Raw genomic sequence first — 57,671 nt, forward strand, 5'->3', positions numbered from 1 at the left:
CGACGCTCGATCAACTGTTCCGCGTGTTCCATGCCAACTGGCAAGGGCTGCTGGACTATCGCTTCCCGCCACTGGATTTGCCTATCACGCTGTTCGCGGCGGATGTCGAACTGCCCGATGTGCTGCAAGCCCCCCACGAATTGGTGGGCACAGCCTTCCGCGACCCGTACCGCGGCTGGCGTTCGATTGCGCCGCACGTGCAGCGCGTCGCCGTCGAGGGCGACCATCTGACCATGATGCGCGAGCCGCACATCGAGCGAGTGGGTCAATGCATCCAGTCGCGGATGGACCTGGTCCGGGCCAGGAACGCCGAATCCATGGGCGCATTGGCTTGACCATGACCGACGATCACGGGGCCGGATTGACGGCCCCGCATGACTCCATCGCCCGGTCGTTCCGGGCTCGATACAGGTGAAACAACATGACAGCACCCAGAAAAGCCATCGTCGCCGGTGCCGGTATCGGCGGGTTGACCGCCGCCATCGCACTGCAACGAGCGGGCTGGCAGGTCAAGGTCTTCGAAGCGGCGCAGACACTGCGCACAGGGGGCACCGGCTTATCCGTCATGGCCAATGCCATGGCGGCGTTGCACTCGATTGACGCCCATCTCCCGGTGGAACAGGCCGGCCAGGTGATCCGCGACTTCTTCTTCAAGAAACACCAGGGCGAAGCCATCACCCGCATGCCGATCCACGAGATCGGCGAACAGCTGGGGCATCCCAGCGTGAATATCCAGCGCCCGTTGCTGCTACGTGCATTGGCGCAGCAGCTCGCGCCCGACACCTTGACCACCGGGTTGCGCTGCACCGGGTATGACCCTCGCTCCGATGGCGTCACGGTGCGGTTCGAAGACGGCAGCCTTCAGGAAGCGGATCTGTTGATTGGCGCCGATGGCCTGAACTCGGTGATTCGCCAACAGATGCTCGGCGAAACCCCGACCCGCCCATCGGGTTATGTCGCCTGGCTGGCGGTGGCGCCCTTCAGCCATCCGGTCATGACCGAAGGTTACGTGGCGCATTACTGGGGCCGCGGCAAGCGCTTCGGGCTCTGCGATGTCGGCAACGGCCAGGCGTATTGGTGGGGCACCTGCAATCATGAAAACGCGGCGGACGCTGCCTTGAACATCAGCAAGCAAGAAGTGCTCGCGGCCTACGCCGGCTGGGCGCCGGAAGTCGTGGCGGCCATCGAGGCCACCCCTGAGAGCGCGCTATTGAAAATGCACGCCAGGGATCGCCATCCCGTCGAGCAATTCTGCGATGGGCACGTGGTGCTCTTGGGCGATGCGGCTCACCCCATGTTGCCCAGCCTGGGCCAAGGTGCCGCACAGGCGATCGAGGATGCCGTGGTGCTGGCCGATCGACTGGCGCGAACGCCGGACCTGCGCACCGCACTGCTGCACTACCAGGCCCATCGGCACCCTCGGGCCAACGGAATCGTCAATGCCGCGCGCTTCATGAGTGGTATCGAACAAGCCGAGTCGACGTTCGCCTGCTGGGCTCGAGAATGGTACATGCGCCTGTCGCCACAGAGCAGCCTGCGTAAAAAGAACATCGACCTCCTCTCGTTCAAGCCCTGCCCATGACCTTGCAAAAACCGTCGCTCAGCAACCTGGGCGGGACGTCGCGAACCCCGCCTTGTTGCCGACAGCGCTAAAGCGTCAATGACCGAAAGCGACTCCTATATAGACAAAAAACGACACGCACCGGGATAAAAATCGATAAATGAGAAGTCTTCACCATACTGGGAATCCAGAATCTGGATGCTACTGTCAGATAGATCCTACATTGAGGGCGGGCATCCAAGAACCGAACTGCGAACGCAACCCTTTAATTTAGTTGAATATTTTCCAGGCACCTTGCTGAAAGCCAACCCGGCGGCGTTCGTCGCCAGGGAAAAAACCTTTGACCCAACGTGTTTTTGCCCGGAGGTATCCAAAAACCGACAACCCCTGCCTGACCCGGAATGTCCCTGTTTTCCCTTACAGACTTTTCCTACATGGAAACGCTTAATAGCTCCACCGGGCTAAACCGTTTAAGTCGATAGGTTCACAAGACCGATTGACCCCAAGTATCAACTCCAGAAGAAGCTTCAGCATTTTGGAAGCGGTCGGATTTTTTCCGTCAACAATCAGCGATGCGGAGCTTTTTCGAGTAAGCAGGAAATAAGGATTATGAATCGACATGCGTATATCGAGGGTGCAGAAAAATCGCACCTCTACGTAGAGCTAGGAAAGCTGATTTCAAGTGTCGGACACGAGAGCTTCTTGACCAACATGCACCAGATGATCGAAACAACGGTGCCTGTCAGTCGGCTCGAATTGAGTGAATGGACAGCCGACGACACCCAGTCGAATGTCCTCGATGTACAACTGTTGGGGTATGCGGGTGCGGAAAAAAACCTGCACATGCAATCCCCCTGCCCCACCACGGCGATACAACGCAATGATCACCCCTTGGTAAAAAGGGTACTGGAGGTGGATGACGCCCTGCTGATCCATTTGAATGCACGCATGAAGGACGAAAGAGGCAACGACTGCCTCGGCACCTCCCACCAGTGCATTCTGATTTCACGCAAGGCCAACCGTCGCTGTGTGATCTCGTTGCAACGCCCTCAGGTACAGCGCGACTTTTCCCTCCAGGAACTGTCCTTTCTGAAGTACCTTTCCGAAACGCTGCTGCCGCTGGCCGAGCGTCATGCGCACCTCAATCGCCAATGCTTCAAAAACCCTGGCAGCGCCACGAGCCATCCGCTCGATAGCGCCGAACAGACCCAACTGCAACGTGACTTCAATGATCGATTGAGTCCGTGCGACGTCACCCTTTCCGTGCGGGAAAAAGAGGTCTGCCTGGGCCTGCTGGCCGGAGGCACCGTGCCGGAGATCGCCGAAAAGTTGCAGGTCAAGAACAGTTCCATCGAAACCTACCTCAAGCGTGCCGCCGCCAAGCTGGGCGTGAGTGGCCGGCATGGGCTGGCGAAATGGATGATCGGCTCATGACGGCTCGCCGCGAACGGCCCGCCAGAACCCGCCTGCCGCGCCTGCGGTGCCTGGCCAGGCACCACGATGAGATAACAGGTCGATGCATAAACTCTTGAGTCCACTGGCAGCCGCGGCATTCATGTTGGGCGGTTGTTCGCTTATCCCGGACTACCAACGTCCCGACGCACCGGTCGCCGGGCAGTATCCGCAGACTTCGGCCTACGCCCCGGCCTTGTCGGGGCCCCTGGCCGCCGAACAGGGTTGGCGCGACCTGTTCCAGGACCCGGTGCTGCAACAACTCATCGAAAGCGCGCTGGCCAACAACCGCGACTTGCGGGTCGCGGCGCTGAACGTCGAGGCGTATCAGGCGCAGTATCGGATCCAGCGGGCGGACCTCTTCCCGGCAATCAGTGCCAACGGCACCGGCTCAAGCCAGCGCCTGCCGGCCAGCCTCACCGGAACCGGTGACGCAGCCATCAGTCGTTCGTATTCGGCGACATTGGGGATCAGCGCTTATGAGCTGGACCTGTTCGGGCGCATCCGCAGCCTCAGTGACCAGGCATCGCTGATTTACCTGTCCAGTGAAGAAGCCCGGCGCAGCAGCCAATTGAGCCTGGTGGCCAGCGTCGCCAGCGCCTACCTGACCTGGCGTGCCGATCAGGAACTGCTGGCGTTGACCCAGGACACGCTCCAGTCCTACGAGCAAAGCCTGCGCCTGACCGAACGCAGTAACCAGGTCGGCACCGCATCGGCCTTGAACCTGAGTCAATCGCGAACATCGGTGGAAAGCGCCAGGGCCAGCCTGGCCAAGTTCCAGCGCCAGGTCGCCCAGGACCTCAACAACCTCACGCTGCTGGTGGGCACTTCGGTCGCCGATGACCTGCCCGGCCGCCCACTGGCCTCGGACCTGCTCAGCGAAGTACCGGCGGGCCTGCCTTCGGACTTGCTGCAACGCCGACCGGACATCCTTGGGGCCGAGTACCTGTTGCAATCGGCCAATGCCAACATCGGCGCGGCCCGTGCCGCGTTCTTCCCGAGCATCAGCCTGACCGCCAACGCGGGCAGCTCCAGCAACGAACTGTCCGGGCTGTTCAAGGGCGGGTCGGGCAGCTGGCTGTTTCAACCGCAGATCAACCTGCCGATTTTCAACGCCGGCAGCCTTCGGGCGAGCCTGGACTACTCGAAAATCCAGAAAGACATCCGCGTGGCGCAATACGAGAAAGCCATCCAGACCGCCTTCCAGGAAGTGTCCGACGGCCTGGCGGCACGCAAGACCTATAAAGACCAATTGATCGCCCAGCGCGACCTGGTGCAAGCCAACCAGGACTACTACCGCCTGGCGGAACGGCGCTATCGCATCGGCGTGGATAGCAGCCTGACGTTCCTCGATGCCCAACGCTCGCTGTTCAGCGCCCGGCAAAACCTGATTGTCGACCGGCTGTCGCAGCTGCTCGCCGAAGTCAACCTGTACAAGGCCCTCGGCGGGGGTTGGGTAGAACGCACAAGCAACGTGACGATGAGGTGACTGCAGATGGGCACATTCGAACCTGGGACACTGGTGCGCTTACGCTCGGGCGGCAAGACGATGGTGGTCAAGCATTCATCGTCCATTTCCCAGATGCCGGATACCTTGCTGCTCCTGTGTGAGTACCGGGCCAAGAATCGCCTGGTGCAGGGCTTCTACGCGACGCGCGACCTGATCCCGGCCTCCAGCAACCCGGATACCGAACGGTCGTAGGCCCGTAGCGAGGCTCCTTTTTGTGGCAAGACTCCTTTTTGTGGCGAGGGAGCTTTGGTGGCGAGGGAGCTTGCTCCCGCTGGGCTGCGCAGCAGCCCCCAAAACAGCCATCGCGGTGTTTCAGGTTGATTGTGGCTAGCTTCCTTGGGGCTGCTGCGCAGCCCAGCGGGAGCAAGCTCCCTCGCCACAAAAGCAGTTCGGGCTTCAGACCGTGCGCGAATACTGAACCATCTGGTCCGCCCCCAGGTACGCGTCGAATGCCATGGCGACGTTGCGCATCATCAATTGGCCTTGGGGCAACAACACCAGCTCGTCGTCACGGATGTCCAGCAACCCGTCGCGCACCAGCTCCTGGAGCCGGTCCAGGGCATCGGCGAAGTATTCGCCGAATCGGATGCCGTGTTCGCGGTCGATCCGACCGAAGTCGATGCGCCCATGGCACATCAGTTCGCTGATGACCTCGCGCCGCAGCCGGTCATCGTCGCTCAGCCGATAGCCGCGCTGCACGGGCAGCAGGCCTTGATCCAACCAGGCGTAATACTGGGAAAGCTCCTTGACGTTCTGGTTGTAGCTGTCACCCACCTTGCCGATCGACGACACGCCCAGGCCAATCAGGTCGCAATCGGCGTGGGTTGAGTAGCCCTGGAAATTGCGCTGCAGGGTCCCCTGGGCGCGAGCGCGCACCAGTTCGTCATCCGGCAAGGCGAAGTGGTCCATGCCGATGTAGACATAGCCCGCTTCGGTCAAGCGATTGATGGTCAGCTCCAGCAGTTCCAGCTTGCGCTCGGGCGGTGGCATGTCTTGCGGGCGGATCATCCGTTGCGCCCGCACCCGTTGCGGCAGGTGGGCGTAGCTGTAGGCCGCGATCCGATCCGGACGCAGGGCGATGATCTTGCTCAAGGTGACGTCGAAACTGGCGATGGTCTGCAACGGCAGGCCATAGATCAGATCGACGCTGACGGACTTGAAGTGCGCCCGGCGCGCGGCCTCCACCAGCTCGACGACCTGGGCTTCGCTTTGCACCCGATTGACCGCGATCTGCACTTGGGCGTCGAAGTCCTGGACGCCGAAGCTCAGGCGATTGAAGCCCAGCTGGCGCAGGCCTTGGATCTGCTCTGCATCGATGGTCCGTGGGTCGACCTCGATGGAAAACTCGTGGGCGTCGCTGTCGTCCATATCGAACGCCTGGTGCAGGCAGTCCATCAGGTCAGCCAGTTGCTCATGGGTCAGGTAAGTCGGCGTGCCGCCACCTAAATGCAGCTGGGTCAATTTGCGCGAGCGGTCGAACAACGCCGCTTGCAAGGCTATTTCACGCTTGAGGTAAGTCAGGTATTCGGCGGCGCGATGGGTCTTGCGGGTGATGATCTTGTTGCATGCGCAGTAATAACAAAGGCTCTGGCAGAACGGAATGTGGATGTACACCGACAACGGCTTTGGCTGTGGCGCCTGGTGGCTGCGCTGGGCGGCCTGGCGGTATTCGTCCATGGCAAAGGCCTGGTGGAACTGCGGGGCCGTCGGATAAGACGTGTAGCGCGGTCCCGGGCGGTCGTATTTCTCCACCAGGGCACGATTGAAACCGGAGGCAGTTTTCATGAGGGGGTCAACTTTTCAAAAGCGTGTGGGCTTGCGTCATCCGGTGCCGGGTCGAACAGGTTGCAGATCGCGTCCACATTCAATCGCCCGGCGGGCAGGATGCCGATGAATCGGCTCGACAGTTCGATCAATCCCTGGTCATGCAACGCTTCCAGCAACGGCCAGGCGGACGCGAAGTGCTCGCGAAACACCAGGCCGAAGCGCGCCTCGATGGCTTGTATATCCAACTCCAGGTCACAGGACAGCTGTTCGGTCACGCTCGCCCTGACCTGGTCCTGCGCCTCACAACGCCAGCCACGACACACCGGCAATTGCCCGGCGTCCAGTTGCTGGCAATAGAGAAGCAGGTCGTCGGTGTTCTGTACGTACAGGTGCTCGATCTGCGTGATGGCCGACAAGCCGAAGCCCACGTGGTCACAGCAACCGTGACGGGTAAAACCCTGGCAATTGCGGTGCAAGCGTCCATGTTCCTGAGCCACCGCCAGGTCATCGTCGGCCCTGACGAACTGGCCCAGGCCGATGTAGTGATAACCGGCACCGATCAACTGTTCGCAACAGATGCGCCGCATGGCGTCCTTGTCGGCGGGGCTGCAAAAGGTTCCGGCCAGCCCGGCGTTCTTCGAGCGATAACGATAAGGCGCGCGGGCGTAGTCGAAAACGTGCAACCGGTCCGGCTCCAGTTCGATCAGCGTCGCCAGTTTCAGGGCGAAACTGTCCGGTGTCTGCCAGGCGTGGCCGTAGCCCAAGTCGATGTTGATGGAGCGAAAACCAAACGTGCGTGCCGCATCGATCAATGAATGGATCGGCGCCGGGTTCTGGTAGCAATCGACCGATAGATCGCTGTCCACGCCAATGTCGGGCACGCCGATGCTGACATGGGTGAAACCCTGGTCACGGATCAGGCCCATGGTCGACCAGTCGGTGTGATGCAGGTCCACCTCGATACTGTGGTCAGCACCGTCGAACTCGCAGAAGTCGAAGCGTTTGCGCAGGTCACTCATCAGCTTCTGCAGATGCGCGATCACCGGTGTGCCGCCCGTCAGGCAAAACTGCTCGACGCGCCGCCCGGCCCCCAGGTGGCAACCGACCAAGCCCATTTCATAGGCCAGGCGTTGCAGATAGCCCTCGATCTCGCCGCATCGGCAGTCGCTGGCCAGGGGCGAACACGACGCCAGCCGCAAGCGCGAAGGCAGGTGCACCGCCAGGGACAGGGGCCGTCGTTTCTGGCGGCTGGTACGTAATCCTCGAAGCAGGTCGAGGGAGCCGATACCGGCATGGAACCTGCGCGTGCCGACCGGACAATCGAAATCAGCCACCACCGGGGCACGTCCCGAGGGTCGCTCACCGAGGGTATGGAACGGGTCGAACATGACAATCTCCGAGTGGCGGTGCGGGGCCAGTTTGCACGCCTGCGCGCCGGGCCACCTTGACCTGTATCAAGCGCCCTGGCAGCCCGCCGCCAACGCTTACCAGGTGACGTAGAACATGGCCTTGGCCAGCAGCACGATCGCGACCATGTGCAGGAACACGCTGACATGGATGATGTGCACGTAGCGGGCGTTCATGCGCCCGCTGCGGAACAGCCACATCGCCCAGAGGAAATGCCCCAGCACGCTGCCCGCCAACAGGATCTTCAGGCCCAGCAGCACACCGAAGGACGATTGCAACGGCGACGACAACGCCGGCCAGTATCGCAACCAGACCATGCCGCCGCCCGCGCCGAACAACACCAGCAGTACCCACGGCATCAACTGCCGGGCGCGTTGGCTGATGCCTTGCTCCAGCAGCACCATGACCTTGGCGGGCAGTTGCTTGCGGATGCTCTCCAGGAACAGGACTTCGAAGAACACCGTGCCGATGAACACCAGTGCGGCAAACAGGTGCAAGGTCAAAAGCAGCGGATAACTCATGGAAGTCCTCGACGCCCTCTTCAGCGGGGCGATGGTTTATTCGAGGTTATCCCGTGGTCCTGGAGGAGGGGTTGATGCCAATCAAGGAAATTCCCATCAGTCACCACAGAACCTGTGGGGGAGAACCTGTGGGAGCGGGCTTGCTCGCGAAAGCGGTGTGTCAGTCACGATGATGTCGACTGATTCGCCGCCTTCGCGAGCAAGCCCGCTCCCACAGGGGGTATCGTTCGGCCTTGAAGCGTCAACGAAACGTTACTCCTGCCCATCCCGGCAATACCGCTGATCAGTTACTCCAGCTTTTTGACACTTTCCCCGATATGCGGTCACAACTTTTGCGTTCCGTTGGGTCATAACACCGAGGTCGTCGATGGAATGTTGGCGTCTACCGAGGTTTAAGCCTGATACGGAGATAAGCTCATGATTTTCAACGTACAAGATTTTGGCGCCAAAGGAGATGGCATCACCGACGACACGGCAGCCATCCAAAGTGCGATTGATGCGGCGGCCGCGGCCGGCGGTGGGCAGGTGTACATGCCCACCGGCACCTACATCGTTTCGGGGGGCGAGGAACCTTCCGATGGCTGCCTGATGCTCAAGAGCAACGTCTACCTGTACGGCGACGGCATGGGCGACACCACGGTCAAGCTGGCCGATGGTTCCGACACCAAGATCACCGGCATCATCCGCTCGGCCTATGGTGAAGAAACCCATGATTTCGGCGTGAGCAACCTCACCATCGACGGCAACCGCGACAGCACCACCGGCAAGGTCGATGGCTGGTTCAACGGCTATATCCCCGGCGAAGAAGGCTACGATTCCAACGTCACCCTCGACAGCGTCGAGATCAAGGATTGCTCCGGGTACGGTTTCGACCCCCACGAGCAGACCGTCAACATGGTCATCAAGAACAGCGTGTCCCACGGCAACGGCCTGGACGGCTTCGTCGCCGACTTCCTCAGCGACAGCACCTTCGAAAACAACATTGCCTACAACAACGACCGCCACGGTTTCAACGTCGTCACCAGCACTCACGATTTCACCATGACCAATAACGTCGCCTACGACAACGGTGGCAATGGCATCGTGGTCCAGCGCGGCAGCGAGGACATCCCCTCCCCCAGCAACATCACCATCACGGGCGGCGAGGTGTACGGCAACGGCGCCGAAGGCGTGCTGATCAAGCTCTCCAGCGAGGTCACCGTCACCGGCGTCGATATCCATGACAACGCCAGCGCCGGGATCCGCATCTACGGCAGCAACCACGTCGAGGTCATCGACAACACGCTCAACAACAATTCCCTGGGCGGCGCCGTACCGGAAATCATCATCCAGTCCTACGACGATACCCTGGGCGTGTCCGGCAAGTATTTCAACGGCAGCGACAACCTCATCCAGGGCAACATTATCAGCGGCAGCGACCTGTCGACCTACGGTGTCGCCGAGCGCAATGAAGACGGCACCGACCGTAACGCCATCATCGCCAACACCATCAGCCACACGAGCAAGGGCGCCACGCTGGTCTACGGCGACGGCAGCTACGTCAGCGCCACGGTGCCAATGACGACCGTGCAAGGTACGGCGGGCAACGACATCCTGACGGGCACCAGCGCCAGCGAGATTTTCTATGGCGCGGCAGGCAACGACACTCTCAACGCCGGGGCCGGAAGCGACATCCTGGTAGGCGGCGCGGGCATCGACAAACTCACCGGCGGCACCGGCGCCGATACGTTCCGGTTCGTCGCGCAGTCGGACAGTTACCGCAACGCGACGACAAGCTTCGATGACACCATCACCGATTTCGACGTCACCCAGGACAAGATCGACCTCGCCGGCCTCGGTTTCACCGGCCTGGGCAACGGCCGCGGCGGCACCCTGCAAGTCAGCTACAGCGCCAGCAACAACCGGACCTACATCAAGGACTTCGACGCCGACGCCAGCGGCAACCGCTTCGAGCTGATCCTCACGGGCAACCTCGCCAGCACCCTGACCGCCAATAACTTCATCTTCAACCGGGTGATCACCGGCACCAGCGGCAGCGACTCGCTGTTGGGCAGCGATGCGGCCGACACCCTGCTCGGCCTGGCGGGCAACGACAGCCTCAGTGGCGGCGCCGGCGACGACAAGCTCGACGGCGGTGCCGGCATGGACACCCTCACCGGCGGCACGGGCGCGGACACTTTTGTGTTCGCCAATCGCCTGGACAGCTACCGCAACTACAACACCGGCGGCGCCAATCTCGGCGACCTGATCACCGACTTCAACATCAGCGCCGACAAAATCGATCTCTCGGCCATGGGCTTCACCGGCCTGGGAGATGGCAAGAACAACACCGTGTACCTGGTGCTCAACAGCGCCGGCACCAAGACCTACATCAAATCCCTGGAGGCCGACGCCAACGGCAACCGCTTCGAGGTGGCCCTGGACGGTAATTACCTCAACACCCTGACCAGCGCCAACTTCGTCTTCGCCACCTCCTCGCCGACCAACCAGGCGCCCGTGCTGGCCACGCCGTTGCTGGACCAGAACGCCACCGAAAACACCCCGTTCAACTACGTGGTGCCGGCCACCAGCTTCACCGATCCGGACAACGACAGCCTCAGCTACACCGCCAGGCTCGCCAATGGCAGCGCCCTGCCCAGTTGGCTGACCTTCGATGCGGCCACCCGCACCTTCAACGGCACGCCACCCGATACGGCATCGGGCACCTACTCGATCCAGGTCACCGCGACCGATGGCAGCAACGCCACCGTCAGCGACAGTTTTACCCTCGCCGTGCAGGACGTCCCCGCCGCCATTGTGATCAATGGAACACCGAACAACGACACGCTGACCGGCACCGCTGCCAATGAGCAACTGTTCGGTGGCGCGGGCAACGACACCCTCAATGGCGGCGCCGGCAACGATATCCTGGTCGGCGGCACCGGGGTCGACAAGCTCACCGGTGGCACGGGCGCCGATGTGTTCCGCTATACCTCCAAGCTCGACAGCTATCGCACCAGTTCCACCAGCGCCAGCGACCAGATCCTTGACTTCGACGTGGCCGCCGACAAGATCGACGTTTCCGCGCTCGGCTATACGGGCTTGGGCAACGGGCTCAACGGTACCCTGCAGGTCACCTACAGTTCGTCGACCAACCGCACCTACCTCAAGGACCTGACGGTGGATGCCAACGGCAACCGGTTCGAGATTTCCATGGCGGGCAACTTCGTCAGCAGCCTGACGGCCAGTCACTTCGTCTTCGCCGACCAAGGCACCCCCACCAATGTGGCGCCCGTGGTGGTCACCCCGCTCCTGGACCAGAACGCCAGTGAGAGCACGCCGTTCAAATACACCGTGGCCAGCAACAGCTTCAGCGACGCCAACCAGGATGTGCTGACCTACACCGCAACCCTCGCCAACGGCAACGCCCTGCCCGCCTGGCTGAGTTTCAATGCCACCAACCTGACCTTCAGCGGCACGCCCACCAGTACCGCGGCGGGCAACTACGACGTCTTGGTCAAGGCCACCGATCCGTCAGGCGCCTCGGTCAGCGACAACTTCACCCTGGTGGTCGCCGATGCGCCCGCCAACACCATCACTGGCACCGCCAACGCCGAGACACTCAATGGCACGACGGGCGCCGACCTGATCCTCGGGCTTGGCGGCAACGACACGATCAAGGCCGGCACCGGTGCGGATATCGTCGATGGCGGTGCCGGACGCGACTCGCTGTACGGCGGTGATGGCGCCGACACGTTTCGCTACAGCAACCTGTCCGACAGCTACCGCGACTACGACACCGGTGGTGTCACGGCCACCGACACGATTTACGATTTCACAGCCGGCGTCGACAAAATCGACGTCTCCGGGTTGGGTTTTCTTGGTCTCGGCGACGGCACCAACAGCACCTTGTACATGACTCTCAACGCGGCCGGCGACAAGACCTACGTCAAGTCCGCCGAAGCCGACGCCGATGGCAATCGCTTCGAGATCGCCCTCAATGGCAACTACCTAAACACCCTTACCGCCAACGACTTCGTCTTCGCCGAGCGCGCCCAGCAGGACATCCTCTACCTGCCAACCCTGGGTCAATCCAACGCGCGCCTGCTGCGCATGAGCGAGGACGATGATCAATCCGGCACTTCGATGCTGGTCAACGACCTCAACCGCTACACCACCTACGACGTGCGCAGCCAGTTCAACGATGCCGATGGCAACGGCATCGACATCGCGGTGGGCGGCAGCACGGTCAACGGCCTCTCCACACTCAGCGCCGAGGAACTCAAGCTGTGCTGGTGGTTGACCGACACCAACCAACCCGGGCCGGCCCTGTTGCGCGCGGTGACGTTGCTGCGCGACCAGCGCACCGAACTGCAGTCGATCGATAACGTCACCATGGGCATCATCTGGGGCCAGGGCGAGGAAGCCGCCCAGGAAATCGCCCGTGCCACGGACAAGGCCGCAGCGGCGGCTGCGTACAAGGCCGCGACCTTGAAGGTATTCGACTACCTGCATGCCCAGTTCGGCAATTTCAGCGTGTACCTGATGGAAACCGGTCATTACTCAGAGGACGCGGCCCGGGCCCGGGGTTATTCGGAAGAGAAGATCGCCGCCATCGTCGAGGGCGTCGGTTATGTCCGCGCCGCCCAGGAAGCCATGGCCGCCGAACGCGCCGACGTCAAGCTGGCGGTGGACTACACCGACTTGCCGTTGCGCTACGAAGTCGATCCGCTGGTGTATCCCGATGACGTCTGGCACCTGCACGAGGAATCGGCGGAGATCGTCGGCCAACGCCTGGCGGACTACATTGCCAATGACCTCGGCTTCCAGGGCAACCCCGACGACAATAACAGCGTGCAGGACATCTTCAACAAAGGCCAGAACCAGGGCGGGATGATCGCCGGCACCGACCAGGACGACACCCTGGTGGGCAGTGCGGGCAACGACAACCTGGATGGCGACTTGGGCGCCGACACCTTGACCGGTGGCGATGGCAACGACATCTACGTGGTCGACAATGCGTTCGACAGCGTGGTGGAAACCAACACCTCGACCGCGCAGATCGATACGGTGCAAGCCTCGGTCAGTTGGACGCTGGGGGCCAATCTCGAGAACCTGGTGCTCACCGGCGTGTCGGACATCGACGGCACCGGCAACGAACGGCGCAACTTCATCACCGGCAATGTCGCCAACAACGTGATCGACGGCGCCGCCGGGGCTGACAGCATGAGCGGCGGCGATGGCAACGACACGTATTTTGTCGACAATGCCGACGACAGCGTGATCGAGACCAGCACCAACGCAGTGACCGGCGGGATCGACAGCGTGCACAGCAGCCTGGCGGCCTACACCTTGGGCAGTAACGTCGAGAACTTGTATGTCGATAGCCCCGGCGCCGCCAATGGCACCGGCAACGCCTTGGACAATACGTTGTTCGCCAGTGCCGGCAACAATGTCCTGGATGGACGCGATGGCATGGATACGGCGAGCTATGAACGGGCACTGTCCGGCGTGACCGTCAACCTCTCGACGTCGGCGCAGCAGAACACCGTGGGTTCCGGGCTCGACACCTTGAAATTCATCGAGAACCTGGTAGGCAGCGCCTCCGCCGACACGCTGTCGGGGAACAGTGCGGCAAACGTCCTCGACGGCGGGGCCGGCAACGATACGTTGGTGGGCGGTTCGGGCGATGACCGCTTGATCGGCGGCGCAGGCACCGACAACCTCACCGGCGGCACCGGCGCGGACACCTACGCGTTTGGTGCGCTGTCGGACATGGGCGTCGGGGCTTTGCGCGATGTGATCAGTGGTTTCAAGAGTGCCGAGTTCGACAAGTTGGACCTCACCGACCTGGACGCCAACCCACTGACCGCCGGGGTCGATGCCTTCACGTTCATCGGCAGTAACGCCTTCGACGCCAGCAATGCCACCGGCCAGTTGCGCTTCGTCGATGGCGTCCTCTCCGGCAGTACCAACGCCGACGCCACCCCCGAGTTCGAATTCGAACTGGTCGGCGTCAAGGAGCTGCACGCCAGCGACTTCACTGCCTGACCCAAGCCCCCTCCGGGGGGGCTTGAGCTGAAAAACCCAAGACAACCGCAGACCAGAACTGTGGGAGCGGGCTTGCTCGCGAAGGCGCCGGCACATCCAACAGGGATGTTGACTGACACACCGCTTTCGCGAGCAGGCTCGCTCCCACAGGAGTCGTGTTGTGCCTGAAAAATTCAGGTCAACCACAGGGGCTCTGTTGTGCCTGAAAAATCCAGGTCAACCGCAGATCAAAACTGTGGGAGCGGGCTTGCTCGCGAAGGCGCCGGCACATCCAACAGGGATGCTGACTGACACACCGCTTTCGCGAGCAAGCCCGCTCCCACAGGAGTCGTGTTGTTCCTGAAAAACCCAGGGCAACCACAGGGGCCCTGCTGTGCCAGAAAAATCCAAGTCAACCACAGGGGCCCTGCTGTGCCAGAAAAATCCAAGTCAACCACAGGGGCCCTGCTGTGCCAGAAAAACCCAGGGCAACCACAGGGGCCCTGCTGTGCCAGAAAAACCCAGGGCAACCACAGGGGCCCTGCTGTGCCAGAAAAATCCAAGTCAACCACAGGGGCCCTGCTGTGCCAGAAAAATCCAAGTCAACCACAGGGGCCCTGCTGTGCCAGAAAAATCCAAGTCAACCACAGGGGCCCTGCTGTGCCAGAAAAACCCAGGGCAACCACAGGGGCCCTGCTGTGCCAGAAAAATCCAAGTCAACCACAGGGGCCCTGCTGTGCCAGAAAAACCCCAGGGCAACCACAGGGGCCCTGCTGTGCCAGGAAAATCCAGGTCAACCACAGGGGCTCTGCTGTGCCTGAAAAATCCAGGTCAACCACAGGGGCTCTGCTGTGCCTGAAAAATCCAGGTCAACCACAGGGGCTCTGCTGTGCCTGAAAAATCCAGGTCAACCACAGGGGCTCTGCTGTGCCTGAAAAATCCAGGTCAACCACAGGGGCCCTGCTGTGCCAGAAAAACCCAGGGCAACCATGATCAAAACTGTGGGAGCGAGCCTGCTCGCGAAGGCCCCGGCACATCCAACAGGGATGCTGACTGACACACCGCTTTCGCGAGCAGGCTCGCTCCCACAGGGGGTTTGTGGTGCCAGGAAAATCCAGGCAACCACAGGGATGCTCAAACTTGAACCCAGGCTTGTCTAGAACAGGCTTTGCACCTGCTCCAGCACTGCGCGGTTCATCTGGCCGGTGTGGGTGTGCAGGCTCACATAGCTTTGCAGCATGTCGAGCTTGGTGTTGAGCAGGTCCCGGCGGGCCTGGAACAGTCGCTGCTGGGCGTCAAGGATATCCACCGTGGAACGCACCCCGCCCTGGAAGCCTTTTTCCGTCGAGGTCAGCGCTCGCTGGTTTGACTCCACCGCCCGCTGCATGGCCTTGCTCTTGGCGAACCCGGCGACGACGCCCAGGTAATCGGCCTCGATGTCCTCGGCCAGCTGCTGGCGCTGCACGTCGTAGTCAGACTGTGCACCCGCCAGTTGCGCTTCGGCCTTGGCCACCGAGGCCCGTACCGCCCCGCCGCGGTACAGCGGAATGTCCAACTGCACCCCCACATAATAGGTGTCCTGGCGCGGGTCGAGTTCCTGGTATTGACGGGTTTCACGGCGGGTCAACTGAGTGGTCAATGACAACGTCGGATAATGACCAGCACGCTGACTGTCGGCCTGGGCCTCGGCGACTTTCACCGCTGCCAGCCGAGCGGCCAGCTCGGGGCTGGCCTGACGGGCAATCGCGGTCCAGTATGGCAAGTCCTGCTCCGGCGGGATCGGGCTACCGGCGGCCAGTTCCTCGCGCATCGGCAGGATGTCATCGATGGGCACACTGGCCCGCCCGGACAACGCCCGCAATGCCGCCACGCGACGGGCCTGGGCTTCGGCTTCCTGGGCCTGCACCAGGTCGAGCCGCGCCTGGGCCTCGTCGATATCGGTAATCGCCCCCTGGCCGCCCTCATAAAGCTTTTTGCTCTGGATGACCAAGCCTTGGATCGCCGCCTTCTGCTGCTGGATCAGCTTGATCTCGTTCTCGGCCCGGGCGACGTCGAAATACCCCTTCGCCACTCGGTCATACAAGGTCTGGCCGGCCACGTCGAACACCTGGGTGCCCAGTTTCCCCCGCGCCTTGCCTTCCTGGTACGCCGCCCAGCGGGCCTTGTCGTAGAGCGGTTGTTGCGCCGCCAGGGTGACGTTGTTCGCCTGGTAATCATTGCTGTTGACGTAACTGCTGTCGTCGCCGCCGTCGGTCCGCCCACCGTAGCCATAACGCGAGGACAGCGAGACTTGCGGATAGAGGCCGCCGCGACCGATGTCCTCCTCGTGCCGCGAGGCTTCAAAGGCGTGGGCCGCCGCTTGCACGGTCGGATCGTTGAGGCGCGAGGCATCGTAGGCAGCGGTGAGGCTCAAGCCACTCTCCGCGGCCCACACAGGACTGAGCACCACCCAACCGGTCCACAGGCTTAGCAGTACACGCACGCAAGAGCGGCAACGGTCGACCATGCTCATTCCTCCTTGAAGGCTGCCAGCAAGCGTTCACGCAACGGTTTCATCAGGTAATTCATCAAGGTGCGTTCGCCCGTCACCACCGTGACATCGGCAAGCATGCCGGGGCGCACCAGCAGGCCGGCGCTTTGCAACGCGGCCACGGTGTCGGCGGGAATCTCGACCTTGGCGGAGAAGTACGGTAGGTGCGTCTGCTCGTCGATCAGTTGGTCGGCCGACACGGTCGTCACGGTGCCGGTGACCGTCGGCGTATCCACCCGTTGCAGCGCGGTGAAATGCACGTGCACCGGCAGGCCCGGGCGCAGTTTGTTGGCCATCAGCGGCTCGAAGCGGGCGGTGATCGCCATCGGCGCATCCAGCGGCACCACTTGCATCAGGGTCTGGCCAGCCTGCGCCACGCCGCCGACCGTATGAATGCTCACGTCCATTACCTGCCCGGCCACCGGTGCGCGGATCGCACCGTTGTCCACTTCGAACTGCAAGGCCCGGATCTGATCGGCATAACCGGCCGCCTCGGCCGAGACCTCGCTGAGCTGCGTCTCGGCATCGCGGCGAAATTCCTGCTGCGCCTGCAAGGCCTTGAGCCGGCTTTCGTTGATCGCCTGGCGGGTCCTGCCGACATCCCCCACGCCGGAGGCGATCTGCCCCGCCAACTGGGCCGCGTTGCGCTCGGCCTCGAACAGTTTGTTGCGCGGAACGTAGCCTTCCCGGGCCAGGTCACGCAGGCCTTCAAGCTCCTGCTGCTGAAAACGCATCTGCGCGTCGTAGTTGCGCTTGACGCCTTCGTAGCCCAGCAACTGTTGTTGCAACGCCGCGACTTCGTGCTCGATGATCTGCAAGCGGCTGCCCAGCTCCGCACGACGTGTGATGAACAGCTGACTCTGCAAGGCCATGGCCGCCTTCACTCGTGGCTCGTCGGCGCGCGCCAGCAGCTGCGCAGGCCATTGGATCTCGGCGCTGCCCAGGCGCTCGGCAATCAGGCGTGCCTCGATGCTGCGATCATTGAGCAGCTTGCCCAGGGTCACGTCCAGTTGCGACTGCGCTTGCACCGTGTTCAGTTGCACGAGCAATTGCCCCTGGGTAACCCGGTCGCCATCGCTCACCAGCAGCTTTTCCACCACTCCGCCGACCAACGACTGCACCGCCTTGCGCTCCCCCGCCACCACCACGGTGCCGCTGCCCACCACTCCCTGGTCGAGTGGCGCCAGGCAGGCCCAGAGCAGGAAACCGCCCAGCGTCAGGACCAGGAATCCCACGCCATAACGCGCCGCATTCCCGGCATCAGTCCGAGCGCTGGGTAGTGTCGTGGTGCCGCGCACGCTCAGCCCCTGCTCGCTGTAGGTCTGTGCCTCAGGGATCAGATCACGCATCGCCGCCCGCCTCCCGGACCGCGGCCGGTCGCGGCCCCGGCATCAGTGCCTTGAGCACCCGGTCCCGAGGGCCGAACGCTTGTTGAGTCCCGTCCTTCAACACGAGGATGTGATCGACCACCGCCAGCACACTGGGCCGATGCGTGATCAAGACCACAGTGCTGCCGGCCGCCTTGAGGGCACTGATGGCTTGGACCAGCGCCAGCTCGCCGGCGTCATCGAGATTGGAGTTGGGTTCATCGAGCACGATCAGCGAGGGCCTTCCGTAGAGCGCGCGCGCCAGGCCCAGGCGTTGTTTCTGCCCACCGGACAAGCCAAGCCCGCCGGGGCCCAGCGGCGTGTCGTAGCCCTTGGGAAACCGCAGGATCATTTCGTGGATACCGGCATGCCGTCCGGCAGCGATGATCTGGTCGGCGTCCTGCTCACCGAAACGGGCGATGTTGTCGGCGACCGTGCCGTCGAACAACTCGATGTCCTGGGGCAGGTAGCCGAGGTGCGGGCCCAGGGCGTCGTGGGACCACTGGCTGATCTCGGCATCGTCCAGGCGCACCGACCCGCCCATGGCCGGCCAGACCCCGACCAGGGCGCGGGCCAGGGTCGATTTGCCACTGGCACTGGGCCCGACCACGGCCAGCACGTCGCCCTTGGCGAGGCTGAAATTGATCCCGCGCAGGATCGGTTGCGAAGCCCCCGGCGGGCCGACATACAACTGCTCCAGGCGCACCGCCCCGGTGGGCGGCGGCAATGGCATGCGCAAGCGATCACGAGGGTGCTGCGCCAACAGTTGGCTCAGGCGCTGGTAGCTCTGGCGCCCGGAATTGAATTGCTTCCACGAGCCGATGGCGATTTCCACCGGCGCCAGGGCTCGCCCCAGCAACAGCGACATCGCAATCATCATGCCCGCCGACAGTTGGCCTTCCAGTACCAGCAAGGCCCCCAGCCCGAGGGCCAGGGATTGTCCGGAAATCCGCACGAAACGCGTCGCCGAGGTGATGCGCGCACCGCGGTCGCTGGCATGGGCCTGGGCGGCAATGATGCGCTGCTGCAACAGGCTCCAGCGCTGGCGCAACGGCCCGAGCATGCCCAGGGCCTGGATGACTTCAGCGTTGTGCAACGTGCTGTTGACATAGATTGACGACTGCACCCCCAGGCGATTGGCTTCGCCCAGGCGCGTACGTGTCGCCAGTTCGCCCCACAGCGCCAAGCCGATCAGCACCAGGGCGAGCACCAGCGTCAGCACGCCGAACCAGGGATGGAAGATGAACGCCACCAGCAGGAAGATCGGCAGCCAGGGTGCGTCGAGCAGCGCGATCAGGCCCTGCCCGGTGATCAACTGCCGCAGTGTCGCCAGGTCAGTGAGCACCTGCGCCGGGTTAGCGTTGTGTTCCCGCAGGCTGCGGGCGAAGGCGGCGTCGAATACCCGCTCGCCCAAGGCATCGTCCAGCCCCGCGCTCATGCGAATCATCACCTCGCCGCGCACCCACTCGATCAGGGCACTGAACATGAACAGTCCCAGGGCCATCAAGGTGAGCATGAACAAGGTGGTTTCGTTACGGCTGGTGAGGACCCGGTCGTAGACCTGCATCATGTACAGCGACGGCACCAGCACCAGCAAGTTGATCACGCCACTGAACAGCGCCAGGGCCCAGAACACCCGGCGGTAGCTCAGCAAGGCAGCATCGATGTCATGACGTGGATCGAGTAGAAACCCCATGGGAAAATCGCCTGCAAGAGAAAGGGTCGGTCCAGGACGCAATCCATCGCAAAGCTCTTTTCCCCGAAAGTGCTCGAGAAAAACCATCCAGCTGATATGCCGATAACAGGGACGATCCTCATCCCCACAGACGCCAATTACTGACAACGCGACCGCGGGTTAGTGCCGGTTCGCAGGGCTGGGTTTGCAAGTGGGTGACAGGCGGAAGGGCCGCGCTTCAAGACTGAGGTTTTTGCGTCTTGAATGGGCTGGAAAGAGGGTTTGTTGACGCCAGTAACGTGGCGTCAACAGGGTAAAAAATGAGGGATCAGCCGAGGGAAGCGACGCTCTCGGGCTGGGGTGGATGCCGCGACGTCGCCAGGCCGATAAACGAAATGATCAGCGCCAGGCCCAGGGTCGTGCTCACCTCGCTGCGGTGCTCGGGCGAGATCATCATGACCGCCAGCGCCGCCGAGATGAACACGATGACCAACCAGGTCAACCAGGGAAACAACCACATGCGAAGAGGCAGCTCGATGTTCTGTCGTTGCAGCATCCGGCGCATGCGCAGTTGCGAGATGGCGATCACCAGGTACACCAGCAAGGCGATGGCACCGGAGCTGGCGAGCAGGAACTGGAACAGGCCGGCGGGCATGAAGTAGCTGAACAAGGTGACACCCGCGCCCAGCACGGTACTGGCAATCACCGCGGACCGTGGCACACCGGCCGAGGACGTCACCTTCACGGCCTTTGGCGCATCGCCGCGACGGCCCAGGGAATACAGCATCCGCGAGGCGATGTAGATCGAGGAGTTCATGCAACTGGCCACGGCAATCAGCACCACCACATCCACCAGGAATTTGGCGTGGGGAATGTTCATCAACTCAAGCGCCCGCTGGTAGGAGCCCACTGAAGCCAGGAGTGGATCGTTCCACGGCACCACGGAAATGACCACGAAGATCGACAGCAGGTAGAACACACCGATGCGCCAGATCACCGAACGGGTGGCCTTGGCAATGTTCTGCGCGGGGTTGTCGGATTCAGCCGCCGCGATGGTCACCGCCTCCGTACCGATGAAGCTGAACATGATGGTGATGAACGCGCCCACTACCGCCGACAGGCCGTTGGGGGCGAACCCGCCATGCTCCTCCATCAACCGGCCCAGGCCGCTGGCTTCGCGCTCGGGAATCCAGCCCATCAGCACTGCGAAACCCAGGGAGATAAAACCAATGATCGCCACGACCTTGGCCATGGCGAACCAGAATTCGAACTCACCGTACTTCGACACGCTGAACAGGTTCGTCACCGCCAGCAAAACGATCGACACCGAGGCGAACAGCCAGGCATCGACGGCGGGAAACCATTGGTTGAGCACATGACCGGCGGCCAACGCTTCGATGGGAATCACCAGCACCCAGAACCACCAGTAGAGCCACCCGATGGTGAAGCCGGCCCAGCGCCCGATGGCCTGGTCGGCATAGGTGGAGAAGGAGCCAGTGTCCGGATTGGCGACCGCCATCTCACCCAGCATGCGCATGACCAGGACCACCAACGTCCCGGAAAACAGATAGGCCAGCATGACGGCCGGGCCGGCGGCGGCAATGGCATGACCCGATCCCACGAACAGACCCGCACCGATGATCCCGGCAATGGACAGCATGGTGACGTGACGAGGCTTGAAGCCCTGTGCCAGATGGCCGTTCGAATCCTTGAAGCTGGGGCTGGTCATTTTCTTATTCTCTTGTGATCGAACATTGAGGCGCGCGCAGGAACAATCGGTGTTTCGGTTTTTCCGCCCCTCCTGGAAGCGGCACCATCAGATTTGTATTGATCCACCCTGGGCGAACGTGCGCACTTGCGGTGAAAAGTTGCGCCACGTTACCTGCCTTCCCTCTTGAGTTAGTTACCTGAACGCGCCACCTATGTGCCTGATTTCGCCAAGTGAGGCATGGCGTTTTGCCTCTTGCCAAGCGTCTGGACCGGGGCATTCAGCCAGGTCCGTGGGGCTGGAATGAAATACCCTTTAAAAACTTATGGGTTAAGTATTTTGCGTGGAGCACCAGGTGCTATCGCCATGCCTGTCAGTTTTGTGGTGTCAACAAATCCTGGGAACACCCCAAAACAACTGTGGGAGCGGGCTTGCTCGCGAAGGCGGTGTGTCAGCCACATCAATGGCGACTGACCCGACGCCTTCGCGAGCAAGCCCGCTCCCACATGGGGGTTGGGTTCAGCTCAAGTCAACAGCACTTGGGCCCACCCTTGCCGCCGTAACGGGCCTCCTGGCGTTCCCGGAAGAACGCCTCGTAGTCCATCATCGGCTTGTCCGGGTGCTTGGTTTGCATGTGCTCGACGTAGTTGTCGTAGTCGGGCATGCCGACCATCAGGCGCGCGGCCTGACCGAGGTATTTACCCAGGCGACTCAAGTCATTGAACATCGTTGCAATCCTCTATCAAGCGTCCGGCAGGGCCTGGAATGGTGCTTCTTTGTCCGTGCGTTCTTTCGTGCCCCAGGCGGCGATGCCAACCTTGAGCGCGTAGAACAGGATGCTGAAGACCACGAACAGGAACAACACCGTCAGCGTTGCGTTGGTGTAGGCGTTGAACACCACGTGCTGCATCTGCTCGATGCTCTTGGCCGGGGCCAGGATCTGGCCGGCGGCCAGGGCATCGTTGTATTTGCGCGCCAGGGCCAGGAAGCCGATCGCCGGGTTGGCGTCGAACAGCTTGATCAGGCCCGCGGTGGTGGTGCAGATCAGCAGCCAGCTCGCCGGCAGCAGCGTGACCCAGACGTAGCGCTGGCGCTTCATCTTGATCAGTACCACGGTGGCGAGCATCAGGGCGATCCCGGCCAGCATCTGGTTGGAGATGCCGAACAGCGGCCACAAGGTGTTGATGCCGCCCAGCGGATCGATCACGCCCTGGTACAGCAGATAACCCCACAGCGCCACGCAGCCGGCGGTGGCGATCAGGTTGGCGGTCCACGATTCGGTGCGCTTGAGGGCCGGCACGAACGAGCCAAGCAGGTCCTGCAGCATGAACCGTCCGGCACGGGTGCCGGCGTCCACGGCGGTGAGAATGAACAGCGCTTCGAACAGGATCGCGAAGTGGTACCAGAACGCCATGGTGTTCTCACCCGGCAGCACCGAGTGCAGGATCTGCGCGATCCCGACCGCCAGGGTCGGCGCACCGCCGGCACGGGCCAGGATGGTGGTCTCGCCGATGTCCTTGGCCACCGCTTGCAGCGCATCGGGGGTGATTGCAAAACCCCAGCTGCTAACGGTCTGGGCCACGGCCACCACGTCCGAACCGACGATCGCCGCCGGGCTGTTCATGGCGAAGTACACGCCCGGCTCGATCACCGAAGCGGCCACCATGGCCATGATCGCCACGAAGGACTCCATCAGCATGCCGCCGTAACCGATGTAGCGGGCGTTGGTTTCGTTATCCAGCAGCTTGGGCGTGGTCCCCGAGGAGATCAGCGCATGGAACCCCGAAACCGCGCCGCAGGCGATGGTGATGAACAGGAACGGGAACAGACCGCCCTTCCACACCGGCCCGGTACCGTCGGTGAACTGGGTCAGTGCCGGCATTTTCAGCTCGGGCATGGTCACCAGGATGCCGATCGCCAGGGCGACGATGGTGCCGATCTTGAGGAACGTGGACAGGTAGTCCCGTGGCGCCAGGATCAGCCACACCGGCAGCACCGCCGCGACAAAACCGTAGCCGATCAGCATCCAGGTGATCTGGATCCCGGTGAAGGTGAAGGCCTTGGCCCAGACCGGGTCGGCGGCGATCTGCCCGCCCAGCCAGATCGAACCCAGCAGCAACAGCACGCCGATGATCGAGATCTCGCCGATGCGGCCCGGGCGGATGTAGCGCATGTAGATGCCCATGAACATCGCGATCGGGATGGTCGCCATCACCGTGAAGATGCCCCACGGGCTCTCGGCCAGGGCCTTGACTACGATCAGCGCCAGCACCGCGAGGATGATGATCATGATCAGGAAGCAGCCGAACAGCGCGATGGTGCCAGGAATGCGGCCCATTTCCTCGCGCACCATGTCGCCCAGGGAGCGACCGTTGCGGCGGGTGGACAGGAACAGGACCATGAAGTCCTGCACCGCACCGGCCAGCACCACGCCGGCGATCAGCCAGAGCGTGCCGGGCAAATAGCCCATCTGCGCCGCCAGCACCGGCCCGACCAACGGCCCCGCGCCGGCAATGGCCGCAAAGTGGTGGCCGAAAAGGATGTGTTTGTTGGTCGGGACGTAGTCCAGGCCATCGTTGTTGAGCACGGCAGGCGTGGCCCGGCGCGCGTCGAGTTGCATCACGTTGTTGGCGATGAAGAGGCTGTAGTAGCGGTAGGCGACCAGGTAGATGGCCACGGCGGCGACGACGATCCAGAGGGCGTTGATGGGTTCGCCGCGGCGCAAGGCCACGACACTCAACGCACAGGCTCCCAGAACAGCCACGGCAAACCAGGCGAGGTGTTTAACCAGACGGGTTGTCATTGCATGTCTCCTGCCGATATCCAGTGGATTGCGGCGATTGTTTTTATAGTGTGCCCCGGCTATTCGGAGCCGACCCAATATCCCTGCAACGGGTCAACAAATAAATCCGTAGTACTACGTAGAACCCCAATTCCCCCTGTGGGAGCAAGGCTTGCCCGCGATAGCGTCGATACGGTTTTCCATAAACCGCGGCGCCTGCATCGCGAGCAAGCTTTGCTCCCACATGTCTTGCTCCACAGGTTTGTGCCGGGCAGGCTGGTTTGGCATATGATGCCGCCATTCGCCTCCCCGCCGAGCCCGGACAGGAGTACAGATGCTGCTCAAACACAAAATCGTCGCCCTCGGGATCTTGCCGCTGGTCCTGGCCATCGCGGTCATCTGCGCCCTGGTGATCTCGCTCAACCGCCAATTGGGCGATCAACAGGCGCAACTGATCGAAGACAGCATCCTGGCGAGCAAGCGCGCCGAGTTGAAGAACTATGTCGAGATGGCGCAGAGCCTGATCGCCCCGCTGTATGACGACGGCCAGGGAAACGCGCGCGCGCAACAGCAGGTCCTGGAAGAACTGCGCAAGCTCAGCTTCGGCATCAACGGTTACTTTTTCGTGTATGACCGCCAGGGTCGCAGCCTCATGCATGCCCGCCAGTCGGAATTGGTCGGGCAGTACCTCTGGGACATGAAAGACCCCCACGGCTTGCCGGTGATCCAGGCGCTGATCAGAAGCGCCGAGTCAGGCGATGGTTTCCAGCGCTACGCCTGGAACAAGCCCTCCTCCGGCCAGGTGACCGACAAGTTGGCCTACGTCGTGAGGCTCGACAAATGGGGCTGGACGCTTGGCACGGGGATCTACCTGGAGGATGTCGAACGCGCCACCCAACAAGCCCGTGACGAAGTCGCCCATGGCATCCACACCACCATGCAAGCCATCGCTGCCATCGCATTGGTAGCGGTCCTGCTGGTATTCGCCGGAGGCATGACCCTGAACGTCAGCGAACATCGCCTGGCGGACCAGAAGCTGCAGCGGCTGAACCAGCGCATCGTCAGCCTGCAGGAAGAAGAACGCTCACGGGTTTCTCGCGAGCTGCATGACGGCATCAGCCAATTGCTGGTATCGATCAAGTTCCAGTTCGAACTGGCCAGCCATGTGTTGGAGAACGGTCAGGACAACGGCCTGGGTATCCTGAAGACCGCCACCGACCGGCTAGGCGACGCCATCGGCGAGATCCGTAGCATCTCCCACGACTTGCGCTCCTCCCTGCTCGACACCTTGGGCCTGCCCGCCGCCATCGGCCAGCTCGCCAGCGAATTCCAGCAGCGCAGCGGGCTGGAAGTGTCCTACCGCAGCAACGAATTCGATTGCCGCTTGGAAAATGGCGCCCCCGTCTCGCTGTTTCGCATTGCCCAGGAGGCCCTGACCAATATCGAGCGCCATGCCGGGGCGAAAAGCGTCGGCATCAGCCTATTCGGCTCCAGCCAGTCCCTGCGCCTGACGGTGGTCGATGACGGGATGGGGTTCAACGTCCCGCAAGTGGAACGCGGCCATGCCGGCATCGGCCTGCGTAACATCCGCGAACGGGTCGAGCATTTCGGCGGACGCCTGGAAGTGACGTCGGTGCCAGGCCGCAGCGAACTGGACATCCTGCTGCCCATGAACCTCTCGGTCACGCAAAGCTGATGCCCCCTCTCCAACCAGAGCACTTGCCGATGACCCTGCCTCCCGTGATTCGCGTCGCGCTGGTCGACGACCATTCCTTGGTCCGCGACGGCATCAGGGCCCTGCTCTCGGTGATGCCGCAACTGGACGTGGTAGGCGAAGCCGAGAACGGCGCACAGGCGATCGAAATGGTCGGTCGCTGCCAACCGGACCTGCTGCTGATGGACATCGGCCTCAAGGACAAAAACGGCCTTGAGCTGACCCGATTGCTGGGCAAGCAATACCCCAGCCTCAAGATCCTCATCCTCAGCATGTACGACAATTATGAGTACGTGAGCGAATCCGTACGCGCCGGCGCCAGCGGCTACGTGCTCAAGAACGCGCCATCGCGGGAAATCATCGCGGCCATCGAGGCCATCATCAGCGGCGGCACCTTCTACAGTGCCGAGATCGCCCAGCGACTCGCCACCGACCCGCACAGCGACAACGAGCTGACGCCACGGGAGAGCCAAGTGCTGGCGAAAATGGTCCAGGGCCTGAACAACAAGGAAATGGCCCGTGAACTGGACATCAGCGTACGCACCGTCGAAACCCATCGCCTGAGCATCCGCCGCAAGCTGAACATCGACAAACCCGCGGCCCTGGTGAAATACGCGATCGACCACGGGATCATTTCCCGCTAGAGGCCCGCACAGCACTTGTGGCGAGGGAGCTTGCTCCCGCTCGGTTGCGCAGCGACCGTAAAACATTGGGGTCGCTGCGCAACCCAGCGGGAGCAAGCTCCCTCGCCACAGGTACCCCTTATCCAGCGTAGTAACCAGGCAACTCAAGATCATCCAACAGGCCCGGGCCACTTGGCATCCATCCCAGCAAGGCACGGGTGTATTCGCTGGACACCGCCATGTTCGCCGCTGCCATGTGGGCAAACCAGCCGAAATGCTCGCGCTCCCGGGATTCGACCGGCAACCCCAGGCCACCACCGATCGCCTGGGCAATGGCCTTGAACGGCACGGCCTCGTCGGCGACGGCGTGGTAGACCGACTGCGTCACGCCCTGCTCCAGCGCAAGCCGATAGACCCGGGCGGCGTCCAGCCGGTGCACACCCGACCAACAGTGGCCGCCGTCTCCGAGATAGGCCGAGACGCCCGTCTCCCGGGCCAGGCGAATCAGGAGAGGCACGAATCCGTAGTCGCCGAGGCCATGGACCGAGGGTGCCAGGCGCACGGTCGCGCACCGCACACCACGTTCCACCAGCGCCCGGGCCGCCGTTTCGGACTTACGCGGCGAAGCCGGGCTGGGCACCTCCAGCTCGCTCGCGCCCCGGGTCAAGCCCAGCAGGCCGGACGTCACCAGCAAAGGCCGCTCAGACCCTTGCAGCGCGCTGCCCAATACTTCGATGACATGGCGGTCCTGCTCAGCGTTCTCGGCAAACCGCGAGAAGTCATGATTGAACGCGGTGTGAATCACCGCATCCGCCGCCGAGGCGGCCTGGTGCAGGACGTCGAGGTCTTCCAACGTGCCGCGGACCACCTTCGCGCCGGTCGCGGCCAGCGCAGCGACCTTGTGCTCGGAACGGGCCAGGCCCGTGACCCGATAGCCGGCCCCCCTCAATTCCTGGACCACGGCAGACCCCACCCAGCCCGTGGCACCGGTAACGAATACATGCATGTTTCAAACTCCTGTTAAAACCAATCGAGGGAACACCACTGACGGACTCAAACCGGCTGCCGGCCTTGGCCCTCCGGCAGCAACAGCACCAGCGCCACGACAACGGCCAGCATCACCGCCACGGCCCCACCGAGGTAAACCGCGCCGATGCCCCACGTACCCGCCAACGCCCCGGCCAGCGGACTGCTGAGTCCCAGGGAGATGTCGAGGAAAGCGACATAGGCCCCCATGGCGAGACTGCGGTTCTGCGGCGGCGCACGCTTCACCGCCTCCACCCCGAAGCCCGGGAAAGCCAGGGAATAGCCGAAGCCGGTGAACGCCGCCCCCAAGCAGGCGATTGCCGCCGTGTCTGCCCCCCAGATCAACAACAGCCCAACGGCTTCGATCACCACGCAAACCAGGGCGACACGGGCCCCGCCGATCTTGTCGGGCAGGTGGCCAAAGAGCAGGCGCGCACCGATGAAGGCCAGGCCGAAGGCGGTGAACGCCAGGGAGGCATCGCCCCAAGCCCTGGCCGCGAACAACAGTGCGATAAAAGCCGTGATGACCCCAAAACCAACGCTGCAAAACGCCAACCCCATGCCTGGCACCCACACGGCCCCCATCACCTTGTAGAACGGTGCCCGCCGGGTCGCTGTAGGGGCGACCGCCCGCACACCTGAAACAATCAGCAGCGCCAGCAGCGGGACGAACACCGTGGCGACGGCAATGCCCGTGAACCCCCAACCGCCATTCAGCGCCACGCCGAGCGGAGCGCCCAGGGCATAGGCGCCGTACATGGCGATGCCATTCCAGGCCATGACCTTGCCGGCATGCTGCGCGCCCACCAGGCCCATGCCCCACCCCAGCGCACCGGTGACAATGAGACTTTCCCCGAATGCCAGCAGCACACGTCCGCCCAACAGCAGCCAGACCGACGTCACAGGCGTGGCAACGAACGCCAGGGAAAGCAGATAGACCAACCCGGAAATCGCCGCCGTCACCAGGCCAACCATGACCGCGCGCTTGCCACCGCGCATGTCGGCGAAATTGCCGGCCCAGGCCCGTGACAACAGCGCCGCGGCGAACTGTGCGCCGACCACCAGGCCAATCACCAGCGTGCCCATGCCCAGGGTGTCATGCAGGTGAAGAGGCAACACCGGCAATTGCATGCCCAGGGTCAGAAAACCGATGAACACCGTCAGCGTGAGCGGCAACAGCTTGAGCACCGGATTGGCACCGAGGGATGCCTGGGGCACCGCAGAGGCACCGAGATGAATGTTTTCTTGAGTCATAACCCTACCCACGGAAAGGATGCGATGTGACGTTGAACGCGGCCTGTGGCCCCCACTAGAATGCGATCAATTCGTCGCATTCAAGATACGAATAATCCGTCGCGTTTCCTATTCGCATTCCCTGTCGAGGTTCACGTCCGCATGTCCGATCGCCCAAGCCCGCAGATTTCCTCGCGCAAACAGCCGAAACAGGCACGCTCCACCGAGCTCGTCGCCGCCGTTCTGGAGGCGGCTGTTCAGGTTTTGGCGACCCAGGGTGCGGCACGTTTCACAGTGGCCCGTGTTGCCGAGCGAGCGGGCGTCAGTGTCGGCTCGGTGTATCAATACTTTCCGAACAAAGCGGCGATCCTGTTCCGCCTGCAAAGCGATGAATGGCGGCAAACCAGCGACATGCTGCGCGAGATTCTGGAAGACAACCGCAAGCCGCCCTTCGAGCGCCTGCGCACCCTGGTGCGGGCGTTCATCCAGTCCGAATGCGACGAGGCCCAAATACGCGTCGCCCTCAACGACGCCGCGCCGCTCTACCGCGACGCCCCCGAGCACCAGGCCGCGCGGCTGTCGGTGCAACAGTCGGTGGACGCTTTCATGCTGCAAGCCTTGCCAGACGCCCCGGCACAAACCCGTGCCCTCGCAGGTGACCTGGTGATCACCACGCTGAGCGCCGTGGGCAAGCGTTTTTCATCAGCGCCCCGCTCTCCCGTGGAGGTTGCCGTGTATAGCGACGCCATGGCCGATATGTTCTGCGCCTACCTGGAAAGCCTGCAGTGACAGCCGGCCGGCACTTTTACTACACTCCCCGATCTTGTTTCCCTCCGCTACGAGACGTCCAATCCCTATGAAAACCATAACAAGCTCGATGACGTTCTGTGGCCTGTTGGCGCTCTCCTGCGGCGCCCTGGCCGAGCCGGCTCCCTCGCTGCTGGATCAGGTCCAGCAGCGCGGCGAACTGAAGGTCTGCACCACCGGCGACTACAAGCCCTACACCTTTAAAACCCAAGCTGGCGAATACGAAGGCATCGACATCGACATGGCGCGCTCACTGGCCGCCAGCCTCGGCGTCAAGGTGCAATGGGTGCAGACCACCTGGAAGACCCTGATGCCGGATATGGTTGCAGGCCAATGCGACATCGGTATGGGCGGGATTTCGGTGACGCTGGAGCGCCAGAAAAAGGCCTATTTCAGCTCCACCCTCGACGTGGATGGCAAGATCCCCCTGGTGCGTTGCGAAGACAAGGAGCGTTACCAGACCATCGAGCAGATGAACCAGCCGTCGGTGCGTCTTGTCGAGCCGGCGGGCGGCACCAACGAAGCCTTCGTCCGCGCGTTCCTGCCCAACGGCCAGCTCAGCTTCCACGACAACGTGACCATCTTCCAGCAACTGCTGGACAAGAAAGCCGACGTGATGATCACCGACGCGTCCGAAGCGCTCTACCAGCAAAAACTCAAGCCCGGCCTGTGCGCCGTCAACCCGACTCGCTACCTGCAATATGGCGAGAAGGCCTACCTGCTGCCACGGGATGACAACACCTGGAAAATGTACGTCGACCAATGGCTGCACCTGAGCAAGGCCAATGGTAGCTACCAGAAGGTGATTGGCCAGTGGCTGGCCGTTCCGGCCGCCCAGTAACCGTTCACTGACGAAACAAAAATCCCTGTGGGAGCCGAGCCTGCTCGCGATGGCGTCAGGTCAGCCACATTGATCTTGGCTGACACACCGCTATCGCGAGCAGGCTCGCTCCCACCAGGGATCCACGGCGTATGCAAGTCCTGAGTCCACCCCAAAACAACTGTGGGAGCGGGCTTGCTCGCGAAAGCGGTGGGCCAGCTTGCAGTGATGCTGGATGTCCCGACGCATTCGCGAGCAAGCCCGCTCCCACCGGGATCCACGGCGTATGCAAGTCCTGAGTCCACCCCAAAACAACTGTGGGAGCGGGCTTGCTCGCGAAAGCGGTGGGCCAGCTTGCAGTGATGCTGGATGTCCCGACGCATTCGCGAGCAAGCCCGCTCCCACCGGGATCCACGGCGTATGCAAATCCTGAGTCCGCCCCAAAACAACTGTGGGAGCGGGCTTGCTCGCGAAAGCGGTGGGCCAGCTTGCAGTGATGCTGGATGTCCCGACGCATTCGCGAGCAAGCCCGCTCCCACCGGGATCCACGGCGTATGCAAATCCTGAGTCCGCCCCAAAACAACTGTGGGAGCGGGCTTGCTCGCGAAAGCGGTGGGCCAGCTTGCAGTGATGCTGGATGTCCCGACGCATTCGCGAGCAAGCCCGCTCCCACCGGGATCCACGGCGTATGCAAATCCTGAGTCCGCCCCAAAACAACTGTGGGAGCGGGCTTGCTCGCGAAAGCGGTGGGCCAGCTTGCAGTGATGCTGGATGTCCCGACGCATTCGCGAGCAAGCCCGCTCCCACCGGGATCCACGGCGTATGCAAGTCCTGAGTCCACCCCAAAACAACTGTGGGAGCGGGCTTGCTCGCGAAAGCGGTGGGCCAGCTTGCAGTGATGCTGGATGTCCCGACGCATTCGCGAGCAAGCCCGCTCCCACCGGGATCCACGGCGTATGCAAATCCTGAGTCCGCCCCAAAACAACTGTGGGAGCGGGCTTGCTCGCGAAAGCGGTGGGCCAGCTTGCAGTGATGCTGGATGTCCCGACGCATTCGCGAGCAAGCCCGCTCCCACCGGGATCCACGGCGTATGCAAATCCTGAGTCCGCCCCAAAACAACTGTGGGAGCGGGCTTGCTCGCGAAAGCGGTGGGCCAGCTTGCAGTGATGCTGGATGTCCCGACGCATTCGCGAGCAAGCCCGCTCCCACCGGGATCCACGGCGTATGCAAATCCTGAGTCCGCCCCAAAACAACTGTGGGAGCGGGCTTGCTCGCGAAAGCGGTGGGCCAGCTTGCAGTGATGCTGGATGTCCCGACGCATTCGCGAGCAAGCCCGCTCCCACCGGGATCCACGGCGTATGCAAATCCTGAGTCCGCCCCAAAACAATTGTGGGAGCCGAGCTTGCTCGCGATGGCGTCAGGTCAGCCACATTGATCTTGGCTGACACTCCGCTATCGCGAGCAGGCTCGCTCCCACAGGAAATCTACGGCGTATGCGAGTCCTGAGGCCACTCCAAAACAGTTGCTCCCACAGGGTCGGATCTGTTCAGGCCTGACGCTGGTGTCAGGCCCATTCACCTCATTGCGCCGCCCGCACCTTGGCGATTTCGTCGTACATCGCTTTCACCAGGTCGCCATCCAGGGATTTGGCGAACTTGTCGATCACCGGCTGCACGCGCTCACGCATGCGATCTTTCTCGGCGGGGCTGATTTCATTGACGGTCATCGCAGCGGCCAATGTCGCCTTGGCCTTGTCCATGCTCGCCGCCGTGACTTCACGCTGGATTGTCTGCGCCTCGGCCGCGGCCGCGCGAATCATTGCCTTTTCATCGTCGTTGAGGCGATTCCAGGTTTTCTGGCTGATGATCAACGACTGCGGATTGAAGATGTGCCCGGTGACGGAAAGATACTTCTGCACCTCGTAGAACTTGTTGCCTTCAATCACCGTGAAAGGGTTCTCCTGCCCATCGATGGTGTGCTGCTCAAGGCCGGTGTAGACCTCGGGGAACGCCATCGGCACCGGGTTGGCGCCCAGGGCGGTAAAGGTTTCCAGGTAGATTGGCGATTGGATCACACGCAGTTTCAAGCCTTGCATATCTTCCAGCTTGGTCACCGGGTGCTTGCTGTTGGTCAGGTTGCGAAAACCCAGGTCCCAATAACCCAGCCCTACCAGGCCTTTACTGTCCAGTTGCGCCGCCAGTTTCTGCCCGACCGGTCCATCGATGACCGCATGGGCTTCCTCGACGTTGTTGAACAGGAACGGGAAATCGAGCATGGCGTAATCCGGGGCCTGGGCGGCCAGGATGCCGGAGTTGAGCACGGTGATGTCCAGGGTGCCGCCCTGCAACGCCGACACCGTTTGCACGTCACCGCCCAGCGTACCGCCAGGGAACAGGCGGACCTTGATCTTGCCACCGCTCTTCTCGCTGAGCAGGTCGGCGAACTTCTGCGCGCCCTGGCCCTGGGGGTGTTCCTTGACGTTCTGGAAGGCGAATCGCAGGGTACGTTCGCGAATCTCATCCGCATGGCTGGCCACGTTGCCCAACAGCAAGCCCGTCGCGCACGCCCCGGCCAGCAGGGTTTTCATCAGTTTTCCCATGTCACTCTCCGATCGTTATTGTTTTTAAGGTCGAGCTAGCCAACACCGGGGTCAGCCGGTGAAGAATTTCAACGGCCCCAGGACCAATTGCGGGAACAGGACCAGCAGGAACAGCACCGCAAGTTGCGCAAGCAGGAACGGCCACACGCCGCGAACGATTTCTTCGATATTGAGCTTGGAAACGCCGCTCACCACATTGAGCACAGTACCCACAGGTGGGGTAATCAGGCCGATGGCCGTGTTGATCAGGAACAACACGCCAAAGTAGACCGGGTCGATGCCCGCCTGGGTGATCGCCGGCATAAGCACCGGTGTGAGGATGAGGATGCTTGGCGTCATGTCCATGACCGTACCAACCAGGATGATCATCAACATGATCACCACCAACAGCAGGGTCGGGCTATCCATGAACGGCTCAAGCACCGCCGCCAATTGGCCCGGCAAGTCGGCAATGGTCACCAGCCAGGAAGAAACCATGGCGGCGGCGACCAGCAGCATCACCACCGAGGTGGTCTTGGCCGAAGACAGGATTACCCCATACAACTGGCTGACTTTCATTTCCCGGTAAATCACCAGGGAGACGAATAGCGAATAGACCGCCGCCACCACTGCCGCTTCCGTCGGGGTGAAAATGCCGAATTTAAGGCCGAAAATAATGATGATCGGCAAGCCCATGGCCCAGCTGCCCTCCACCAAGGCCCGCAGGACCTCGGTACGGGACTGCTTGGGTGGCGTCTCGACATTCTCGCTGCGGGAGACGAACCACCAAGCAATGGCGAGCGCCACGCCGAGCATGATTCCCGGCACGATGCCGGCCAGGAACAATTTGGAAATCGATACCCCGGACGCCACGCCAAAGACAATGAAGCCAATGCTCGGCGGAATGATCGGCGCGATAATGCCGCCAGCAGCAATCAAACCCGCCGAGCGTGCCCGATTGTGCCCGGCCAACACCATCATCGGCACCAGCAACGCCGCCAATGCCGCCGCATCGGCCACGGCCGAACCGGACAGCGACGCCAGCAGGCAGGAGGCGATGATCGCCACGTAGCCCAGACCGCCGCGCTTGTGCCCCACCAGTGCCATGGCGATGTTGACGATGCGTTTGGACAGCCCGCCGACGTTCATGATTTCGCCGGCCAGCATGAAGAACGGCACGGCCATCAGCGGGAAGCTGTCCGCGCCGTTGAGCAGGTTCTGGGCAATGATTTGCGCGTCGAACAGGTCCAGGTAAACCATCAACGCCACGCTGACCACCAGCAAGGCAAACGCGATGGGCATGCCCAGGGCCATGCTGCCTATCAGGGACCCGAGAAAGATAACCAGTGTCATGGGTGGGTACTCTTGATGGGGTCAGGGGTGGTGGCGTTATGGGTGATCAGCTCTGCGTCGTTGTCCTTGACCATCACCCACTCGTCATCCCCCAGCTTGCCGAACAGCGCCAGGTAGAGCTCGTAAAGCAGGATCGCTGCGGCACTGGCGCCGAACACCAAGCCGGCACCGTAGAACAGCGACATGGACAATCCTGACGCCGGGGCGACGACATTCAGGTTGATCGCTGCCTGTTGCCAACTGCCACTGAAAATCAGCCAGCAGATGTACAACATCAAAAGGTGACTGATGACCAGGCAAATACGCTTGCCTGCCGCCGGCAAGCGCTTGACCAGGCTGTCCATGCCCAGGTGGGCACGGTCCTTGAGCGCCACCAGGGCACCGAGAAAAATCATCCAGACAAAGAACCAGCGCGACAGCTCCTCCGACACACTGATGCCCGAGTTGAAGGCATAGCGCAGCACCACATTGCCGAACACCAGCACGATCATCGCGACCATGCACACCACGATCAGCAGCTTCAGCAGCTTGAAATACAGATCCACGACTTTTGTCATCTTGAAAACTCCGAGCTTGTCGAGCGCCGACATCCCGCTGGCGCGATAAGACCGCAACAACGTGGGTCGCTAGCGAATCAAACCTGGAAGGCTGGACGGTGCACTTGAAAGATGGATCAAGGAGACGGCGCGGGACGCTCGCAGACGGACTGCCATGGGATGTTCCTCTATTTTTATTATGGTCTCGGCCACGTGGGACAAGACAGGTGCCGCTAAAATGTACCACCCGGTTAGTTTGGTCAATAACCCACGCAGGGATACACCGCAAAGCGTGCGATTATCGACCAGACAATTCACGGTTTTTCAGCTCGTCGAGCACTCGGCAGCGCCTCGCCTCCCCATGCCTCAACAGGATTTGTATCGCTCTGTATAGGAAGCACGGCTTGATACGAAACGACAGATTTCGCCCCCGCCTCGCACACATCGTCGATACATCTGCGCGTTTAACTGTGATCACCGGACAGCAACACCTTCGCTGCCACGGACTTACTCAATCAAACGCAAGGAGAATCACCATGTTCAACTTCTCGAAACTGTCGTCCTTGGCAATCGCCCTGGCACTGGTTGGCGGTGTCGGCCTGGCGAACGCTGCCTCGGCAAAGAACGACCCGGCCCAGGCTGAGCATCAACTGGCTGAAGGCGGCTCTGATCGTTTGAGCCAGAATCGCGTGGCTGAAGGTGGTTCCGATCGTTTGAGCCAGAATCGCGTGGCTGAAGGTGGTTCCGATCGTTTGAGCCAGAATCGCGTGGCAGAGGGTGGTGCTGATCGGTTGCAGGAGCTGCGTGAACGCAGCCCGGTGTGAAGGAAGCGCTTCTGTGGCGAGGGAGCTTGCTCCCGCTGGGCTGCGTAGCAGCCCCCTGCCCACTCCCACGCGTTCAGGTGAGCTTTGCGACTGCTTCGCAGTCGAGCGGGAGCAAGCTCCCTCGCCACAAAAGCCCAGAAACTCAGAAACTCAGAAACTCAGAAACTCAAGCCTTACTGGCCCAAAACTCAAGCCTCAAGCCTCAAGCCTCATGGCTTGATGTTCTTCAACTCACCGAGCAACGCGAGCAATTGCTGCATCTTCTCCTCGCCAAATTGCTCTTCGATCCGCCGGTAATTGCTTTCCATGCCCTCGCTCATGGACACGAAACATTGCTGGCCACGCTCGGTCAGGCCCACGAAGACCCGACGCTGGTCCTGGCTGGATTTCTGCCGACGCACCAACCCGTCACGCTCCAGGCGACTGAGCACACCGGTCATGCTCGGCTTGAGAATGCAGGCCTGATGGGCGAGCTGGTGGCTTTCCAACTCACCTTGCTGATGGAGGATGCGGATCACTCGCCACTGCTGTTCCGTGAGGTCATGCTGGTTCAGCGCCGGACGAAAAAAAGCCATCGCCGCTTCGCGGGCTTGCAACAGGGTCAGGGTCAAAGAGGGTCTGGGATTGGCCATGTTCGAACTGTGTGAATGGGCGAGTCGGCAGCTTAGTGTCGTCTCCAGGCTGCCGCAAGAAGCAAAGTCTCTCGGGAGCTTCTGTGGCGAGGGAGCTTGCTCCCGCTCGGCTGCGCAGCAGTCGTCAGTCTCGCCTGGTACACCGTGTCGAATGGTCTTGGGGCTGCTGCGCAGCCCAGCGGGAGCAAGCTCCCTCGCCACGGGACTATCTGCATAAAGTACGGCTGCGTTTTCAGCGCAACCCCGATTGCCGCTGGCGATACTCCCCCGGCGTGAGTTGGGCGTAACGCTGGAAAAATCGGCTGAAATACGCCGGATCCTTGAAGCCGAGCTGGTAGCAGATTTCATTGGCCGAGCTGCCGGTGAACAACAAGAGGCGCTTGGCCTCCTGCATCAGCCGCTCCATGATCAGGCGCTTGGAGGGCAAATCGGCGATGCGTCGACACACGTCGTTGAGGCGCGCCTCGGTCACGCCGATGCCTTCGGCGTAGCGCGACAGCGGCCAATGCTGCAGGTAATGGGCCTCGATCAGCTCATTGAAGCGGTGAAAGATCTTCAGGTCTTCATGCCGCGCGGGCCTGGCTTCCAGGGAGTTGGAACACAAGCGCAGCAAGCTGATCATGATCAAACGCGTCAACCCATCCAGCGCCGCGCTACGCCCCGGATGCCCCGCCACTACTTCCTCGCTCAGTTCCTCGAACAAGTATTCCAACCGCCGCACCTCCCCTGCCTGTCCAGGCCCCAGTTGCGCCAAGGCCACGCAGGCGGCCGGCAGTTGCACGCCAGCCGGCGCCAGGCTCGGATCGGCGTCGATCAACTGCCATACCAGTTGTTGGCGCACCGTCAGCACATGCCCGTCGCTGTCGGCCTCGGTCACGAAGGCATGGGGAATGGTCGGCGGGGTGAGGAAAAACATCGGGCCGGATTCGACGTATTGCTGGTCATCGAGGTACACCCGCACGGTGCCGCTCTTGACGTAGTGCACCTGGAAGAACCGGTCGTGGCGATGCACCGGCATGTTACGGCCGAAAAAACCCGCCAGGTTGGCGAGGCGGTCGTAATGCACTTCGGCATCGCTGTAACGCTGGTCGTACACCTGACCAATGTTGATGTTCGGGATCGGCTGGCGCTCGGTCATCACGCAGTGCTCGTTTTTATTCTGATTCAGGTACCTGCCGCCCTCATCCTGCACCGAATCCGGCAAGGCAACCAGTGCCGGTCATTCTGTCACGCTTGACGATAGTTAACATCTTAATTATAACTGTTAACACATTAACAATAACCGCAGAGCCCGCATCACTCTGCCATCGCCAGGAGACAAGCATGAGCCGTGCCCTGCATGACGTCGCGACCGGCACCCTGTTCGGGGTCGCGCTGAACTACCAGGGGCTGCTGAAACAGCGCCTCGCCGAGTTCGAGCAACCGCCCTACCAGAAGCCGCCGCTCAAGCCCGTGCTGTTCATCAAGACGCCCAATACCCGCAACCGGCACGACGCCGATGTGGTTCACCCAGGTGGCGGCGAAACGCTGCAACCAGGACCGGCCCTTGGCGTGGTGATAGGCAAATCGGCCAGCCGCGTCAGCGCCGCCGAGGCCATGGACTACGTGGCCGGCTACACCGTCGTCAATGAATTCAGCCTCCCGGAAGACAGCTATTACCGCCCCGCCGTCAAGGCCAAGTGCCGGGACGGCTTTTGCGCCATCGGTCCGGAACTGGTGCCGAGCGCCCAGGTGGCCGACCCCCACAGCCTGGCGATCACGCTGTACGTCAATGGCGAGGTCCGCCAGCAAAACAGCACGGCCAACTTCGTGCGCAACATTCCCCAGTTGATTGCCGAGATCAGCGAGTTCATGACTCTGCATGCCGGCGATGTGCTGATCACCGGCACGCCTGAGGGGCGGGTCGATGTGCTGCCCGGCGATCGCGTCGAAGTGGCCATCAGCGGCCTGGGTCGCCTGGTCAATACCGTCGTGGCCGAGGAAACAGGAGCAGGTTCATGAAACACGCGCGCATTCGTTTTGCAGGCCAGGATCACGCCGTCACCGTTGAGGCCCACAACGCCGTACGCCTGGCCGACGGTCGCCTGCTGGCCGAGGACCAGGTCCAATGGCTGCCACCGGCCACCGGCAGCATGTTCGCCCTGGGCCTGAACTACGCCGATCACGCCGCCGAACTGGCGTTCAAGCCGCCGACCGAACCCCTGGCATTCATCAAGTCGCCTGGCACCTACACCGGCCACAACCAGGCAACCTGGCGTCCCGACAATGTCGCCTACATGCATTACGAGTGCGAGCTGGTGGCGGTCATCGGCAAAGCCGCGCGCAACGTCAAGCGCGAGGATGCGCTGGGCTACCTGGCCGGCTACACCGTGTGCAACGACTACGCGATCCGCGATTACCTGGAAAACTACTACCGCCCCAACCTGCGGGTGAAGAACCGTGACGCGACCACGCCCGTCGGCCCCTGGATCGTCGATGTGGCCGATGTGCCGGACCCGAGCAACCTGACGCTGCGCACCTGGATCAACGGCGAGCTGCGCCAGGAAGGCAGCACGAAGGACATGATTTTCGACATCCCCTACCTGATCGAATACCTGTCCAGCTTCATGACCCTGCAGCCCGGCGACATGATCGCCACCGGCACGCCGGAAGGCCTGGCGGACGTGGTGCCCGGTGACGAAGTGGTGGTGGAAGTGGAAGGCGTCGGTCGCCTGGTCAATCGAATTGTCAGCGAAGCCGAGTTCTTCGCATCCCGTAAAGAGGCTTGAGCAGCATGATCAAACATTGGATCAATGGCCGTGAGGTCGAAAGCAAAGACGTCTTCGTCAACTACAACCCGGCCACCGGGGAGGCCATCGGCGAAGTCGCCAGCGGCGGTGCCGAGGAAGTGGCCCAAGCGGTCGCGGCGGCCAAGGAAGCGTTTCCGAAATGGGCCAACACCCCCGCCAAGGAACGCGCCCGGCTGATGCGCAAGCTCGGTGAACTGATCGAGCAGAACGTGCCGAAGCTGGCCGAACTGGAAACCCTCGACACCGGTTTGCCGATCCACCAGACCAAGAACGTGCTGATTCCGCGCGCTTCCCACAACTTCGATTTCTTTGCCGAAGTCTGCACGCGAATGGACGGCCATACCTACCCGGTCGACGATCAGATGCTCAACTACACCCTGTACCAGCCGGTGGGTGTCTGCGCGTTGGTTTCCCCCTGGAACGTGCCGTTCATGACCGCGACCTGGAAGACCGCGCCATGCCTGGCGCTGGGCAACACGGCCGTGCTGAAGATGTCTGAGCTGTCGCCGTTGACCGCCAACGAACTGGGTCGCCTGGCGGTCGAGGCCGGCATTCCCAACGGCGTGTTGAATGTGATCCAGGGTTATGGCGCCACGGCCGGCGATGCGCTGGTGCGTCATCCGGACGTGCGGGCGATTTCTTTCACCGGCGGTACCGCCACCGGCAAGAAAATCATGCAGACCGCCGGGTTGAAAAAGTACTCGATGGAACTGGGTGGAAAATCGCCGGTGCTGATCTTCGAAGACGCCAACCTCGAACGGGCCCTCGACGCCGCGTTGTTCACGATTTTTTCCCTCAATGGCGAACGCTGCACCGCTGGCAGCCGGATCTTCATCCAGGAAAGCGTCTACCCGCAGTTCGTCGCCGAGTTCGCCGCCCGTGCCAAACGCTTGATCGTCGGTGATCCGCAAGACCCGAAGACCCAGGTCGGCTCGATGATCACCCAGGGCCATTACGACAAGGTCACCGGCTACATCAAGATCGGCCTCGAAGAAGGCGCCACGCTCTTGGCCGGTGGCCTGGAACGCCCGGCCAACCTGCCGGCTCACTTGAGCCGCGGCCAGTTCATCCAGCCGACCGTGTTCGCCGACGTCAACAACAAGATGCGCATCGCCCAGGAAGAAATCTTCGGCCCGGTGGTGTGCCTGATCCCGTTCAAGGACGAAGCCGAAGCCTTGCAGCTGGCCAACGACACCGAATACGGCCTGGCCTCGTACATCTGGACCCAGGACATCGGCAAGGCCCATCGCCTGGCCTACGGCATCGAGGCCGGCATGGTGTTCATCAACAGCCAGAACGTGCGCGACCTGCGCCAGCCTTTCGGCGGCGTAAAGGGTTCCGGAACCGGCCGCGAAGGCGGACAGTACAGCTTTGAAGTGTTTGCCGAGATCAAGAACGTTTGCATCTCCATGGGCAGTCATCACATACCGCGGTGGGGGGTGTGACCCAGATCGGGTGATCCCTCTGTAGCAGGTGATGCATCTGCGGCAAGAGATACACCCTGTGGCGAGGGAGCTTGCTCCCGCTGGGCTGCGAAGCGGCCCCGCTTTTTCCTGGCGATTGCTGCGCAATCGAGCGGGAGCAAGCTCCCTCGCCACAAGCGCTCATCGGCAAGACTTGATTCACCGTTTCAAGATCAACAAGAACAACATTTCAGGAGAATCATCATGGGCGAAGTCGTCCTGGCTGCGAAAATCTGCCACGTTCCCTCGATGTACCTGTCGGAGCTGCCCGGCAAGCACCACGGTTGCCGCGCCGCCGCGATTGCCGGCCACAAGGAAATCGGCCGTCGCGCCCGTGAGCTGGGCGCCGACACGGCCGTGGTGTTCGACGTGCACTGGCTGGTCAACAGCGCCTATCACGTCAACAGCGGCGAGCACTTCAAGGGCGTCTACACCAGCAACGAGCTACCGCACTTCATCAAGAACATGGAGTACGAATACGCAGGCGCGCCGGAACTGGGCGAACTGATCGCCGCCGAGGCCAATGCTGTGGATGTGCGCACCCTGGCCCACAACATTCCAAGCCTGGAGCTGGAATACGGCACCCTAGTGCCCATGCGCTACATGCACATGGATGTCCCCCAAGCGCAGAAATTCAACGTCGTGTCCATTGCCGCCTGGTGCGCCTGGCATCGCCTGCAAGACAGCTTCGCCTTCGGCGCCGCGGTGCGCCGGGCCATCGAAAAAAGCGATCGCAAGGTGCTGGTGCTGGCGTCCGGTTCGTTGTCCCACCGTTTCTCCGATGATCGCAACGCCGAAGCCAACATCCACAACTGGACGCGGGAATTCGACAAGCAGGTGGACCTGCACGTCGTCGACATGTGGCGCCAGGGCCGCTGGAAAGAGTTCTGCGCCATGCTCCCGGATTACGCCGAACACTGCTTTGGCGAAGGCAAGATGCATGACACCGCGATGCTGCTGGGGCTGCTCGGCGGACCGGACTACGACAAGCCTGCCGAAATCATCACCGAGCCGTTCGGCAGCTCCGGCACCGGACAGATCAATGCCATTTTTCCAGTCTGAATAGAGCAGCTGCAAGCCGCAAGCTACAAGCTGACCGCGCTCAACTTGCCGCTTGCAGCTGACAACTCAAAACTGCCGACCCAGGAGGCCCCATGCCGCATTTCATCGCTGAATACACCGACAACATCGAACGCCAAGCCGACCTGCCCGGCCTGTTCGAAAAGGTCCATGCCGTGCTGGGCGACAGCGGCGTGTTCCCCCTGGGCGGCATCCGCAGCCGCGGCGTACGCCTGGACACCTGGCGCATGGCCGACGGCAAGCATGACTACGCCTTCGTGCACATGACCTTGAAAGTCGGCCACGGTCGCGACCTGGCCACCCGCCAGAAAGTCGCGGAAAAACTTTTCGAGGTCATCACCGCGCACTTCGCCGAACTCCAGGCCCAACGCCTGCTGGCCCTGTCGTTCGAGATGATCGAGCTGCACGAACAACTCAACTTCAAGGCCAACAACGTCCACGCCTTCCTCAAGGGTCAGGCCAGCTGAATCCATCTGCCCCGCTCTCCCCATCGGCCTCTCTGACAAAAAGTACAAGATCATGAGCACAGCCAATACCGCCGACACTGTCGGCACCATCGCCCACGACCGCACCCATGCCACCATCACCTGGCGGCTGATGCCGCTGCTGCTGGTCTGTTACCTCTTCGCCCACCTGGACCGCATCAACATCGGCTTCGCGAAGATGCAGATGAGCGCCGACCTGCAGTTCAGCGACACGGTCTACGGCTTCGGCGCCGGCCTGTTCTTCATCGCCTATGCGCTGTTTGGCGTGCCCAGCAACATGGCCCTGGACCGGGTCGGCCCGCGGCGCTGGATCGCTACCCTGATGGTAGTCTGGGGCGCCTTGTCCACCGGCATGTTCCTCATCGAAAGCGCCGCCGGTTTCTACGTGCTGCGCTTTCTGCTGGGCGTGGCCGAGGCCGGTTTCTTTCCCGGCATCCTGGTCTTTCTCAACCGCTGGTATCCGGCCCGGCGCCGGGCCCAGGTGACGGCGTTGTTTGCTATCGCGGTGCCAATGGCCGGGGTGATTGGCGGGCCCTTGTCCGGCGGTATTCTCGAGCATTTCCATGACCTTGGCGGCCTGCGCGGCTGGCAGTGGATGTTCGTCATCGAAGGGCTGCCGGTGATCCTGCTCGGCTTGGTTGTGCTCAAGTGCCTGCCGGACAGTTTCGAGGCGGTCAACTGGCTGACACCCCAGGCCAAGCAACAGCTGCGCGAACAACTGAGCCTTGAAGAGCAGCGCAAATCCATCACCTCGTTCTCGGCGATTCTCAACAACCCCCAAGTCTGGTTGTTGGTGGCGGTGTACTTCGCCGTGATGCTGGCGGTGAACACCTTGGCCTTCTGGATGCCGACCCTGATCCACGGTGCTGGCATCGGCAGCGACGGCAAGGTCGGGCTGCTCAGCGCGGTGCCCTATCTGGCCGGCTGCTTCTTCATGATCGGCTGCGGGCGCTCCTCCGACCGCCATCGCGAACGCCGCTGGCACCTGTGCGTGCCGCTGTTGATGGCCGCGCTGGGCATCGCGGTCGCCGGGCTTTCCCCTGGCAACCCGACCCTGGTGCTCAGCGGCCTGATCGTCGCCGGCATGGGCGCCAGTGCGGCGTTGCCGATGTTCTGGCAACTGCCGCCAGCCTTCCTGTCCAACGGCACCCAGGCCGCCGGCATCGCGCTGATCAGCTCCTTTGGCAGCATCGCCTCATTCTTTGCGCCCTACTTGATCGGCTGGATGCGCGACACCACCCAGAGCGCCAGCCTCGCCCTGTACGTGCTGGCCCTGCTCATCGCCCTTGGCGGCTTGCTGGTGCTGCGCACCCGGGCTGCCATCGTCAATCCTCAATAAGAGACCCTTGCCATGCTTGACCAGACCTTCATCCAGCAAGCCGCCGCGCGCCTCGACCAGGCCGAACGCACCCGTGAGCAGGTGCGACAGTTTTCCCTCGACCACCCGGCAATCACCCTTGAGGACGCCTACGCCATCCAGCGCGCCTGGGTCGCGCAAAAGATCAAGGACGGGCGCAAGCTGGTCGGCCACAAGATTGGCCTGACCTCCCGGGCCATGCAGGTGTCGTCGAACATCACCGAGCCGGACTACGGCGCGCTGCTCGACGACATGTTTTTCGATGAAGGCACCGACATCCCGTTCGAGCGTTTCATCGTGCCACGGGTGGAAGTGGAACTGGCGTTCATCCTCGGCAAGCCGTTGAAAGGCCCGAACGTAACGGTGTTCGACGTGCTCGACGCCACCGAATGGGTGATCCCGGCGCTGGAAATCATCGACGCGCGCATCCAGCAGGTCGACCCACACACCAAGGCGACCCGCAAGGTCTTCGACACCATTTCCGACAACGCCGCCAATGCTGGGGTGGTCATGGGCGGTCGTGCCGTGCGCCCGACCGAGATCGACCTGCGCAAGGTGCCGGCGGTGCTCTACCGCAACGGCGTGATCGAAGAATCCGGCGTCTCGGCGGCGGTGCTCAATCACCCGGCCAAAGGCGTGGCCTGGCTGGCGAACAAGCTGGCGGCCTATGACGTCACCCTGCAACCGGGACAGATCATCCTCGGCGGTTCCTTCACCCGCCCCGTGGCCGCCAACCCCGGCGATACCTTCCATGTCGACTACGACATGCTCGGTTCCATCGCCTGCCGTTTCGTCTGATCGGAGACCGCCTCATGGACATGCCCATCAATACCTTCAAGCAACGCCTGCGCAGCGGCGAAGCACAGATCGGCCTCTGGCTGGGGTTGGCCGATGCCTACTGTGCGGAGCTGGCGGCCAATGCCGGCTTCGACTGGCTGCTGATCGACGGCGAACACGCGCCGAATGACTTGCGCACCTTGCTCGGCCAGCTCCAGGCCGTGGCACCCTACCCCAGCCAGCCGGTGATACGTCCGGTGATCGGCGCCACGGCGCTGATCAAGCAAGTGCTCGATATCGGCGTGCAAACCTTGCTGGTGCCGATGGTGGAAAGCGCCGACCAGGCGCGCGAACTGGTGCGTGCCATCCACTACCCGCCCCACGGTGTCCGTGGTGTCGGCAGTGCGCTGGCCCGGGCGTCCCGCTGGAACAGCATCCCCGGCTACCTCGACAAGGCCGATGAACAGATGTGCCTGTTGGTGCAGATCGAGAGCCGCGAGGGCCTGGCCAACCTGGATGCCATTGCCGCGGTGGACGGTGTGGATGGGGTCTTCATCGGCCCGGCGGACCTGAGCGCGTCCATGGGGTTTCGCGGCAACCCCGGTCACCCGGATGTGCAAGCGGCCATCGAAGACGCCATCGCCCGCATCCGCCAGGCCGGCAAGGCTGCCGGGATTCTCAGCGCCGATGAAAAACTGGCCCGGCGTTACCTCGAGCTAGGCGCGGCGTTTGTCGCGGTGGGCGTGGATACGACGGTGTTGATGCGGGGCTTGCAGACACTGGCGGCGACGTTCAAGGGCACACCAAAGCCGACGGTTGGCGGCGTGTACTGACACACCAATCTCTATGGCGAGGGAGCTTGCTCCCGCTGGGCTGCGCAGCAGCCCCTGGATCAGCCGCCGCAGAGTTTCAGGCAATAGCGTTGGGGCCGCTTCGCGGCCCAGCGGGAGCAAGCTCCCTCGCCACAAAAGCTAGCTCCACTTGGCGGTCTCAGCGCCTGATCGCCTTCAGCTCATTGAGCAACCCCAGCAACGTCTGCAATTTTTTTTCCCCCAGTTTTTCCTGCAAACGCTGATAGTTCGCTTCCATGCTCTGGCTCATCGAATCGAAGCTCGCCTGCCCTTGCGGCGCCAGGCGCACCAGCACCCGTCGCTGATCCTGTTCGGCCTTGCGCCGCACCACCATGCCCGCCGCTTCCATGCGCACCAATACGCCGGTCATGCTGGGCTTGAGGATGCAGGCCAGTTCGGCCAGGCGATTGATTTCCAGCTCGTCGTGCTGGCTAAGGATACGGATGACCCGCCATTGCTGCTCGGTCAAGCCGTGTTGGTTGAGGGAAGGCCGGAAAAAACCCATGGCCGCTTCGCGGGCCTGGAGCAGGGTCAGGGTCAAGGATTGGCGCGGCTGAGGCATGGGTTAGGTTCGCGAGAAGATTTAGTTAATGAGTTAACTAAATATTAACAGCTTCCAACCCATGCCGGACGCTCCGTTCACAGAATCTAGATCAAGCGATGGCCCTTGTGGCGAGGGAGCTTGCTCCCGCTGGGCTCTGTAGGAGCTGGCGAACGCTCGGGCCGCGTTCGGACGAACTTTTGATCTTTCGCTCGAGGTTCAAATGTCTGGAAAAAGATCGCAGCCTCGCTCCGCTCGACAGCTCCTACAGGCCCAGCGGGAGCAAGCTCCCTCACCACAGCGAAGCGCTCAGTATCGCTGCAAACTCAAGCGCCCTTGATCACTCCCTTGAGCACTTGCTTGAAATGCTCGACCTGTTCCTCGCTGAACTGGCCGAACACCTTATCCTGCTGTTCCTTGGCAATCGCCCAGAGCCCCTCAGTCTCATCGATGCCCTTGACCGTCAGGCGTACCCGCTCGCCTTCATCGCTCACCAGGCCCTTGCGCTTGAGGTTGGCCACGGCTTCTTCGATCTCGCGCACCGGCATTGCCACTTCCCGCTGCAGGTCACACAGGTTCAGCCCGGCGTCGTTCTCCAGCACCATCAACATCCGCGCTTCGCTGGTGCGCAAGCCGGTGGACAACTGACGCGGCTGGTAGCTCGCCTGGTAGGCTCGCAGCGCCTGGGTCATCAGGTAATACAGGTTGTGGCTCAAGCGGCCTTGGAAATGGCTGCTGGGGGACTGGCCCTCTTCCCGTTTGGTCATGCGTGTGTGAGGCAAGACCATCGAGTAGGCGCCCTGGTGGTAGAGCAACGGCGAACGGCCGAAATCATCAAAGGCCACGACCTTGCCGATCATGATCCAGTGATCGCCACCATCGACCTGCTGGAATTTTTCGCAGTGAAAACGCGCCGAGCAGTCCACAAACACCGGGGCACCGCCTTCGCCGGCCTCGAATTCGATTTCAGCGAAGCGATCATCCTTAGGTCGCGCGAAGTTGTTTGACAGGTCGATCTGGTCGGCGGCCAACACGTTCACCGCGAAATGACTGGCGGCCTCGAACACGTCGTGGCTGCTGGAGCGCTTATCGATGCTCCACAGGATCAGCGGTGGATCCAGGGACACCGAGTTGAAACTGTTGGCCGTCACCCCGACCTTGCGGCCATCTTCAGTGGCGGCGGTGACCACGGTCACGCCGGTGGCGAAGTTACCCAGGGCCCGGCGGAACGCGCGGGTGTCGAAAGTGGTATCACAAAGACTGGACATGCAAGACTCCCGGCCGCCTCAAGGGACGGCCTCGATTATTGTTCTAGGGACACGCGGTCAAACCATGGAAGGATCGGGATCGAGCCCCATCAGCTCACGACCGAGGATCTGCGCGCAGACGTCATAGTCGGTGTAGGCATGGGCCCCGGTCAGGTGGGCGTCGCGGAACAGCCGTTGCAACTCGTTGCTCTCGAACCAGGCGCCGCCGCCGGCCGCCTCCATCAAGCGGTCGACGGCCTGGATGCACATCTTGGTGGCGTAGCCTTGGTTGGTCCGCCAGAACGCCAGGGTTTCCCGGCTGGGGTACGCGTGGCGCTCGCCGTGTTCGGCGTGCTCCTGCCAGGTTTTTTCCAGGAAAGCACGGGCCGCCGCCACCTGATGGGTAGACTCGGCCAGGCGCATCAATGCCGGGGTGGCGGCACCGACGGCCGCGCCCGTGTAGGCCCGCACGCGGTTGCGGGTTTTCTCGCGAAAGACCTCCAGCATGCGCTCCGCCACGCCCAGGCTGACCGTGGAGAAACCACTGGCGAAGTACGGCCGGTACGGCGAGTAGAAAATCTTGCTGTCCGGGTAGAGGCCGAATCCACCGGACTTGCCTTCCATCATGTCCTTGGCTTTCTGGATCCGGTGTTCCGGCACGAAAGCGTTGTCGATGATCAAGGTCTTGCTGCCACTGCCGCGCATGCCCACCGCGAACCAGTCATCGCGAATGTCATAGTCGCTGCGCGGCAGCACCGCAAAGCAATAGTCCTGGGTGCCTTCGGCGTTTTTGCGGCGAAACCCCACGATCGCCCATTCGGCATGATCGCAGCCGCTGCTCCAGCCCATTTCACCGCTGAACATCACACCGCCGTCGGCCTCTTCGGTGCGACCAAACGGTGCAATGCTGCTGCTGGCGGTGGCATCCGGGTCATCACCCCAGATTTCCTCCTGGGCCTTGGCCGGGAACATTGCCAACTGATGGCTGTGGGTGCACAACAGGCTCATGGCCCAGGCCGTGCTGGCACAGGCACCGGCCAACAGCGCGATGCAATCGGCGAACTGCGGCAGGGAAATCTCCAGGCCACCATAGGGTTTGGGCTGGAAGGCCCGGTGCATGCCGATGCTCTTGAGCAAGGCGATATTTTCGGCGGGCACGCTACGGTCTTTCTCCGCCTGGAAGGCGTTTGCGGCAATGGCCGGCAGGAGGGGCTTGAGGTCTTCGAGCAGCGGGTTTGGCTTTTTCATGGACGGGCTCTTTTATTATTGGCGTCTGCCGTTCCCGCCTTTGCCCGGCAACCCGGGGCGCACAAACAGCGGGATCAGTGATTAAGGCCGGTCCAGTATGGGCAATCGCGGGCAGGTGAAAAATGCACCTTCCAGATCCAAGATTGTACTTTTCATGGGGCAGGCTTCGGCCTCCGTGGCGCCCTCGGTCAAATCCCTCGGCACGGATGATCAAGACAAGCGCCCTGCCAAGGCTCTTAATAGGGCCATCCCTTGCCAAGCCTTGCGTAGGCGTGGCAACGGCGTTCTCTTTCACTTTGTCAGGTTGCGTCATGATCACTATCGAAACGCCCACCTATTACACGGCCACCAAGAAATACAACCTCAGCTTCCCCACGCTGGAACAGGACGTGGACGCCGACGTCGTGATCATTGGCGGTGGTTTCTCCGGCATCAATACTGCGCTGGAACTTGCTGAAAAAGGCATCACCAACATCGTGGTGCTGGAGGCGCGTTACCTTGGGTTCGGCGGCACCGGGCGCAACGGCGGGCAGATCATGGCCGGCATCGGTCATGACCTGGAAAAGATCAAGAAGGACGTGGGTGAGGACGGCTTGCGCCAAGTCTTCGAGATCAGCGACCTGGGTGCCGACATCATCAAGGACCGCATCGCCAAGTACGCCATCGATGCCGATTTCTGCCACGGTTACGGCTACATGGGTTTCAACGCCCGCCAGGAAAAAACCCTGCGGGCCTGGGAAAAAGATTTCAAGTCGATCAACAGCAAGCACGAGATCCGCTTCCTTGGCGGCTCCGACGTGCAGCAGATCATCGGTTCCAAAGCCTACGGCAGCGCGTTGCTGCACATGGGCGGCGGACATGTGCACTCGCTGAACCTGTTGCTGGGTGAAGCCAAGGCGGTGGTCAGCCACGGCGTGCGGATTTTCGAGAACAGCCCGGCCCTGGAAGTCAGCTATGGCGAGCGCATCACCGTGCGCACCGGGCGCGGCTCGGTCAGGGCCAGCAAGCTGCTTTGGGCCTGCGACAGTTTCCTCAACAAACTGGAACCGGAACTGCACCGCTCGACCATCAACACCTACGCCTTCCAGATGATGACCGAGCCGTTGTCGGACGAACTGATCCAGCGCATCAGCCCGATTCGCGGCGCCTACAGCGACATTCGCCCGGTGATCGACTATTACCGCGTCACCAACGAAAACCGCCTGCTGTTCGGTGCCGCGACGCCGTTGGTGGAACACATCCCCCAGGATCTCAAGGCCTGGAACCGGCGCCTGATGCTGAAGATCTTCCCGTACCTCAAGGACGTGAAGATCGACCTGGCCTGGGGCGGCCCGATGGCCTGCAGCCCGAACCTGTTCCCGCAGATCGGCACCCTGCCCGGGCGCAGCAACGCGTTTTTCGTCCAAGGTTACTCAGGCTTTGGCGTCACGCCGAGCCACATCATCTGCAAGGTGCTGGCCGAAGGCATGAGCGAAGGTTCGGCGCGCTACGACCTGGTCAGCTCGATCCACCGCCCGACCATCATTGGCAAAGACGCCATTCGTCCGTTGCTGCTGACGGCCGGCAAGTCCTGGCATCAGCTGTCGGGCTACTGGAATGGCCGGCGCTGACGGTCAGATGCCAATCAGCTAAGCAAAAACCCTGTGGGAGCGGGCTTGCTCGCGAAAGCGGTGGGTCAAGCAGCATTGATGTCGACTGGTACGCCGTCTTCGCGAGCAAGCCCGCTCCCACAGATTCAGTGGTTTCACTGACCGGAACTAGACATACATACCCTCTGCTTTTCACTCATCAGGAGTCACTGCCATGCCCCTTATCACCCTCGAAAAAGACATCCAGCTGTCCGACCTGGACGCCTGGGGCACCGTCGCCGATCTCGGCTCGCAGATTCTCGAAGGCGAGGTCAAGGCCTTCGGCAAGATGACCTTCGGCGCCCCCACCGACCCGGTCAGCAGCGCCTACTTCGGCACCACCCAAGGCAAGTTCCGGATGGTCTACCCGTTCGCCGAACAAGCCACCGTGGTCACCGGTGAAGTGGTCCTCACCGACGAGGCCACCGGCCAGAGCACCCGCTACAAGGCCGGCGACAGCTGGTTCGTGACCAAGGGCACGCCGGTGCTGTGGGAAGTGGTCAGCGAAAGTTTCGTCAAGCACTACTTCGCGGTAGCCTGACCGGACAGGGCTGCCGGCCCCACCGGCAGCCCACTTGCGAAGGTTGCGACCATGAACGTCATCCCGACCCAGGACATCGCCGGCCAGTGCCTGCACGCCTTCACCCAACTGGTCCCGGTCAGCCGGGCGGCGTTCTACTGCGTGGATCGGCACCTGCAGGTCCATGACTTCAGCCTCCATGGGATGAGCGGCGAGATGCACCGCGACTACCTGGACAACTACCGACAGTTCGACCCGCTGCACCCGCGCCGCTGTGCGCCCAGCGAACTGGCCGTGGTGCCGTTGGGCCTGGCGATGGCCCGCCAACCGCTGCGGGACAACCATCGTTATCGCGACTTCCTGCAACGCTACGGTGTGGTCGATGTGGTGGAAGTCTTTGCCCATCGCGACGGTCAGCCGCAAGCGGCTATTTCGTTACTGCGCACCGCAGAGCAAGGCATCTTCACCCCTCAGCAGTTGAGCCAACTCAGCGCGTTGCAGGCCTTGCTGCAACTGGCCGTGGCCCATTTGCCGGCTCATGAGGACGCGCTGGCCGACCTGACACCCAAGGAGCGCCAGATCGCCTGGCTGCTGCGCCAAGGCGTCAGCAACAAACAATTGGCCCGGGAACTGGAGGTGGGTTTGCCGACCATCAAGACTCACCTGATCCACCTCTTCCGCAAAGTCGGCGTGAGCAGCCGCACCGAGTTGGTCAGCGCGCTGTTCCTCTGATCAACCATTCGGTTGATAGGCCGCCGTTGCCCGGCGCCTCATGATCCGAGTGGTCAATTCAACCACCGGAGCCTTGCAATGAGCACATCTTCAGACTGGATCACCGTCGGCGCCCTGGCCGATGGCTTTGCCCCCGAAGCCTTCATCCTGCCCAACCTGGCCGACCTGGACGGCAAGACCTTCACCCTGCATTTCGCCAATGGCTGGCAGATCGAGCATCGCTTCGAGCAGGACACCCTGACCTGGAACGCCGCCGATGGGCACTCCAGCGGCACCGCGCCCTACCGGGCCACTTCGGTGCGCCCGGGCCTGTACCTGGTGGACTTCATCAAGCGCGAAGGCGAGCTGACGTCGTCGATAAGCCTGGTGCTCGATACCGCCAACGCCGCGTTCACCGCCGTGATCGGCCGCATGCCCAGCCAGGAACAGACCGGCGAAGGCCTCTACCACCGCGCATTGGCCGGCAAGCCACTGACCTCGGTTCAAGCGCAGTTCCTCCACGGCAGCCTCGACCGTCCCTGGCAGCCTGGCCTGTGTCCGCACGCGCCGACCACCGAACTGGTGGGGCTGCGCAACCTGTATCGCTACAGCCCGAGCGAAGTCTACGAACACATTTACCTCAACGACCAGTTCTACTCCTGGCAGTGCCTGAAGGGCGTTGAACAAGGCCTGTGCGACACCGATCGCTGCGACACCTACAAGATCGCCGACCAGTTGTACCTCTTCGTCTGGCGGGAAAAGATCATCCCGACCCTGGGCCTGGTACTGATCGACCTGCAACAGCACCGCAGCGACGGCAAGATCTTCGGTTACGCCGGCGCGGCGTTCGATGAGCTTTCCAATTTCCCGGTCAGTTCCTACTGCCAAGTGCTCAATCAGACGGAGTATCCCGATGCCTGACTCACGCACCGTGGTGATCACCGGTGCCGGCACCGGCATCGGCGCCGCTTGCGCCCGGCTGTATGCCGGCGAAGGCGCCAACCTGGTGCTGATCGGCCGCCGCCGCGAACCCCTGGAAGCACTCGCCGAGGACATCGGTGGCTTGGTGTTGGTGGGCGATGCGGCCTGCCCGAGCACCTGGGACAGCTTCATCGAGCAGATTCACGCGCGTTACGGCCGACTCGACGTGTTGCTGGCCTGTGCCGGCGGCTTGGGCATGGGCAGCGCCACCGAGACTCAGCCATCGGCCTGGGAAGCCGCCCTGCGCAGCAATCTCGACAGCGCTTTCTACAGCGCCCGGGCGTGCCTGCCTCTGTTGCAGGAAAGCGCCGGCAACATCGTGCTGATCGCCTCCATCGCGTCATTGGCGGCAGGCCCCCACGTGTGCGGCTACACCACCGCCAAGCATGCGTTGCTCGGCCTCAACCGCTCTCTGGCAAGGGATTACGGGCCTCACGGCGTACGGGTCAATGCGGTCTGCCCAGGCTGGGTGCGCACCCCCATGGCCGATGAAGAAATGCAGGCATTGATGCAGTTCCATGGCGAAACGTTGCAGCAGGCCTACGACCGGGTCTGCGCCGACGTGCCGTTGCGCAGGCCGGCCAGCGCGGAGGAAATCGCCATTGTCTGCCGTTTCCTGGCCTCGCCTGATGCGTCGATCATCACCGGGGCGACGCTGGTGGCCGATGGCGGCTCCAGCATCGTCGACGTGCCGACCCTGGCCTTCAGCCGGATGGAGGCCCGCGATGCCTGACGATCTGGATTTCAGCGGCCAGACCGTACTGGTCACGGGCGGCGCACAAGGTATTGGCCGGGCCATCGTTGAAGCGTTTGCCCTGCGCGGAGCCCGCGTGGTGATTGCCGACCTGGGCCTGGCCCGGGCCGAAGCAGTGGCCGGCGAATTGACCGCCGTGGGCTGTCAGGTGCAAGCGGTGGCGGTTGACCTGGCCGACGCGACGGCGATCTTCGACATGATGTCTGCGCTGGAACAACGCTTGGGGCGGCTGGATACCTTGGTGCACAACGCCGGGTATTTTCCGCTGACGCCGTTCGCCGAGATCACCCCGGCGATACTGCAACGAACGCTGGCGGTGAACCTGTCGGCGCTGTTCTGGCTGACCCAGGCCGCATTGCCGATGTTCCGGCGCCAGGGCCGGGGCTGCGTGCTGGTGACCTCCTCGGTCACCGGCCCGCGGGTGGCGTATCCGGGGCTCAGCCACTACGCGGCCTCCAAGGCCGGGGTCAATGGTTTCATTCGCAACGCCGCGCTGGAACTGGCGGCCGAGAATGTCCGCGTCAACGGGGTTGAACCGGGCATGATCGCCACACCGGCCATGGCCAACCTGGGCGACGACGAGGTCAACCAGGACATCGCCCGCCGAGTACCGCTGGGTCGTTTGGGCCAACCGAGCGACATCGCCGGGGCCATGTTGTTCCTGGCGTCGAGCCTGGCTGGCTATGTGACTGGGCAGACGTTGGTGGTGGATGGGGGTTCGACTTTGCCGGAGGTTTGAACCTATGGGAGCGGTACCTAGCTGAGGTGGTGAATGTACCGCCGCCTTCGCGAGCAAGCCCGCTCCCACACTTTCCAATGTCATTCACAAATCCTGCTCATCACAACCCCCTTTGTGGGAGCGGGCTTGCTCGCGAAAGCGGTGGGTCAGACTGCAAAGCCATTGGATATATCCACTCAAGCCACCCCCTGCCCCACCTGCAAACGACTGGAACGAAACGCCTTGGGCGACTGCTCGAACTGCTTCTTGAACGAACGGCTGAAATGCGCCGAATCGGTGAAGCCCCACTTGTAGGCGATCGAGGTAATGGACTCGTCCCGCAGGAACGGGTTGATCAGGTCATCGGCGCTGCGCTTGAGCCGGGCTCGCTGGATGTAGCGACACACGCTGTCATCCTGTTCTTCGAACAAACGATACAGATGCCGCACCGAAATATTCAGCCGATTGGCCAGGCCCACGGGGCTGAGGCCTGGCTGGGTAAGTGATTCGTCGATGACCTTCTGGACATAGCTGCGCAAATGGCTGCCCTGCAACGCCACCCCTTCGTCACGACCATCGCTACCCTGTTCCAGGGCCGAGCCCAACAGAGAAACGAAGGCACTGTGCAAGGCTTCACCCTCGCCCGCCGCGCCCTCGCCGTCCGGTGTGTCCTTGCACAGTTGATCCATCAATACATGCAGCATCCGCCCACACGCCTTGCTGGACGAAACCTTGCCAAAGGTCTTGGTTTCCCCGCCCAGTTGCCGCGACACGTCCTGGCGAGACAAGGACAGCACCGCGTGCTCGATCAGGCCGAACGGGGTGATCTCAAGCGCGCCTGCCGAATCCATCAACAACAATTCACCGGGCGCCAACTGGATGCTCCGGCCGTTCTGGGTAATGCGGCAGTAACCGCTGCGCTGGCTGACCAGGAGGCAATCCTGGTCATCATCATGATCGGCGTTGGGGGAGTGACGCTTGATGTTACCGGCATTGGTCCGCAGGTTGGCGAGGGCAAGGCCTCCCCGATGAAAATTCGACACTTCACCAATGAACAGCGCGCGATTGAAGGCCAGCTCGGTATCGAAGTGGCCGCAAGTCGCCCGCAGATCCCGGTTCCAGGTGTCCAGACCGTCCTGCCCAACCTGTTGCATGCTCATGGCATTCTCCGCAGTGGCTTTTTGTTTTTGTGCGGCAATAGTTAACATGTTATCTATATGCACGCAACAAGTACCTGATCGCCAGAGCAGTAGCAGGAATAATGCCAGGACAGCACAACAGAATCAGAGCGTTGCCAATACCCGCTGCAGGCCGCTCAAGGTCGCCAGCAGGACGCCGCGCTGCTCGCGGCTCAACGGGATATAACGACGAAAGGCCGGCATGCGATTGACCACTTCGCTACCGCCCATGTGTTCCAGGCGCACGCACCACTGGCGGCCCTGCAGATCGATGCGCAGCCGCTTGAAATCCAGCGGCATGAGGGCCTGATACAACACGCGGTCCTTCTCCACGGCCGCCTGCACCCTGGCCGCCAGGTCACTGCGCCCGTCTCGCTGCCGACAACGAATGCCGCTGCGCCGGACAGCCCCGCCGTGGTGCAACTCCAGGCGCGCCGTGCCCTCTCGGGAAGCAGGCACGCGTAGCACGAATTCGGTCATCACCAGGTGCATCAACAACTGCGATTCGGTGCGCTCGACAACTTCCAACTGCAAGCTGCCGTCGTCGGTGACTGCCGTGGCGACGGTCGGGCCTGTGACCTCGAATCGCGCCAATGCGAGGTTGCGCCGCACATGTTCCAAGGTCACCCCGGGCCGATAACCGGCCGGGGCGCGCTGGGCGCTGAATACCTCAGACAGCTTTTGCAGCAGGGTCGACAAACTCGCCCGCAGGTTGCCCTGGCTCATGGGAAAACTCCTTGGCCAGTACGTCTTCCACCAACGCTGGCTTGAATGGATTGACCTTCTGCACCACCAGGGTCCAGAACAAGGCGTACGCCGCGGTGCCGCCGAGCATCACCGCGAAGGGCACGTAGATGTCCGCCGGATTCATGCCGGGCGGTGTGATGAACCACATGCCCAGCAGAATGCCGACACTGGACAGGATCTGCGGCAACGGGAACCACGGTGAGCGATAGGCCCGCGGCAGATCGGGGCGACGAATCCGCAGGCTGACCACCGACACGGTCACCAGCAGGTAGGCAAAACTCCAGGCGCACACCGCCGCCAACACCAGGTGCATGATGTTGTCGGGATTGCCGCCCAGCCACCACGCATGCAGGCAAGGAATCAGCATCGCCACCAAGATGCACAGCAACGGCGTCTTGAAGCGAGGATGCAAATAAGTGAAGACCTTCGGCAATGCGCCGTCCACCGCCATGCCGTAGAGAATCCGTGGCACGCCGGCCATCAGGGTGTTGATGGTCGCCGCACCGGCGAACAGAAAGCCGATGCCCAGCCACATCGGGCCGATATCGCCCATGACCTGTTCGGCGAACCGCGGAATCGCCATGGGGGTGTCCAGCAGATGCACGCCGCTGGTGGCATCGAGCAGCACGTTTTCCACCTGGCGCTTCATCGCCGCACCGTAGATGAACATGCAGGTGGCGACGCTGAACAAGCCCAGCATCATGGCCCGGGGCATGGTCCGGGCGGAATTGCGCAGGTCCGGTGCCAGGGGCGTGACGAATTCGCAGCCGACGAACATGAACATGGCCATGCCCACCAACGACAACACCGTGACCAGATCGGTGCCCACCACGGAGGCGCCAAACCAGCCCTCCAGCTCCACCGCCGGCGCGGCGATCAGGCCCAACACGCCGAACACCATCAGGGTGGTCCACATGCCGAATGTCAGGATGATCTCCGCCCGGCCAAAGGCGCTGACGCCGAACGCATTGAGCACCCCAAACACCACCACGAAGCCCACGCCCAGCAACCAGGAACCGCCCGCCGATTCGGCCAGGGTGTTGAGGTGCTCGAAGTTCACCAGGGCCATGACCCCGGCCAGGATGGTCTCGGCGGTGCCGGCGAACACATGGACAATCAGATAGGCCGACAAGGTGCCGGTAATCGCGAAGAAACGGCCCATGCCACAGTTGATGTAGTCATAGACCGAGCCGGTGGTGGGAAGAATCGACGCGGCCTCGGCGAACGTCGTCGCCTGGGCCAGCATCATCACCACGGCGATCAGCATCGCCATGGCAAAGGCGCTGCCGCCGATGCCAAAGCCCATGGTCGCGGTGAGAATCACGGGGCTTGCCATGATCAGGCCAATGGTGCTGGCCAACGCGGTGGGAAAACCCACCGAACCCCGGTTCAAGTGCTCGGTGAGCCTGTCATTGATCGACATGGTGCAAGGTCCTCGAAAGCGCATTTTTAGTATGGATGCCACAGCCGTCCAGGACCCGGCGATCATGCCTTCCCCAACCGGTCCCTGATCGAAACGGCGTTGCGTGCAGCCTTACTCTGCGCCGCCCCGCCCCAGGCGTCTTGCCCATGTCTGCCGGTGGTTTTGTTGCTGCCTGCCAACACCGCCACGCTGGCGGCCTGGGTCAACTCCTTGGCAGGCAGGTGAAAGACTTCCCCGGGGGCCGCTCCCTTTAATGCGCGCTCTGCTGTCCTATCACACTGGGGAATCCACCATGGAGCACACACGCCGTACACCTTTGCTGCGCAACGCCATCGGTTTGGGCATCGCCCTGCTGGTCGCCGACTCATCGGCCCAGGCCTATGAGCTTTACGCCGACGAAGACACTACCGTCACCGGTAACTTCCTGGCGGTCTACGGGCTGTTCAACAGCCGCAAGAACTATGACGGCACCACCGGTGGTTCGAGCTGGCGCGAAGGTTTCATCAAGTATGGCCTGAGTATCGACCAGACACTTGGCAGCCTGGGCAGTGTCTACGGGACGGCCAATCTGGTCAGCTCCGGCACTTGGGGCGATGGCGATGCGGCCGGCCTGAGCGACGGTTCCGAACGCACCACCAAGTTCGACGAAGCCTTTGCCGGCTGGCGCTCGGGGGACTTGTTCCCGGCATTGGGCAAGGACGGTGTCGATCTGTCCTACGGCCGCCAAGTGATTACCCT

General features: G+C 62.3%; 48 protein-coding genes (2 of these 48 only partly in view). 26 read left to right on the top strand and 22 right to left on the bottom strand.

What is annotated here, in order from left to right; genetic code table 11:
• The 5 genes from J3P88_RS18270 to J3P88_RS18290 all read left to right on the top strand — a co-directional run.
• Positions 1 to 335, top strand: partial view of an amino acid adenylation domain-containing protein gene (locus tag J3P88_RS18270; protein WP_434570784.1) — the final stretch only. 6,955 nt of this gene lie to the left of the window's left edge; 335 of the gene's 7,290 nt are visible here — the last part of the coding sequence; the start codon falls outside the window, past its left edge; its stop codon occupies positions 333 to 335.
• A gap of 86 nt (positions 336 to 421) precedes the next feature.
• Positions 422 to 1,582: an FAD-dependent monooxygenase gene (locus J3P88_RS18275; protein ID WP_434570786.1), complete on the top strand. Its 1,161-nt coding sequence runs from the start codon at positions 422 to 424 to the stop codon at positions 1,580 to 1,582.
• 588 nt (positions 1,583 to 2,170) lie between these two features.
• Entirely contained in the window at positions 2,171 to 2,995 is an 825-nt protein-coding gene (locus tag J3P88_RS18280) for a helix-turn-helix transcriptional regulator (RefSeq protein ID WP_434570788.1), read from the top strand.
• A gap of 82 nt (positions 2,996 to 3,077) precedes the next feature.
• A complete protein-coding gene (gene adeC, locus J3P88_RS18285; protein WP_434570790.1) occupies positions 3,078 to 4,502 on the top strand; it encodes an AdeC/AdeK/OprM family multidrug efflux complex outer membrane factor in 1,425 nt (474 codons plus the stop codon).
• A gap of 6 nt (positions 4,503 to 4,508) precedes the next feature.
• A complete protein-coding gene (locus J3P88_RS18290) occupies positions 4,509 to 4,715 on the top strand; it encodes a hypothetical protein (RefSeq protein ID WP_186710299.1) in 207 nt (68 codons plus the stop codon).
• 204 nt (positions 4,716 to 4,919) lie between these two features.
• On the opposite strand, the gene hemN is transcribed toward J3P88_RS18290, so the two are convergent.
• From hemN to J3P88_RS18305, 3 genes are all read right to left on the bottom strand, one after another.
• Positions 4,920 to 6,308 carry an oxygen-independent coproporphyrinogen III oxidase gene (gene hemN, locus J3P88_RS18295; protein ID WP_186730657.1) on the bottom strand — a complete coding sequence of 463 codons (1,389 nt, stop codon included), beginning with the start codon at positions 6,306 to 6,308 and terminating at the stop codon, positions 4,920 to 4,922.
• Positions 6,305 to 7,678, bottom strand: coding sequence for a coproporphyrinogen III oxidase (locus tag J3P88_RS18300; RefSeq protein WP_186710295.1), 1,374 nt, complete (start codon positions 7,676 to 7,678; stop codon positions 6,305 to 6,307). The genes hemN and J3P88_RS18300 overlap by 4 nt, the downstream gene beginning before the upstream one ends.
• Before the next feature lie 96 nt (positions 7,679 to 7,774).
• A complete protein-coding gene (locus J3P88_RS18305; RefSeq protein ID WP_186710294.1) occupies positions 7,775 to 8,218 on the bottom strand; it encodes a CopD family copper resistance protein in 444 nt (147 codons plus the stop codon).
• Positions 8,219 to 8,635: 417 nt separating this feature from the next.
• Here J3P88_RS18305 and J3P88_RS18310 point away from each other — a divergent pair, with 417 nt between their 5' ends.
• Positions 8,636 to 14,248 carry a putative Ig domain-containing protein gene (locus J3P88_RS18310; RefSeq protein ID WP_434570793.1) on the top strand — a complete coding sequence of 1,871 codons (5,613 nt, stop codon included), beginning with the start codon at positions 8,636 to 8,638 and terminating at the stop codon, positions 14,246 to 14,248.
• Positions 14,249 to 15,383: 1,135 nt separating this feature from the next.
• On the opposite strand, the gene J3P88_RS18315 is transcribed toward J3P88_RS18310, so the two are convergent.
• The 6 genes from J3P88_RS18315 to J3P88_RS18340 all read right to left on the bottom strand — a co-directional run bounded on the left by J3P88_RS18315 (position 15,384) and on the right by J3P88_RS18340 (position 24,310).
• Positions 15,384 to 16,733 (bottom strand): TolC family outer membrane protein, encoded by a 1,350-nt coding sequence (locus tag J3P88_RS18315; protein ID WP_434570795.1) that lies wholly within the window; start codon positions 16,731 to 16,733, stop codon positions 15,384 to 15,386.
• A gap of 2 nt (positions 16,734 to 16,735) precedes the next feature.
• Positions 16,736 to 18,106 (bottom strand): HlyD family type I secretion periplasmic adaptor subunit, encoded by a 1,371-nt coding sequence (locus J3P88_RS18320; protein ID WP_186710289.1) that lies wholly within the window; start codon positions 18,104 to 18,106, stop codon positions 16,736 to 16,738.
• Positions 18,099 to 19,820 (bottom strand): type I secretion system permease/ATPase, encoded by a 1,722-nt coding sequence (locus J3P88_RS18325; RefSeq protein WP_186731086.1) that lies wholly within the window; start codon positions 19,818 to 19,820, stop codon positions 18,099 to 18,101. The genes J3P88_RS18320 and J3P88_RS18325 overlap by 8 nt, the downstream gene beginning before the upstream one ends.
• A gap of 307 nt (positions 19,821 to 20,127) precedes the next feature.
• Positions 20,128 to 21,528 carry an amino acid permease gene (locus J3P88_RS18330; protein ID WP_434570798.1) on the bottom strand — a complete coding sequence of 467 codons (1,401 nt, stop codon included), beginning with the start codon at positions 21,526 to 21,528 and terminating at the stop codon, positions 20,128 to 20,130.
• A gap of 508 nt (positions 21,529 to 22,036) precedes the next feature.
• Entirely contained in the window at positions 22,037 to 22,234 is a 198-nt protein-coding gene (locus tag J3P88_RS18335) for a YbdD/YjiX family protein (RefSeq protein ID WP_003182142.1), read from the bottom strand.
• A 15-nt stretch (positions 22,235 to 22,249) separates the two neighbouring features.
• Positions 22,250 to 24,310: a carbon starvation CstA family protein gene (locus tag J3P88_RS18340; protein ID WP_434570800.1), complete on the bottom strand. Its 2,061-nt coding sequence runs from the start codon at positions 24,308 to 24,310 to the stop codon at positions 22,250 to 22,252.
• A gap of 313 nt (positions 24,311 to 24,623) precedes the next feature.
• On the opposite strand from J3P88_RS18340, the gene J3P88_RS18345 reads away from it, so the two are divergent.
• Both J3P88_RS18345 and J3P88_RS18350 read left to right on the top strand, forming a co-directional pair.
• Positions 24,624 to 25,985 carry a cache domain-containing protein gene (locus tag J3P88_RS18345; protein WP_434570802.1) on the top strand — a complete coding sequence of 454 codons (1,362 nt, stop codon included), beginning with the start codon at positions 24,624 to 24,626 and terminating at the stop codon, positions 25,983 to 25,985.
• A gap of 29 nt (positions 25,986 to 26,014) precedes the next feature.
• Positions 26,015 to 26,647 carry a response regulator gene (locus tag J3P88_RS18350; RefSeq protein ID WP_186730920.1) on the top strand — a complete coding sequence of 211 codons (633 nt, stop codon included), beginning with the start codon at positions 26,015 to 26,017 and terminating at the stop codon, positions 26,645 to 26,647.
• A gap of 118 nt (positions 26,648 to 26,765) precedes the next feature.
• Here J3P88_RS18350 and J3P88_RS18355 read toward each other — a convergent pair whose 3' ends face one another.
• On the bottom strand, positions 26,766 to 27,632 hold the full coding sequence (locus tag J3P88_RS18355; protein ID WP_434570804.1) for an SDR family oxidoreductase: 867 nt from the start codon (positions 27,630 to 27,632) through the stop codon (positions 26,766 to 26,768).
• 47 nt (positions 27,633 to 27,679) lie between these two features.
• Positions 27,680 to 28,906, bottom strand: a complete 1,227-nt coding sequence (locus J3P88_RS18360; protein WP_434570806.1) for an arabinose transporter — start codon at positions 28,904 to 28,906, stop codon at positions 27,680 to 27,682.
• Between the two features lie 141 nt (positions 28,907 to 29,047).
• Here J3P88_RS18360 and J3P88_RS18365 point away from each other — a divergent pair, with 141 nt between their 5' ends.
• Together J3P88_RS18365 and J3P88_RS18370 are read left to right on the top strand one after the other, a co-directional pair.
• A complete protein-coding gene (locus J3P88_RS18365) occupies positions 29,048 to 29,674 on the top strand; it encodes a TetR family transcriptional regulator (RefSeq protein ID WP_434570808.1) in 627 nt (208 codons plus the stop codon).
• A gap of 67 nt (positions 29,675 to 29,741) precedes the next feature.
• The gene (locus J3P88_RS18370) at positions 29,742 to 30,533 is read left to right on the top strand and encodes a transporter substrate-binding domain-containing protein (protein WP_411384576.1); all 792 of its coding nucleotides are present in this window, start codon (positions 29,742 to 29,744) and stop codon (positions 30,531 to 30,533) included.
• Positions 30,534 to 32,091: 1,558 nt separating this feature from the next.
• On the opposite strand, the gene J3P88_RS18375 is transcribed toward J3P88_RS18370, so the two are convergent.
• From J3P88_RS18375 to J3P88_RS18385, 3 genes are read right to left on the bottom strand one after another with little or no spacing between them, the layout of a single operon-like run.
• On the bottom strand, positions 32,092 to 33,111 hold the full coding sequence (locus tag J3P88_RS18375; RefSeq protein WP_434570811.1) for a TRAP transporter substrate-binding protein: 1,020 nt from the start codon (positions 33,109 to 33,111) through the stop codon (positions 32,092 to 32,094).
• Positions 33,112 to 33,162: 51 nt separating this feature from the next.
• Positions 33,163 to 34,443: a TRAP transporter large permease subunit gene (locus J3P88_RS18380; protein WP_434570813.1), complete on the bottom strand. Its 1,281-nt coding sequence runs from the start codon at positions 34,441 to 34,443 to the stop codon at positions 33,163 to 33,165.
• On the bottom strand, positions 34,440 to 35,000 hold the full coding sequence (locus tag J3P88_RS18385; RefSeq protein WP_434570815.1) for a TRAP transporter small permease: 561 nt from the start codon (positions 34,998 to 35,000) through the stop codon (positions 34,440 to 34,442). Before J3P88_RS18385 ends, J3P88_RS18380 begins: the two co-directional genes overlap by 4 nt.
• A gap of 515 nt (positions 35,001 to 35,515) precedes the next feature.
• On the opposite strand from J3P88_RS18385, the gene J3P88_RS18390 reads away from it, so the two are divergent.
• The gene (locus tag J3P88_RS18390; RefSeq protein ID WP_250965689.1) at positions 35,516 to 35,803 is read left to right on the top strand and encodes a phage infection protein; all 288 of its coding nucleotides are present in this window, start codon (positions 35,516 to 35,518) and stop codon (positions 35,801 to 35,803) included.
• Between the two features lie 209 nt (positions 35,804 to 36,012).
• Here the strand turns inward: J3P88_RS18390 and hpaR (J3P88_RS18395) are convergent, their stop codons facing one another.
• Entirely contained in the window at positions 36,013 to 36,435 is a 423-nt protein-coding gene (hpaR, locus tag J3P88_RS18395) for a homoprotocatechuate degradation operon regulator HpaR (RefSeq protein ID WP_186707419.1), read from the bottom strand.
• A gap of 232 nt (positions 36,436 to 36,667) precedes the next feature.
• On the bottom strand, positions 36,668 to 37,573 hold the full coding sequence (hpaA, locus tag J3P88_RS18400) for a 4-hydroxyphenylacetate catabolism regulatory protein HpaA (RefSeq protein WP_186707418.1): 906 nt from the start codon (positions 37,571 to 37,573) through the stop codon (positions 36,668 to 36,670).
• Positions 37,574 to 37,758: 185 nt separating this feature from the next.
• Here hpaA and J3P88_RS18405 point away from each other — a divergent pair, with 185 nt between their 5' ends.
• The 8 genes from J3P88_RS18405 (at position 37,759) to hpaI (ending at position 45,219) form a co-directional block, all read left to right on the top strand.
• Positions 37,759 to 38,436, top strand: a complete 678-nt coding sequence (locus J3P88_RS18405; RefSeq protein ID WP_434570818.1) for a fumarylacetoacetate hydrolase family protein — start codon at positions 37,759 to 37,761, stop codon at positions 38,434 to 38,436.
• Positions 38,433 to 39,203: a fumarylacetoacetate hydrolase family protein gene (locus J3P88_RS18410; RefSeq protein WP_186707416.1), complete on the top strand. Its 771-nt coding sequence runs from the start codon at positions 38,433 to 38,435 to the stop codon at positions 39,201 to 39,203. Before J3P88_RS18405 ends, J3P88_RS18410 begins: the two co-directional genes overlap by 4 nt.
• A 5-nt stretch (positions 39,204 to 39,208) precedes the next feature.
• Positions 39,209 to 40,669: a 5-carboxymethyl-2-hydroxymuconate semialdehyde dehydrogenase gene (hpaE, locus tag J3P88_RS18415; protein WP_434570820.1), complete on the top strand. Its 1,461-nt coding sequence runs from the start codon at positions 39,209 to 39,211 to the stop codon at positions 40,667 to 40,669.
• 222 nt (positions 40,670 to 40,891) lie between these two features.
• Positions 40,892 to 41,749 carry a 3,4-dihydroxyphenylacetate 2,3-dioxygenase gene (gene hpaD / locus J3P88_RS18420; RefSeq protein WP_186707414.1) on the top strand — a complete coding sequence of 286 codons (858 nt, stop codon included), beginning with the start codon at positions 40,892 to 40,894 and terminating at the stop codon, positions 41,747 to 41,749.
• Positions 41,750 to 41,841: 92 nt separating this feature from the next.
• Entirely contained in the window at positions 41,842 to 42,234 is a 393-nt protein-coding gene (locus J3P88_RS18425) for a 5-carboxymethyl-2-hydroxymuconate Delta-isomerase (RefSeq protein WP_186730909.1), read from the top strand.
• Positions 42,235 to 42,286: 52 nt separating this feature from the next.
• Positions 42,287 to 43,591: an MFS transporter gene (locus J3P88_RS18430; RefSeq protein WP_186730908.1), complete on the top strand. Its 1,305-nt coding sequence runs from the start codon at positions 42,287 to 42,289 to the stop codon at positions 43,589 to 43,591.
• A 12-nt stretch (positions 43,592 to 43,603) separates the two neighbouring features.
• Positions 43,604 to 44,407, top strand: a complete 804-nt coding sequence (gene hpaH / locus J3P88_RS18435; RefSeq protein WP_434570822.1) for a 2-oxo-hept-4-ene-1,7-dioate hydratase — start codon at positions 43,604 to 43,606, stop codon at positions 44,405 to 44,407.
• Between the two features lie 14 nt (positions 44,408 to 44,421).
• On the top strand, positions 44,422 to 45,219 hold the full coding sequence (gene hpaI, locus J3P88_RS18440; RefSeq protein ID WP_434570824.1) for a 4-hydroxy-2-oxoheptanedioate aldolase: 798 nt from the start codon (positions 44,422 to 44,424) through the stop codon (positions 45,217 to 45,219).
• Between the two features lie 157 nt (positions 45,220 to 45,376).
• Here hpaI and hpaR (J3P88_RS18445) read toward each other — a convergent pair whose 3' ends face one another.
• The 3 genes from hpaR (J3P88_RS18445) to J3P88_RS18455 all read right to left on the bottom strand — a co-directional run bounded on the left by hpaR (J3P88_RS18445) (position 45,377) and on the right by J3P88_RS18455 (position 48,273).
• The gene (gene hpaR, locus J3P88_RS18445; RefSeq protein ID WP_434570826.1) at positions 45,377 to 45,799 is read right to left on the bottom strand and encodes a homoprotocatechuate degradation operon regulator HpaR; all 423 of its coding nucleotides are present in this window, start codon (positions 45,797 to 45,799) and stop codon (positions 45,377 to 45,379) included.
• Positions 45,800 to 46,104: 305 nt separating this feature from the next.
• Entirely contained in the window at positions 46,105 to 47,046 is a 942-nt protein-coding gene (locus J3P88_RS18450; RefSeq protein WP_186730852.1) for a p-hydroxyphenylacetate 3-hydroxylase reductase component, read from the bottom strand.
• 57 nt (positions 47,047 to 47,103) lie between these two features.
• A complete protein-coding gene (locus J3P88_RS18455; RefSeq protein ID WP_434570829.1) occupies positions 47,104 to 48,273 on the bottom strand; it encodes a p-hydroxyphenylacetate 3-hydroxylase oxygenase component in 1,170 nt (389 codons plus the stop codon).
• Between the two features lie 311 nt (positions 48,274 to 48,584).
• On the opposite strand from J3P88_RS18455, the gene J3P88_RS18460 reads away from it, so the two are divergent.
• The 6 genes from J3P88_RS18460 (at position 48,585) to J3P88_RS18485 (ending at position 53,606) form a co-directional block, all read left to right on the top strand.
• The gene (locus J3P88_RS18460) at positions 48,585 to 49,883 is read left to right on the top strand and encodes an NAD(P)/FAD-dependent oxidoreductase (RefSeq protein WP_186707406.1); all 1,299 of its coding nucleotides are present in this window, start codon (positions 48,585 to 48,587) and stop codon (positions 49,881 to 49,883) included.
• 193 nt (positions 49,884 to 50,076) lie between these two features.
• Positions 50,077 to 50,442 (top strand): cupin domain-containing protein, encoded by a 366-nt coding sequence (locus J3P88_RS18465; RefSeq protein WP_046065473.1) that lies wholly within the window; start codon positions 50,077 to 50,079, stop codon positions 50,440 to 50,442.
• Positions 50,443 to 50,493: 51 nt separating this feature from the next.
• On the top strand, positions 50,494 to 51,153 hold the full coding sequence (locus J3P88_RS18470) for a helix-turn-helix transcriptional regulator (protein WP_186707405.1): 660 nt from the start codon (positions 50,494 to 50,496) through the stop codon (positions 51,151 to 51,153).
• A gap of 78 nt (positions 51,154 to 51,231) precedes the next feature.
• Entirely contained in the window at positions 51,232 to 52,053 is an 822-nt protein-coding gene (locus J3P88_RS18475) for a molybdenum cofactor biosynthesis F family protein (RefSeq protein WP_434570832.1), read from the top strand.
• On the top strand, positions 52,046 to 52,846 hold the full coding sequence (locus J3P88_RS18480) for an SDR family NAD(P)-dependent oxidoreductase (RefSeq protein ID WP_434570834.1): 801 nt from the start codon (positions 52,046 to 52,048) through the stop codon (positions 52,844 to 52,846). The genes J3P88_RS18475 and J3P88_RS18480 overlap by 8 nt, the downstream gene beginning before the upstream one ends.
• On the top strand, positions 52,839 to 53,606 hold the full coding sequence (locus J3P88_RS18485; RefSeq protein ID WP_434570836.1) for an SDR family oxidoreductase: 768 nt from the start codon (positions 52,839 to 52,841) through the stop codon (positions 53,604 to 53,606). Before J3P88_RS18480 ends, J3P88_RS18485 begins: the two co-directional genes overlap by 8 nt.
• Before the next feature lie 176 nt (positions 53,607 to 53,782).
• Here J3P88_RS18485 and feaR read toward each other — a convergent pair whose 3' ends face one another.
• The 3 genes from feaR to J3P88_RS18500 all read right to left on the bottom strand — a co-directional run bounded on the left by feaR (position 53,783) and on the right by J3P88_RS18500 (position 56,933).
• Complete coding sequence (gene feaR, locus J3P88_RS18490; RefSeq protein ID WP_186707401.1) at positions 53,783 to 54,745, bottom strand: transcriptional regulator FeaR; 963 nt, start codon at positions 54,743 to 54,745, stop codon at positions 53,783 to 53,785.
• Positions 54,746 to 54,868: 123 nt separating this feature from the next.
• Positions 54,869 to 55,489, bottom strand: a complete 621-nt coding sequence (locus J3P88_RS18495) for a DUF3156 family protein (protein ID WP_434570838.1) — start codon at positions 55,487 to 55,489, stop codon at positions 54,869 to 54,871.
• Positions 55,434 to 56,933: an APC family permease gene (locus J3P88_RS18500; RefSeq protein ID WP_434570840.1), complete on the bottom strand. Its 1,500-nt coding sequence runs from the start codon at positions 56,931 to 56,933 to the stop codon at positions 55,434 to 55,436. Before J3P88_RS18500 ends, J3P88_RS18495 begins: the two co-directional genes overlap by 56 nt.
• A 292-nt stretch (positions 56,934 to 57,225) precedes the next feature.
• Between J3P88_RS18500 and J3P88_RS18505 the strand changes: the two genes are divergently transcribed.
• Positions 57,226 to 57,671, top strand: the beginning of a protein-coding gene (locus J3P88_RS18505; RefSeq protein WP_434570842.1) for an alginate export family protein. 883 nt of this gene lie beyond the right edge of the window; the window shows 446 of its 1,329 coding nt (coding positions 1–446); the start codon lies at positions 57,226 to 57,228; its stop codon lies beyond the right edge, outside the window.

The sequence above is a fragment of the Pseudomonas sp. Z3-6 genome, from assembly GCF_051131985.1.
In the GTDB taxonomy this organism is placed as follows: Bacteria; Pseudomonadota; Gammaproteobacteria; order Pseudomonadales; family Pseudomonadaceae; genus Aquipseudomonas; species Aquipseudomonas zanjanensis.

Coding starts and splice junctions, on each gene's coding strand:
- J3P88_RS18275 (WP_434570786.1), top strand. CDS start 422: ATGACAGCACCCAGAAAAGCCATCGTCGCCGGTGCCGGTATCGGCGGG.
- J3P88_RS18280 (WP_434570788.1), top strand. CDS start 2,171: ATGAATCGACATGCGTATATCGAGGGTGCAGAAAAATCGCACCTCTAC.
- adeC (WP_434570790.1), top strand. CDS start 3,078: ATGCATAAACTCTTGAGTCCACTGGCAGCCGCGGCATTCATGTTGGGC.
- J3P88_RS18290 (WP_186710299.1), top strand. CDS start 4,509: ATGGGCACATTCGAACCTGGGACACTGGTGCGCTTACGCTCGGGCGGC.
- hemN (WP_186730657.1), bottom strand. CDS start 6,308: ATGAAAACTGCCTCCGGTTTCAATCGTGCCCTGGTGGAGAAATACGAC.
- J3P88_RS18300 (WP_186710295.1), bottom strand. CDS start 7,678: ATGTTCGACCCGTTCCATACCCTCGGTGAGCGACCCTCGGGACGTGCC.
- J3P88_RS18305 (WP_186710294.1), bottom strand. CDS start 8,218: ATGAGTTATCCGCTGCTTTTGACCTTGCACCTGTTTGCCGCACTGGTG.
- J3P88_RS18310 (WP_434570793.1), top strand. CDS start 8,636: ATGATTTTCAACGTACAAGATTTTGGCGCCAAAGGAGATGGCATCACC.
- J3P88_RS18315 (WP_434570795.1), bottom strand. CDS start 16,733: ATGGTCGACCGTTGCCGCTCTTGCGTGCGTGTACTGCTAAGCCTGTGG.
- J3P88_RS18320 (WP_186710289.1), bottom strand. CDS start 18,106: ATGCGTGATCTGATCCCTGAGGCACAGACCTACAGCGAGCAGGGGCTG.
- J3P88_RS18325 (WP_186731086.1), bottom strand. CDS start 19,820: ATGGGGTTTCTACTCGATCCACGTCATGACATCGATGCTGCCTTGCTG.
- J3P88_RS18330 (WP_434570798.1), bottom strand. CDS start 21,528: ATGACCAGCCCCAGCTTCAAGGATTCGAACGGCCATCTGGCACAGGGC.
- J3P88_RS18335 (WP_003182142.1), bottom strand. CDS start 22,234: ATGTTCAATGACTTGAGTCGCCTGGGTAAATACCTCGGTCAGGCCGCG.
- J3P88_RS18340 (WP_434570800.1), bottom strand. CDS start 24,310: ATGACAACCCGTCTGGTTAAACACCTCGCCTGGTTTGCCGTGGCTGTT.
- J3P88_RS18345 (WP_434570802.1), top strand. CDS start 24,624: ATGCTGCTCAAACACAAAATCGTCGCCCTCGGGATCTTGCCGCTGGTC.
- J3P88_RS18350 (WP_186730920.1), top strand. CDS start 26,015: ATGACCCTGCCTCCCGTGATTCGCGTCGCGCTGGTCGACGACCATTCC.
- J3P88_RS18355 (WP_434570804.1), bottom strand. CDS start 27,632: ATGCATGTATTCGTTACCGGTGCCACGGGCTGGGTGGGGTCTGCCGTG.
- J3P88_RS18360 (WP_434570806.1), bottom strand. CDS start 28,906: ATGACTCAAGAAAACATTCATCTCGGTGCCTCTGCGGTGCCCCAGGCA.
- J3P88_RS18365 (WP_434570808.1), top strand. CDS start 29,048: ATGTCCGATCGCCCAAGCCCGCAGATTTCCTCGCGCAAACAGCCGAAA.
- J3P88_RS18370 (WP_411384576.1), top strand. CDS start 29,742: ATGAAAACCATAACAAGCTCGATGACGTTCTGTGGCCTGTTGGCGCTC.
- J3P88_RS18375 (WP_434570811.1), bottom strand. CDS start 33,111: ATGGGAAAACTGATGAAAACCCTGCTGGCCGGGGCGTGCGCGACGGGC.
- J3P88_RS18380 (WP_434570813.1), bottom strand. CDS start 34,443: ATGACACTGGTTATCTTTCTCGGGTCCCTGATAGGCAGCATGGCCCTG.
- J3P88_RS18385 (WP_434570815.1), bottom strand. CDS start 35,000: ATGACAAAAGTCGTGGATCTGTATTTCAAGCTGCTGAAGCTGCTGATC.
- J3P88_RS18390 (WP_250965689.1), top strand. CDS start 35,516: ATGTTCAACTTCTCGAAACTGTCGTCCTTGGCAATCGCCCTGGCACTG.
- hpaR (WP_186707419.1), bottom strand. CDS start 36,435: ATGGCCAATCCCAGACCCTCTTTGACCCTGACCCTGTTGCAAGCCCGC.
- hpaA (WP_186707418.1), bottom strand. CDS start 37,573: ATGACCGAGCGCCAGCCGATCCCGAACATCAACATTGGTCAGGTGTAC.
- J3P88_RS18405 (WP_434570818.1), top strand. CDS start 37,759: ATGAGCCGTGCCCTGCATGACGTCGCGACCGGCACCCTGTTCGGGGTC.
- J3P88_RS18410 (WP_186707416.1), top strand. CDS start 38,433: ATGAAACACGCGCGCATTCGTTTTGCAGGCCAGGATCACGCCGTCACC.
- hpaE (WP_434570820.1), top strand. CDS start 39,209: ATGATCAAACATTGGATCAATGGCCGTGAGGTCGAAAGCAAAGACGTC.
- hpaD (WP_186707414.1), top strand. CDS start 40,892: ATGGGCGAAGTCGTCCTGGCTGCGAAAATCTGCCACGTTCCCTCGATG.
- J3P88_RS18425 (WP_186730909.1), top strand. CDS start 41,842: ATGCCGCATTTCATCGCTGAATACACCGACAACATCGAACGCCAAGCC.
- J3P88_RS18430 (WP_186730908.1), top strand. CDS start 42,287: ATGAGCACAGCCAATACCGCCGACACTGTCGGCACCATCGCCCACGAC.
- hpaH (WP_434570822.1), top strand. CDS start 43,604: ATGCTTGACCAGACCTTCATCCAGCAAGCCGCCGCGCGCCTCGACCAG.
- hpaI (WP_434570824.1), top strand. CDS start 44,422: ATGGACATGCCCATCAATACCTTCAAGCAACGCCTGCGCAGCGGCGAA.
- hpaR (WP_434570826.1), bottom strand. CDS start 45,799: ATGCCTCAGCCGCGCCAATCCTTGACCCTGACCCTGCTCCAGGCCCGC.
- J3P88_RS18450 (WP_186730852.1), bottom strand. CDS start 47,046: ATGTCCAGTCTTTGTGATACCACTTTCGACACCCGCGCGTTCCGCCGG.
- J3P88_RS18455 (WP_434570829.1), bottom strand. CDS start 48,273: ATGAAAAAGCCAAACCCGCTGCTCGAAGACCTCAAGCCCCTCCTGCCG.
- J3P88_RS18460 (WP_186707406.1), top strand. CDS start 48,585: ATGATCACTATCGAAACGCCCACCTATTACACGGCCACCAAGAAATAC.
- J3P88_RS18465 (WP_046065473.1), top strand. CDS start 50,077: ATGCCCCTTATCACCCTCGAAAAAGACATCCAGCTGTCCGACCTGGAC.
- J3P88_RS18470 (WP_186707405.1), top strand. CDS start 50,494: ATGAACGTCATCCCGACCCAGGACATCGCCGGCCAGTGCCTGCACGCC.
- J3P88_RS18475 (WP_434570832.1), top strand. CDS start 51,232: ATGAGCACATCTTCAGACTGGATCACCGTCGGCGCCCTGGCCGATGGC.
- J3P88_RS18480 (WP_434570834.1), top strand. CDS start 52,046: ATGCCTGACTCACGCACCGTGGTGATCACCGGTGCCGGCACCGGCATC.
- J3P88_RS18485 (WP_434570836.1), top strand. CDS start 52,839: ATGCCTGACGATCTGGATTTCAGCGGCCAGACCGTACTGGTCACGGGC.
- feaR (WP_186707401.1), bottom strand. CDS start 54,745: ATGAGCATGCAACAGGTTGGGCAGGACGGTCTGGACACCTGGAACCGG.
- J3P88_RS18495 (WP_434570838.1), bottom strand. CDS start 55,489: ATGAGCCAGGGCAACCTGCGGGCGAGTTTGTCGACCCTGCTGCAAAAG.
- J3P88_RS18500 (WP_434570840.1), bottom strand. CDS start 56,933: ATGTCGATCAATGACAGGCTCACCGAGCACTTGAACCGGGGTTCGGTG.